The organism is Candidatus Pelagibacter sp. PS_16, assembly GCF_059417965.1.
This window is the reverse complement of the sequence record NZ_CM182074.1, coordinates 1,086,644-1,144,314: the sequence shown is the minus strand read 5'-3', so window position 1 is coordinate 1,144,314 and position 57,671 is coordinate 1,086,644. Positions and strand designations below refer to the sequence as shown.

General features: G+C 28.9%; 59 protein-coding genes (2 of these 59 running past the window's edge). 31 read left to right on the top strand and 28 right to left on the bottom strand.

The features are described from left to right. Positions 1–965 carry the 5' portion of a homoserine O-acetyltransferase MetX gene (metX, locus tag AC5SL0_RS06035; protein ID WP_018413605.1) on the bottom strand. 154 nt of this gene lie to the left of the window's left edge, so 965 of the gene's 1,119 nt are visible here — the first part of the coding sequence; it begins with the start codon at positions 963–965; the stop codon falls past the left edge of the window. 191 nt (positions 966–1,156) lie between these two features. Between metX and hisC the strand changes: the two genes are divergently transcribed. Next, the gene (gene hisC, locus AC5SL0_RS06030; protein WP_494618126.1) at positions 1,157–2,239 is read left to right on the top strand and encodes a histidinol-phosphate transaminase; all 1,083 of its coding nucleotides are present in this window, start codon (positions 1,157–1,159) and stop codon (positions 2,237–2,239) included. Positions 2,240–2,241: 2 nt separating this feature from the next. After that, positions 2,242–3,138: a prephenate dehydrogenase/arogenate dehydrogenase family protein gene (locus AC5SL0_RS06025; protein ID WP_271741752.1), complete on the top strand. Its 897-nt coding sequence runs from the start codon at positions 2,242–2,244 to the stop codon at positions 3,136–3,138. Here the strand turns inward: AC5SL0_RS06025 and AC5SL0_RS06020 are convergent. Genes AC5SL0_RS06020 through AC5SL0_RS06010 form a run of 3 tightly spaced genes read right to left on the bottom strand, consistent with a single transcriptional unit; the run spans position 3,135 to position 6,695 of the window. Continuing rightward, a complete protein-coding gene (locus AC5SL0_RS06020; protein WP_494587270.1) occupies positions 3,135–3,881 on the bottom strand; it encodes a C40 family peptidase in 747 nt (248 codons plus the stop codon). The genes AC5SL0_RS06025 and AC5SL0_RS06020 overlap by 4 nt on opposite strands. Next, complete coding sequence (locus AC5SL0_RS06015) at positions 3,871–5,247, bottom strand: AmpG family muropeptide MFS transporter (RefSeq protein ID WP_271564183.1); 1,377 nt, start codon at positions 5,245–5,247, stop codon at positions 3,871–3,873. The genes AC5SL0_RS06020 and AC5SL0_RS06015 overlap by 11 nt, the downstream gene beginning before the upstream one ends. Before the next feature lie 2 nt (positions 5,248–5,249). Then, a complete protein-coding gene (locus AC5SL0_RS06010) occupies positions 5,250–6,695 on the bottom strand; it encodes a TrkH family potassium uptake protein (protein WP_494573970.1) in 1,446 nt (481 codons plus the stop codon). Between the two features lie 90 nt (positions 6,696–6,785). On the opposite strand from AC5SL0_RS06010, the gene AC5SL0_RS06005 reads away from it, so the two are divergent. From AC5SL0_RS06005 to AC5SL0_RS05990, 4 genes are read left to right on the top strand one after another with little or no spacing between them, the layout of a single operon-like run. Further along, on the top strand, positions 6,786–8,348 hold the full coding sequence (locus AC5SL0_RS06005; RefSeq protein WP_494573969.1) for a lysine--tRNA ligase: 1,563 nt from the start codon (positions 6,786–6,788) through the stop codon (positions 8,346–8,348). After that, positions 8,348–9,400, top strand: a complete 1,053-nt coding sequence (locus AC5SL0_RS06000) for a quinone-dependent dihydroorotate dehydrogenase (protein ID WP_494618124.1) — start codon at positions 8,348–8,350, stop codon at positions 9,398–9,400. The genes AC5SL0_RS06005 and AC5SL0_RS06000 overlap by 1 nt, the downstream gene beginning before the upstream one ends. Before the next feature lie 53 nt (positions 9,401–9,453). Continuing rightward, positions 9,454–9,777, top strand: coding sequence for a 50S ribosomal protein L28 (rpmB, locus tag AC5SL0_RS05995; protein WP_006997702.1), 324 nt, complete (start codon positions 9,454–9,456; stop codon positions 9,775–9,777). Continuing rightward, positions 9,777–10,331: a queuosine precursor transporter gene (locus AC5SL0_RS05990; protein WP_018413597.1), complete on the top strand. Its 555-nt coding sequence runs from the start codon at positions 9,777–9,779 to the stop codon at positions 10,329–10,331. Before rpmB ends, AC5SL0_RS05990 begins: the two co-directional genes overlap by 1 nt. Here AC5SL0_RS05990 and speB read toward each other — a convergent pair. Genes speB through AC5SL0_RS05975 form a run of 3 tightly spaced genes read right to left on the bottom strand, consistent with a single transcriptional unit; the run spans position 10,328 to position 13,427 of the window. Beyond that, positions 10,328–11,203, bottom strand: coding sequence for an agmatinase (speB, locus tag AC5SL0_RS05985; RefSeq protein WP_271616154.1), 876 nt, complete (start codon positions 11,201–11,203; stop codon positions 10,328–10,330). The two genes, AC5SL0_RS05990 and speB, sit on opposite strands and share 4 nt — an antisense overlap. 2 nt (positions 11,204–11,205) lie before the next feature. Then, the gene (locus AC5SL0_RS05980; RefSeq protein WP_494573968.1) at positions 11,206–12,249 is read right to left on the bottom strand and encodes a 1,9-bis(guanidino)-5-aza-nonane synthase; all 1,044 of its coding nucleotides are present in this window, start codon (positions 12,247–12,249) and stop codon (positions 11,206–11,208) included. After that, positions 12,249–13,427: a type III PLP-dependent enzyme gene (locus AC5SL0_RS05975; RefSeq protein WP_494618123.1), complete on the bottom strand. Its 1,179-nt coding sequence runs from the start codon at positions 13,425–13,427 to the stop codon at positions 12,249–12,251. Before AC5SL0_RS05975 ends, AC5SL0_RS05980 begins: the two co-directional genes overlap by 1 nt. A 148-nt stretch (positions 13,428–13,575) precedes the next feature. Here AC5SL0_RS05975 and AC5SL0_RS05970 point away from each other — a divergent pair, with 148 nt between their 5' ends. Then, on the top strand, positions 13,576–14,139 hold the full coding sequence (locus AC5SL0_RS05970) for an ActR/PrrA/RegA family redox response regulator transcription factor (RefSeq protein ID WP_006997707.1): 564 nt from the start codon (positions 13,576–13,578) through the stop codon (positions 14,137–14,139). Here AC5SL0_RS05970 and AC5SL0_RS05965 read toward each other — a convergent pair. Beyond that, on the bottom strand, positions 14,132–14,683 hold the full coding sequence (locus AC5SL0_RS05965; protein ID WP_018413593.1) for a biotin transporter BioY: 552 nt from the start codon (positions 14,681–14,683) through the stop codon (positions 14,132–14,134). The genes AC5SL0_RS05970 and AC5SL0_RS05965 overlap by 8 nt on opposite strands. A 32-nt stretch (positions 14,684–14,715) precedes the next feature. Beyond that, complete coding sequence (locus AC5SL0_RS05960) at positions 14,716–15,645, bottom strand: ABC transporter ATP-binding protein (protein WP_494573967.1); 930 nt, start codon at positions 15,643–15,645, stop codon at positions 14,716–14,718. A 50-nt stretch (positions 15,646–15,695) separates the two neighbouring features. On the opposite strand from AC5SL0_RS05960, the gene polA reads away from it, so the two are divergent. Genes polA through AC5SL0_RS05925 form a run of 7 tightly spaced genes read left to right on the top strand, consistent with a single transcriptional unit; the run spans position 15,696 to position 24,193 of the window. After that, entirely contained in the window at positions 15,696–18,470 is a 2,775-nt protein-coding gene (gene polA / locus AC5SL0_RS05955; RefSeq protein ID WP_494618121.1) for a DNA polymerase I, read from the top strand. A gap of 50 nt (positions 18,471–18,520) precedes the next feature. Then, positions 18,521–19,228, top strand: coding sequence for a response regulator transcription factor (locus AC5SL0_RS05950; RefSeq protein WP_006997711.1), 708 nt, complete (start codon positions 18,521–18,523; stop codon positions 19,226–19,228). After that, a complete protein-coding gene (locus tag AC5SL0_RS05945) occupies positions 19,228–20,766 on the top strand; it encodes a sensor histidine kinase (protein WP_494618120.1) in 1,539 nt (512 codons plus the stop codon). Before AC5SL0_RS05950 ends, AC5SL0_RS05945 begins: the two co-directional genes overlap by 1 nt. Before the next feature lie 43 nt (positions 20,767–20,809). Next, a complete protein-coding gene (gene ahcY / locus AC5SL0_RS05940; protein ID WP_006997713.1) occupies positions 20,810–22,096 on the top strand; it encodes an adenosylhomocysteinase in 1,287 nt (428 codons plus the stop codon). Next, positions 22,080–22,538 (top strand): tRNA (adenosine(37)-N6)-threonylcarbamoyltransferase complex ATPase subunit type 1 TsaE, encoded by a 459-nt coding sequence (tsaE, locus tag AC5SL0_RS05935; RefSeq protein WP_494618119.1) that lies wholly within the window; start codon positions 22,080–22,082, stop codon positions 22,536–22,538. The genes ahcY and tsaE overlap by 17 nt, the downstream gene beginning before the upstream one ends. 3 nt (positions 22,539–22,541) lie before the next feature. Then, entirely contained in the window at positions 22,542–23,507 is a 966-nt protein-coding gene (locus AC5SL0_RS05930) for an aminoglycoside phosphotransferase family protein (RefSeq protein WP_494618118.1), read from the top strand. Further along, complete coding sequence (locus tag AC5SL0_RS05925; protein ID WP_494618116.1) at positions 23,504–24,193, top strand: sugar phosphate nucleotidyltransferase; 690 nt, start codon at positions 23,504–23,506, stop codon at positions 24,191–24,193. The genes AC5SL0_RS05930 and AC5SL0_RS05925 overlap by 4 nt, the downstream gene beginning before the upstream one ends. Here the strand turns inward: AC5SL0_RS05925 and AC5SL0_RS05920 are convergent. Next, complete coding sequence (locus tag AC5SL0_RS05920) at positions 24,182–24,898, bottom strand: 2,3-bisphosphoglycerate-dependent phosphoglycerate mutase (RefSeq protein ID WP_494618114.1); 717 nt, start codon at positions 24,896–24,898, stop codon at positions 24,182–24,184. The two genes, AC5SL0_RS05925 and AC5SL0_RS05920, sit on opposite strands and share 12 nt — an antisense overlap. Positions 24,899–24,947: 49 nt before the next feature. Here AC5SL0_RS05920 and AC5SL0_RS05915 point away from each other — a divergent pair, with 49 nt between their 5' ends. Both AC5SL0_RS05915 and AC5SL0_RS05910 read left to right on the top strand, forming a co-directional pair. Continuing rightward, complete coding sequence (locus AC5SL0_RS05915; protein WP_494618112.1) at positions 24,948–25,337, top strand: VanZ family protein; 390 nt, start codon at positions 24,948–24,950, stop codon at positions 25,335–25,337. After that, a complete protein-coding gene (locus tag AC5SL0_RS05910; RefSeq protein WP_278386718.1) occupies positions 25,324–25,923 on the top strand; it encodes a transglycosylase SLT domain-containing protein in 600 nt (199 codons plus the stop codon). The genes AC5SL0_RS05915 and AC5SL0_RS05910 overlap by 14 nt, the downstream gene beginning before the upstream one ends. Here AC5SL0_RS05910 and AC5SL0_RS05905 read toward each other — a convergent pair. The 4 genes from AC5SL0_RS05905 to msrA are packed head-to-tail and all read right to left on the bottom strand — an operon-like array spanning position 25,920 to position 31,172. Then, complete coding sequence (locus AC5SL0_RS05905) at positions 25,920–29,042, bottom strand: efflux RND transporter permease subunit (RefSeq protein ID WP_494618111.1); 3,123 nt, start codon at positions 29,040–29,042, stop codon at positions 25,920–25,922. The genes AC5SL0_RS05910 and AC5SL0_RS05905 overlap by 4 nt on opposite strands. Beyond that, positions 29,042–29,911 (bottom strand): efflux RND transporter periplasmic adaptor subunit, encoded by an 870-nt coding sequence (locus tag AC5SL0_RS05900; RefSeq protein WP_494618110.1) that lies wholly within the window; start codon positions 29,909–29,911, stop codon positions 29,042–29,044. Before AC5SL0_RS05900 ends, AC5SL0_RS05905 begins: the two co-directional genes overlap by 1 nt. A 3-nt stretch (positions 29,912–29,914) precedes the next feature. Further along, on the bottom strand, positions 29,915–30,727 hold the full coding sequence (locus AC5SL0_RS05895) for a sulfurtransferase (protein ID WP_494573961.1): 813 nt from the start codon (positions 30,725–30,727) through the stop codon (positions 29,915–29,917). Position 30,728: 1 nt separating this feature from the next. Next, on the bottom strand, positions 30,729–31,172 hold the full coding sequence (msrA, locus tag AC5SL0_RS05890; RefSeq protein ID WP_006997723.1) for a peptide-methionine (S)-S-oxide reductase MsrA: 444 nt from the start codon (positions 31,170–31,172) through the stop codon (positions 30,729–30,731). Positions 31,173–31,207: 35 nt separating this feature from the next. Here msrA and AC5SL0_RS05885 point away from each other — a divergent pair, with 35 nt between their 5' ends. Together AC5SL0_RS05885 and AC5SL0_RS05880 are read left to right on the top strand one after the other, a co-directional pair. After that, on the top strand, positions 31,208–32,092 hold the full coding sequence (locus AC5SL0_RS05885) for a DMT family transporter (RefSeq protein WP_011281531.1): 885 nt from the start codon (positions 31,208–31,210) through the stop codon (positions 32,090–32,092). Beyond that, positions 32,085–32,720: a DNA-3-methyladenine glycosylase family protein gene (locus AC5SL0_RS05880; RefSeq protein WP_006997725.1), complete on the top strand. Its 636-nt coding sequence runs from the start codon at positions 32,085–32,087 to the stop codon at positions 32,718–32,720. The genes AC5SL0_RS05885 and AC5SL0_RS05880 overlap by 8 nt, the downstream gene beginning before the upstream one ends. On the opposite strand, the gene AC5SL0_RS05875 is transcribed toward AC5SL0_RS05880, so the two are convergent. Further along, positions 32,707–33,003 carry a DUF1330 domain-containing protein gene (locus tag AC5SL0_RS05875; protein WP_018413583.1) on the bottom strand — a complete coding sequence of 99 codons (297 nt, stop codon included), beginning with the start codon at positions 33,001–33,003 and terminating at the stop codon, positions 32,707–32,709. The genes AC5SL0_RS05880 and AC5SL0_RS05875 overlap by 14 nt on opposite strands. 28 nt (positions 33,004–33,031) lie before the next feature. On the opposite strand from AC5SL0_RS05875, the gene AC5SL0_RS05870 reads away from it, so the two are divergent. Beyond that, entirely contained in the window at positions 33,032–33,568 is a 537-nt protein-coding gene (locus AC5SL0_RS05870; protein WP_020168856.1) for a phosphoribosyltransferase, read from the top strand. Positions 33,569–33,601: 33 nt separating this feature from the next. On the opposite strand, the gene AC5SL0_RS05865 is transcribed toward AC5SL0_RS05870, so the two are convergent. Continuing rightward, positions 33,602–34,912 (bottom strand): NCS2 family permease, encoded by a 1,311-nt coding sequence (locus AC5SL0_RS05865; RefSeq protein ID WP_011281527.1) that lies wholly within the window; start codon positions 34,910–34,912, stop codon positions 33,602–33,604. A gap of 131 nt (positions 34,913–35,043) precedes the next feature. Here AC5SL0_RS05865 and AC5SL0_RS05860 point away from each other — a divergent pair, with 131 nt between their 5' ends. Continuing rightward, a complete protein-coding gene (locus AC5SL0_RS05860; RefSeq protein WP_271616566.1) occupies positions 35,044–35,349 on the top strand; it encodes a hypothetical protein in 306 nt (101 codons plus the stop codon). A 46-nt stretch (positions 35,350–35,395) separates the two neighbouring features. Here the strand turns inward: AC5SL0_RS05860 and AC5SL0_RS05855 are convergent, their stop codons facing one another. Both AC5SL0_RS05855 and AC5SL0_RS05850 read right to left on the bottom strand, forming a co-directional pair. Then, positions 35,396–35,842 carry an Hsp20 family protein gene (locus AC5SL0_RS05855; RefSeq protein WP_006997730.1) on the bottom strand — a complete coding sequence of 149 codons (447 nt, stop codon included), beginning with the start codon at positions 35,840–35,842 and terminating at the stop codon, positions 35,396–35,398. Between the two features lie 98 nt (positions 35,843–35,940). Next, positions 35,941–38,016 (bottom strand): S9 family peptidase, encoded by a 2,076-nt coding sequence (locus AC5SL0_RS05850; protein ID WP_494618108.1) that lies wholly within the window; start codon positions 38,014–38,016, stop codon positions 35,941–35,943. Between the two features lie 17 nt (positions 38,017–38,033). On the opposite strand from AC5SL0_RS05850, the gene AC5SL0_RS05845 reads away from it, so the two are divergent. After that, the gene (locus AC5SL0_RS05845) at positions 38,034–38,540 is read left to right on the top strand and encodes a J domain-containing protein (protein WP_494618106.1); all 507 of its coding nucleotides are present in this window, start codon (positions 38,034–38,036) and stop codon (positions 38,538–38,540) included. Here the strand turns inward: AC5SL0_RS05845 and AC5SL0_RS05840 are convergent. Together AC5SL0_RS05840 and AC5SL0_RS05835 are read right to left on the bottom strand one after the other, a co-directional pair. Beyond that, positions 38,537–39,475, bottom strand: coding sequence for a glycosyltransferase family 9 protein (locus AC5SL0_RS05840; RefSeq protein WP_494618104.1), 939 nt, complete (start codon positions 39,473–39,475; stop codon positions 38,537–38,539). The two genes, AC5SL0_RS05845 and AC5SL0_RS05840, sit on opposite strands and share 4 nt — an antisense overlap. After that, positions 39,472–40,407 carry a GDP-mannose 4,6-dehydratase gene (locus AC5SL0_RS05835; protein WP_494618102.1) on the bottom strand — a complete coding sequence of 312 codons (936 nt, stop codon included), beginning with the start codon at positions 40,405–40,407 and terminating at the stop codon, positions 39,472–39,474. Before AC5SL0_RS05835 ends, AC5SL0_RS05840 begins: the two co-directional genes overlap by 4 nt. A gap of 44 nt (positions 40,408–40,451) precedes the next feature. Between AC5SL0_RS05835 and AC5SL0_RS05830 the strand changes: the two genes are divergently transcribed. The 3 genes from AC5SL0_RS05830 (at position 40,452) to AC5SL0_RS05820 (ending at position 42,596) form a co-directional block, all read left to right on the top strand. Next, a complete protein-coding gene (locus tag AC5SL0_RS05830) occupies positions 40,452–41,336 on the top strand; it encodes a dihydrodipicolinate synthase family protein (RefSeq protein WP_494618100.1) in 885 nt (294 codons plus the stop codon). 86 nt (positions 41,337–41,422) lie between these two features. Then, positions 41,423–41,554, top strand: a complete 132-nt coding sequence (locus AC5SL0_RS05825) for a hypothetical protein (RefSeq protein WP_494573955.1) — start codon at positions 41,423–41,425, stop codon at positions 41,552–41,554. 778 nt (positions 41,555–42,332) lie between these two features. Then, positions 42,333–42,596: a hypothetical protein gene (locus tag AC5SL0_RS05820; protein WP_494618098.1), complete on the top strand. Its 264-nt coding sequence runs from the start codon at positions 42,333–42,335 to the stop codon at positions 42,594–42,596. Position 42,597: 1 nt separating this feature from the next. On the opposite strand, the gene AC5SL0_RS05815 is transcribed toward AC5SL0_RS05820, so the two are convergent. Genes AC5SL0_RS05815 through AC5SL0_RS05805 form a run of 3 tightly spaced genes read right to left on the bottom strand, consistent with a single transcriptional unit; the run spans position 42,598 to position 43,899 of the window. Next, the gene (locus AC5SL0_RS05815) at positions 42,598–43,140 is read right to left on the bottom strand and encodes a tetratricopeptide repeat protein (protein ID WP_011281519.1); all 543 of its coding nucleotides are present in this window, start codon (positions 43,138–43,140) and stop codon (positions 42,598–42,600) included. Between the two features lie 45 nt (positions 43,141–43,185). Then, the gene (locus AC5SL0_RS05810) at positions 43,186–43,533 is read right to left on the bottom strand and encodes a thiol-disulfide oxidoreductase DCC family protein (RefSeq protein WP_494618096.1); all 348 of its coding nucleotides are present in this window, start codon (positions 43,531–43,533) and stop codon (positions 43,186–43,188) included. 3 nt (positions 43,534–43,536) lie between these two features. Continuing rightward, on the bottom strand, positions 43,537–43,899 hold the full coding sequence (locus AC5SL0_RS05805) for a rhodanese-like domain-containing protein (RefSeq protein ID WP_494618094.1): 363 nt from the start codon (positions 43,897–43,899) through the stop codon (positions 43,537–43,539). A gap of 110 nt (positions 43,900–44,009) precedes the next feature. Between AC5SL0_RS05805 and tldD the strand changes: the two genes are divergently transcribed. Genes tldD through AC5SL0_RS05790 form a run of 3 tightly spaced genes read left to right on the top strand, consistent with a single transcriptional unit; the run spans position 44,010 to position 47,715 of the window. After that, a complete protein-coding gene (tldD, locus tag AC5SL0_RS05800) occupies positions 44,010–45,422 on the top strand; it encodes a metalloprotease TldD (protein ID WP_494618092.1) in 1,413 nt (470 codons plus the stop codon). A gap of 5 nt (positions 45,423–45,427) precedes the next feature. Further along, positions 45,428–46,747, top strand: coding sequence for a TldD/PmbA family protein (locus AC5SL0_RS05795; protein WP_494618090.1), 1,320 nt, complete (start codon positions 45,428–45,430; stop codon positions 46,745–46,747). Further along, on the top strand, positions 46,744–47,715 hold the full coding sequence (locus AC5SL0_RS05790; RefSeq protein WP_494618088.1) for an NAD(P)/FAD-dependent oxidoreductase: 972 nt from the start codon (positions 46,744–46,746) through the stop codon (positions 47,713–47,715). Before AC5SL0_RS05795 ends, AC5SL0_RS05790 begins: the two co-directional genes overlap by 4 nt. Before the next feature lie 2 nt (positions 47,716–47,717). On the opposite strand, the gene AC5SL0_RS05785 is transcribed toward AC5SL0_RS05790, so the two are convergent. Beyond that, entirely contained in the window at positions 47,718–48,398 is a 681-nt protein-coding gene (locus AC5SL0_RS05785; RefSeq protein WP_494618086.1) for a DUF6134 family protein, read from the bottom strand. 53 nt (positions 48,399–48,451) lie between these two features. Here AC5SL0_RS05785 and yczE point away from each other — a divergent pair, with 53 nt between their 5' ends. Beyond that, positions 48,452–49,099 carry a membrane protein YczE gene (gene yczE / locus AC5SL0_RS05780; protein ID WP_494618084.1) on the top strand — a complete coding sequence of 216 codons (648 nt, stop codon included), beginning with the start codon at positions 48,452–48,454 and terminating at the stop codon, positions 49,097–49,099. On the opposite strand, the gene typA is transcribed toward yczE, so the two are convergent. Beyond that, positions 49,096–50,922, bottom strand: a complete 1,827-nt coding sequence (typA, locus tag AC5SL0_RS05775) for a translational GTPase TypA (protein WP_006997745.1) — start codon at positions 50,920–50,922, stop codon at positions 49,096–49,098. The two genes, yczE and typA, sit on opposite strands and share 4 nt — an antisense overlap. A 195-nt stretch (positions 50,923–51,117) precedes the next feature. Between typA and AC5SL0_RS05770 the strand changes: the two genes are divergently transcribed. Continuing rightward, on the top strand, positions 51,118–52,770 hold the full coding sequence (locus AC5SL0_RS05770) for a DEAD/DEAH box helicase (protein ID WP_494618082.1): 1,653 nt from the start codon (positions 51,118–51,120) through the stop codon (positions 52,768–52,770). A 195-nt stretch (positions 52,771–52,965) separates the two neighbouring features. Here AC5SL0_RS05770 and AC5SL0_RS05765 read toward each other — a convergent pair whose 3' ends face one another. The 3 genes from AC5SL0_RS05765 to groES all read right to left on the bottom strand — a co-directional run bounded on the left by AC5SL0_RS05765 (position 52,966) and on the right by groES (position 55,946). Beyond that, positions 52,966–53,808, bottom strand: a complete 843-nt coding sequence (locus AC5SL0_RS05765) for a sulfotransferase domain-containing protein (protein WP_271616296.1) — start codon at positions 53,806–53,808, stop codon at positions 52,966–52,968. A gap of 159 nt (positions 53,809–53,967) precedes the next feature. Then, the gene (gene groL, locus AC5SL0_RS05760; RefSeq protein ID WP_494618079.1) at positions 53,968–55,632 is read right to left on the bottom strand and encodes a chaperonin GroEL; all 1,665 of its coding nucleotides are present in this window, start codon (positions 55,630–55,632) and stop codon (positions 53,968–53,970) included. A gap of 23 nt (positions 55,633–55,655) precedes the next feature. Continuing rightward, positions 55,656–55,946 carry a co-chaperone GroES gene (gene groES, locus AC5SL0_RS05755; RefSeq protein ID WP_006997749.1) on the bottom strand — a complete coding sequence of 97 codons (291 nt, stop codon included), beginning with the start codon at positions 55,944–55,946 and terminating at the stop codon, positions 55,656–55,658. Positions 55,947–56,069: 123 nt separating this feature from the next. Here groES and AC5SL0_RS05750 point away from each other — a divergent pair, with 123 nt between their 5' ends. Both AC5SL0_RS05750 and ribF read left to right on the top strand, forming a co-directional pair. After that, positions 56,070–56,888 carry a TIGR01459 family HAD-type hydrolase gene (locus AC5SL0_RS05750; protein ID WP_494577861.1) on the top strand — a complete coding sequence of 273 codons (819 nt, stop codon included), beginning with the start codon at positions 56,070–56,072 and terminating at the stop codon, positions 56,886–56,888. 3 nt (positions 56,889–56,891) lie between these two features. Beyond that, positions 56,892–57,671: the 5' portion of a riboflavin biosynthesis protein RibF gene (ribF, locus tag AC5SL0_RS05745; RefSeq protein ID WP_494577860.1), read on the top strand. It continues 138 nt past the right edge of the window; the window shows 780 of its 918 coding nt (coding positions 1–780); the start codon lies at positions 56,892–56,894; the stop codon falls past the right edge of the window.

Sequence of the window (57,671 nt, the reverse complement as noted above, 5' to 3'; positions counted from 1 at the left end):
TTTTCAGAGGTTGGATAAAGCCAATCAGAAGTAAAAGATATAATAAGAAACTTAGTTTTAGTTTTTTCAAATGCTTTAGATAAATTACCATGATGTTCTTTTACTAGATCAAAATAGTCCATTGCTCTTGTTATGTATAGGTAGCTATTGGCATCAAATCTATCAACAAATACAGATCCTTGATATCTTAAGTAGCTTTCAATTTGAAAGTCAGCATCAAAACCAAATTTCAGATCATCTCTTTCTTGTAACTTCCTTCCAAATTTTTCCTGAAGACCATTTTTAGACAAATAAGTTATATGTGCAGCCATTCTTGCAACAGATAATCCTTTATCAGGATTTTTATTTTGATTGGAATAATCACCGTTCTCCCAATTAGCATCAGCCATAATTGATTGTCTACCAAGTTCATTAAAAGCAATGTTCTGTGCCGAATGACTAGCTGTACAGGCTATTGGAATAGCAACTTTTGCTTTATCAGGGAAGTTATTAACGAATTGAAGTGTCTGCATACCACCCATTGATCCACCCATAACAGCAAATAATTTTTCAATATTAAAAAAATTTAAGAGATTAAATTGCGCGTTAACCATGTCATTAATAGTAATAACAGGAAAAGTAGTGCCATATTTTTTATTGGTATCAGGGTTGATATCACTAGGACCAAATGAACCCATGCACCCACCAATAACATTTGCACAAATTACAAAGTATTTATCAGTATCAATAGCTTTACCAGACCCAACAGCATAAGACCACCAACCTTCTTTTTTAGTAATTGGATTTATTCCAGATACAAATTGATCACCAGTCAAGGCATGAAAAATAAGAATAGCATTATCTTTATTCTCATTAAGAGAGCCATAAGTCTCATAAGCAAGAGAATAATTATTGATAGTTTGGCCACAATCTAATTTTAATGGTTTATCAATTATAATATTTTTTATGTTCACATTTATATTCATAAGTATTAGCCAAATTTGAATTGTGAGACAAAAAAACTTATTTAGCGGTTTTTTTTAAGCGCTCGCAATTCAGTTAAATCAGCGCATATTTTTTGTACTAGATAGCATTTCTTATGTCAATTTTTTTAAAAAATGACTTATTCTATATGAAAGGATAATATTTTATTTATAAGGTAAATTAAATTAATATAATGACAGTTCCAAAATTTAAAAAATTCAAAATAGAGGCTTATAAACCAGGTAAGTCAGATATAGCAAAAATACGAAATATTATAAAATTATCAGCAAATGAGTCAGCTCTTGGTGTAAGCCCGAGAGTAAAGAAAATTTTACAGAATAAAGAATTGTTAATATCGAAGTATCCAGATGGTAAAGCAAAAAAATTAAGAAAAGAAATTTCAAAGAAATTTAAGTGTGATTTTGAGAGAATAATTTGTGGTGCAGGGTCAGATGAAATTATTCAAATGATTTGTCAGTTATACTTAAAACCCTCTGATGAAGTGATTGTTCCTCAATATAGCTTTTTAATGTACAGGATATATGCACAAATAGTGGGGGCAAAAGTTGTTTATTCTAAGGAAAAAAATTTTAAAGTTTCGATAAATGAAATTATTAAGAAAGTAACAAGAAAAACCAAGCTAGTATTTATTGCTAATCCAAATAACCCAACAGGAACATACTTAACTAGAGCAGAATTAATAGACTTAAGAAAGAAATTAAATAAAAACATTTTACTAGTTTTAGATGATGCGTATTTTGAATATATGAAAAATAAAGATTATAAATCTGGTTTAGATTTATTTAAAAATAAAGATAATGTTGTTGTGATAAGAACTTTTTCAAAAATATATGGACTGGCCTCCTTAAGAGTTGGCTGGGGTCATGGGCCAAAAAAAATTATATCTGCAATGAACTTAATTAGACCGCCATTTAATGTAAATCAAGTTGCACAGATGGCAGCAATAGAAGCTTTAAAAGATAGAAAATTTGTTAATAATTCTGTGAAACACAATATTAGAGAAGCAAATAAAGTTAGAAATGTTTTACAAAAACTAAAAATTTTCTCAAATGAAGTAACCGCTAATTTTTTACTATTAAATTTTGATAGATGTAAATTTTCAGCTAATTATATTTTTAACAAACTGCAGTCAAAAGGAATTATATTAAGATCTACAGAGGATGGGTATAATATTAAAAACAAATTAAGACTAACAATTGGATCAACAAAAGAGAATATGAGATTCATAACAACAATTAAGGCTATCTTTAATTGATTATGAAAAATATTTTAATTATAGGCTGTGGTTTAATTGGTTCTTCATTATTAAGAGCAATTTCTGAAAAAAAAATAGCTAAAAAAATATTTGTCTATGAAAAATCAAAATCAAATATTTTAAAAATCAAAAAATTAAAATTACCATGTGAAATTACAAATGATTTAAAGCAAATTATCCCAAACTTAGATTTGATAATATTTTGTACTCCTCTAGGAGAATATGAAAAAATAATTTTAAAGATAAACAGATATTTATTACCCAAAACTATTATTACAGATGTTGGATCATCTAAAGAAAAGTCTATGGACTTAGTTAAAAGAAAATTAAAAAAAGGAATTTTTTGGACATCCAGTCACCCTATTGCAGGCTCAGAAGTTAGTGGCCCAGAAAATGGAGTAAAAAATTTATTCTTTAATAAATGGTGCATATTAATAAAAGAAAAAAATACTAACAAAAAACATCTTCTGATACTTACCAAGTTTTGGAAAAAAATTGGTTCAAAAGTTGCAATTATGGACTCAAAAAAACATGATACAGTTTTTTCTATGACTAGTCATTTGCCTCATTTAATTGCATATAATTTGGTTAAAACAGCTACAGACTTTGAAAAACAACAAAAGTATGAATTAATAAAATTTAGTGCTGGTGGTTTGAGAGATTTTTCAAGAATTGCTGCATCTAATGAAATTATGTGGAGAGATATTTTTTTTAATAATCAAAAAAATATTTCAAAAGTTATTGATCTGTTTATTAAAAATTTACGTTCATTTAAAAGAGATATTCAATTTAAAAATAATAAATCTATTATTAAAAAATTAGTTAATACTAAGAAGGTTAGGAAAAAAATAATTAAGTTAAAACAAGATATTAATAAGCCAGATTTTGGAAGAAATTAGTATTTTATAGGGGATATTTTTTTTACTGTTAATTTTGCTGTTCTTTCAATTCTATTTATTGTCTCTTTTATATTCATAATCAAAACTTTCTTTTCAGGACCATATGCATGAATTAACTTTTGAGCGTTAATACAAACAGCAACATGACCTTTCCAAAAAATAATATCACCTTTTTTAAAAACTTTACTTCTATTTTTTTTTGCTGAATATTTTATTTGGTCTTTTGTGTCTCGTGGATAAAATTTATTATTATAGTAAAAAAATAATTGTAAAATAGCAGAGCAGTCTATACCTCTATAAGTTTTACCACCCCATAGATATTTAATTTTTAAAAACATTTTTAATACTTTTAAATAATCTTTTTCAATATGATTAATTTTTTTTATATTAACTTTTTTAATCCATTTATTTTTTTCAAACTCTATGAATTTTTTATTTTCATGAATCATTGAAATTCTTGATGCAAAGGGTAAAAAATTTTTTGTTTTATTTTTTTGTTTATTATAAATATTTGCTTTTAGAGTAAATATTTTATGGGTTGGTTGGTGATCTTTTGTGTAATCTTTATTTTTTATGTATCCAGTATAATTATCGAATAAAGCCTTTATTTTTATCCAACTTTTGTTCTTAGATATAATTTTAAATTTTTCTCCATACAAAATTTGAGAGGTAACCTCAGAAAATGCATTGGGCTTTTTATGGATATTTGATAATGGTTTTTTATAAAAATAACTATCTTTCATGAAGTTTTAATTTATCTTTTATAAGCCACAAACAAATCAAAGAAGGTATCACCATGATGGCTGTAATAATAAAAAATACTCCCCAATCTCCATTAAGCCAATCTACTAATGCTCCAGATGATGATGCAAGTGTAGTTCTGCCTGCAGTTCCAATTGATGCAAGTAACGCGTATTGGGTTGCAGTATATGTTCGGTCTACTAGTAATGAAATAAATGCTACAAATGCAACTGTTGCAAATGCTGCTGCTATATCATCAAATATGACAGCTACTGCGAATAACAACTCAGATTTATCACTCCACGCTAAGACTGTGAATAATAAGTTAGTTGCAGCCATTAATATTCCTGCAACAAACATTGCTTTTAAAACACCAGATCTAATTACAAAAAGTCCACCCAGCAATGTAAACATAACTGTAGTAATCCAACCTAAAGTTTTAGAATAAATTGCAATATCACCTTTAGAGAAGCCTATTTCTTTATAAAAAACTATCGACATACGTCCAAGAAAGGCCTCACCAATCTTAAATAAAAAAATAAAACTTAAAATTCCAACAGCAATTGTAAAACCATTTTTCCTAAAAAAGCTTATTATAGGGCCACCTAATGTGCTGCTTATCCATGTTATAAAATTAGTTATAATATTTTTTGATCCAAGTTTACTTTCTATAAGTTTATCAGTTTCTTTTTGTTTTTTTTGTCTGTCAGTATAAAGAGGCTCATGGACAAACATCAAACCTATATTCATTAAAATTACTACAACTCCTAAAATTAAAAATGTAATTTGCCAGTAATTTGTAACACCCATATTCTCTAAATATTCTGCTGTAAATAAAGCTATTACACCACCTAATTTGTATCCACTCCACCAGCCAACAACAGCCATAGCAGCGCCAGCGGCCATTGATTTACTTTCGTGTTCGCCTATTTGTTCAATTCTTAAAGCATCAACTGTAATATCTTGTGTGGCTGATGCTATAGCAATAATTAAACCAACTGTAATTAGTAGCGCAAGGTTTTCGGTAGGATTAATGAAACTCCAAGTAACAAGACAAGCTAAAATTGCAATTTGCATTAAAACTATCCAGCCTCTTCTATGACCAAGTTTTTTTGTTAGGTAGGGTATTTGAAATCTATCAATAAGGGGGGCCCATAAATAATTAAAAGCATAAACAGCAAATATTAGTCCTGCCCAACCAATTGTTGATCTGCTTAAGCCCTCTTCTTTGAGCCATAGACTTAAACTGCTCCCAATTAAAACCCAGGGAAAACCAGAAATTGCACCTAATAATAATATTCTAAGCATTCTCTTATCAAAGTAGACAGCAAAAGTTTCTGATAAGGATTGTTTTTTAATTTCAATCATAGTTAATTTCTCCAAAATGATGGAAGAAACAATACAAGTATAGCAAATAATTCCAACCTACCCAATATCATTCCGAGACTTAAAATCCATTTAGATATTTCTGGTAAGCTTGAAAAATTGCCATTAGGGCCAATTGTAGAGCCCAATCCTGGACCAACATTTGAGATAGAAGTTGCGGCACCAGAAATTGAAGTAACAAAATCTAGACCACTTAAGGATAAAAATGCAGTTATTAAAAAAAATATAACCAAATAAAGAAAGATAAAAGAAATGATGGAAGCCATAAATTTATCATCAACATTATTTTTATCATATTTTATTATGAATATGCCTTTTGGATAAATAATCTTTTTTAATTGATTAATAATAAAAAGGTATAAAATTTGAATTCTAAAAATTTTAATTCCACATGTGGTAGAACCAGCACAACCACCAATGAACATTAAAGTTAGAAAGAAAATGAGTGGAAAATTACCCCATCCATCAAATTCTCCAGTAACATATCCCGTTCCACTTAATATAGAGATAACATTAAAACAAATAGTCCTAATATTTATTTGAGAAAAATCTTTGTTGTGAAAAAGTAAATAAATAAAAAGTATAATAATTGAAAAAATAATAATTTTTAAAAACGATTTTATTTGAACATCAGAGATAAGAATTTTTCTGTCTCCATTTAAAAATTTTATATAAGTAATAAAAGGTAAACTCCCTAATATGATGAAAACCATGGATGATATTTCGATAGGTAGACTATTAAAATATCCAATAGATTCGTTATAATTTGAAAAGCCACCAGTTGCTATCGTGGTCATTGAATGAGTTAAGCTATCAAAAATATTCATACCAAAAATTTTATATGTAGAAGCACAAAGCACGGTTAGACCTAAATAAACGTAAATTAGTCTAAGTGAAATTTCTTTTGATTTTGGTAATAGTTTTTCAGAAGAATCATTACTTGAAATTTTAAACAATTGCATTCCACCAACATTCATTATTGGCATTAAGGTTATTGCCATTACAATAATACCAATTCCACCTAACCATTGAAGCATTGCTCGCCACAAAAGTATCGATCTTGGAGCACTCTCTAAGTTGGAGATAATTGTCGACCCTGTCGTGGTGATTCCAGACATACTTTCAAAGAAAGAGTCAGTAATTGAAAGTTCAAGAGTAGAAAAAATAAAAGGTAAAGAACCAAATATTGCAATACTTAACCAAGAAAGAGCAGTTAATAAGAACGCTTGTTGTAGATTTAATTTTTTATCATGATTTAAATTTGTTAAAAAAAATAAAACACCAAATATTATAGAAATTATAGAGCCTCCAATAAAAGAGGAGTCAATTTCTGAATATATAAACTGAGCTATAATTGGAATCATCATGGAAATTCCAAGAATAATTTGCAAAACACCCAAGGTAAAAAAAACAGTTTTATAATTAGACATTTTGAAAGAACATTATTTTATGGTAAATAAATTTCAACTCTATAAGAATTAATAAAAACACCAAATATAAGATATTTGTTATTAAACAAAGTGATTGAAAAAGATAATTTAGATAAAACTAACGCATGGCCCTTTGTTGAGGCTAAAAAATTACTGCGTGAAAGAAAGTCCTTTATTGATAAAAAAGGTAAAATAATTTTACAAACTGGTTATGGTCCAAGTGGGCTGCCCCATATAGGTACATTTGGTGAAGTTGCAAGAACATCGATGATGGTTAATGCTTTAAAACAACTTACAGATATACCAACGGAAATCATAACTTTCTCTGATGACATGGATGGCTTTAGAAAAGTTCCAGAAAACGTTCCAAATCAAGAGCTCTTAAATAACAATCTTCATAAGCCTTTAACTCAAGTGCCAGATCCATTTGAAAAATTTTCAAGTTTTGGTGAACACAATAATGAAATGTTAAAAGATTTTTTAAATAAATTTAATTTTGAATATAATTTTCAAAGCTCTTCGGTTCTTTATAAGGGTGGTTTTTTTAATCCCACATTACAGATAATCCTAGAAAATTATCAAGGTATTATGGATATAATTCTTCCAACACTAGGGAAAGAAAGACAAAAAACTTACAGTCCATTTTTACCAATTTGTCCAGACACTGGTAAGGTTTTAGAAATTCCAGTTTTAGAAATACTAAAAAAAAAATCCAAAATTATATTTGATAATAATGGAAAAAAACTTGAGGCAAGTATCTTAGATGGAAATTGCAAATTACAATGGAAAGTAGATTGGGCAATGAGATGGTACGCTCTTGATATAGATTTTGAAATGTATGGAAAAGATCTAATTGAAAGTGCAATATTATCATCAAAAATAATCAAGTTAATTGGAAAAACAAACCCATCTGGGTTTGCTTATGAGCTTTTTTTAGATGAAAAAGGAGAAAAAATATCCAAATCAAAAGGAAATGGAATTACAATTGATCAGTGGCTGGAGTATGCATCACCCGAAAGTCTTTCATTGTATATGTATCAAAATCCCAAAAGAGCAAAAAAACTATATAAAGAAATAGTTCCTAAAACAGTCGATGAGTACTTGGACTTTATAGAAAAAGCTAAAACACAAAATGAGTTACAGCTATTAATGAATCCTGTTTGGCATGTGCATAATGGATTAATTCCTAAAGAAGATACTATTATGAGCTTTTCAATGCTTTTAAATTTAGTAGAAACGAGCAATGCAGACTCTAAGGAGTTACTTTGGAAGTTTGTAAAAAAATATAAAAAAAACCTTTTAGAAAAAGAACACCCAATTTTTGATAATCTTATAGGTTATGCGATTAAGTATTTTAATGACGTAATAAAATTACAAAAAAAATACAAAACTCCTGACGCAAATGAAAAAGTCGCATTAGAAGCACTGGTTAAGTCTCTTGATAGCTGCAATGATAAGATGTTGCCTGAGGATATTCAGACATTAATTTATTCAACAGGAAAAGAAAATGGTTACGCAGAAAACTTGCGGGATTGGTTTAAATTAATTTATGAGGTTGTTTTTGGAGATGAAAATGGACCAAGAATGGGATTTTTTATAAGTTTTTTTGGAGTAAACGAAACTAAAGAGTTAATTAAAGAAAAAATAAAATAATGTTTTCAAAATTCAGATCACTAATTTTCAAAATTGATCCTGAAACTGCTCATAATTTAGCAATTAAGTCTTTAAAACTAAACATATTACCAAACATAGCTGATCAAAATAAAGGAGATCCAATATTTAAAACTAATTTATTTGGTAAGAATATAGATAATCCAATAGGAATGGCTGCCGGGTTTGATAAAAATGCTGAAGTTTATAACCCACTGTTTAAACTTGGGTTTGGTTTTGTTGAAGTAGGAACGGTTACCCCACTTGAGCAATATGGAAATCCAAAGCCAAGAGTTTTTAGGTTGGTTGAAGATCAGGCTCTTATAAATAGGTTAGGTTTTAATAATTTAGGAGCAGAAAATATTAGCCATAGAATTAGATCTAATTCACATAAAGGTTTATTAGGAGTCAACATAGGTCCCAATAAAGATAGTGAAGATAGATTAAATGATTATTTGATTGGACTTAGAAACTTTTATGATATCGCTGACTATATTACAGTTAATATTTCTTCGCCTAACACAGAAAATCTAAGAGCTTTTCATGATGAGACTAAATTTGATGAATTGTTGAATGCAATAGAAAAAGAAAAAGTTAAACTTAAATCAAAAATTCCAATTGTAGTAAAAATCTCTCCAGATATTTCAGATGAACAAATTGAACTAATAAGTAAAATTTTAATTAAACATAAAGTTAGTGCAATAATTGTTTCAAACACAACAGCTAAAAATAGAGAAAAATTGAATAATATTTTAAAGCATCAAAAGGGTGGGCTATCAGGCAAGCCACTAGAGGAAGAGGCCAATAAACTAATAAGTAAGTTTTATAAACTGCTTAAGGGCAAGATTGAAATTATAGGTGTAGGAGGTGTGGACTCGGGAGAAAGTGCTTATAAAAAGTTTCAGGCAGGAGCTAGCTATGTTCAGTTATATACAGGAATGGTTTTTCAAGGACCAAACATTGTAGGAAAGATAAAAAAAGAGCTTAAAGAAATATTAATTGACGAAGGTATTAAGAATTTTAAAGAAATAATAGGAAAGAAGCTGACTAATTGATCCTAATAAACTTGACGAGATCATGAACACATCTTATATAGTCACTAAATATTATGTCTAAAAAATGTGAATTAACTGGTAAAATTCCTATGAAAGGTCACAATGTTAGTCACGCTAACAATAAGACTAAAAGAAGATTTTTACCTAATTTAAAAAAAGCTAAATTTACAAGTGAACTTTTGAAAAGAAGCCTAACTTTAACTGTTAGTAATGCCGGGGTTAGAAGCGTTGATAAAAAAGGTACTTTTGATCAGTTTTTAAAGACTGTAAAAAATAAAAATATTTCGCCTAGACTAAAAAAATTAAAAAAAAGTATATTAATTAAATCACCTTTTATTAAAAAAGCACCAAAAGCATCTCCTAGTAAATCAGCTTAATGAAAAAGTTTTTTATACTACTCTCATTTATAATGGGAGTTGTTGTCTTAACTTCAAATTATTTAGTACAATTTCCAATCAATTATTATGGTTTAGAAGAAATATTAACTTATGGTGCTTTTAGCTATCCAGTTGCTTTTTTAATTACGGATCTGGCAAATAGATCTTATGGCAAGGTTGTAGCTAGAAAAATTGTTTATGTTGGTTTTATTATAGGGATTGTATTTACTCTTTTCTTTTCAACAAATTTTGCAGACTTAATTTCAGTTAGAATTGCTATAGGTTCAGGTATAGCATTTATGGTTGCACAGTTGTTAGATGTTCAAATTTTTGACTATTTAAGAAAAAAGAAATGGTTTGTTGCTCCATTAACTTCTTCGTTAATTGGGTCTACTGTTGACACATTTTTATTCTTCTCCATCTCATTTTATGCAACGGGAATACCATGGGTCACTTTATCTCTAGGTGATTTAGCTGTTAAAATATTTGTTGCTTTAGCAATGTTAATTCCATTTAGATTATTATTAGGAACTTTTAAAGCTTCAAAAGCTTAGTATAAAAATTTGTACGACAAGATTTTATAAGCAAGTTTAGCTACAAGAAAATTGTAAGAATTAAAACCTTTAATAGGTGAAAGCTCATTTATATCTGCACCAACAATATTAGAGTTTTTAGCAGCTATCCGTATGATATTTAAAGTTTCATCCCACAATAATCCACCTGGTTCAGGTGTGCCTGTTGCAGGCATTATGCTTGAATCTAAACCATCAACATCAAATGTTAAATAAACTGTTTTATTCTTTATCATTTTTTTAAATTTTTTTAGGTCCCATTTATTTTTGTCTTTTGCCCAAAAGATATCAATCCTAGATGAGTTTTTTTTTAAGAATGGTATTTCACTTTGAGATATATTTCTGATCCCAAATGAAATTATGGAAACATTTTTATGATCAAGACATCTCTTAATAGCTGAAGCATGTGAAAATTTTTCACCATTATAACTCTCTCTTAAATCTGCATGTGCATCAAAATGTAGTAAACATATATCTTTATATTTTTTTACAAATGGAGCAATACATCCAGGTGTTATTGAGTGCTCCCCACCAAAAGTGATTGGAAATAATTTTTTATCTAATATTTCTTGATTTATATCAGACATCTTTTTAAGAGCTTTTTTAATGTCTTTATCAATTTTAAATGGTTTTAAAGTTTTAATCCCAATTTTTTTATAGGGTTCACAATGTAACTCTTCATCATATAGCTCAACTTGATGAGATGCTTTGATGATTTCTTTAGGGCCATTACGAGTGCCACCACCATAACTTACAGTTTTTTCTAAACCAAATGGAACAACTACTACTTTCTCTTTAAAATTAACATCATTGTCAATTCCTAGAAAACCATTTTTATTAGAAAGATATTTCAATTTTATTTAAATATTTTTGAGAAGTTTTTTCTCGTTCTATTTTTCCAATCACCTTTATGATAAGCATCGCTTGCAATCAAAGGAAGGACACTAGTTGCTTCTGCAAAAACCATTTGTTCTTTAGCAATATCTACTTTACCCCATGAGCTTGCCTCTTTTAATGTAGAGCTGCTGCAAGCACCATCTCTAGAATCTGCTACTGTAATTTGAACTGCATACTTATGCATCTCAACCTCTTTTCCTAAAAGTTCAGCACAGATAACAGTATCTTGAACAAAGTTTTTAGGTACTCCTCCACCAATCATAAATAAGCCAGATCCTTTTGATTGAATCTTTATTTCAGTTAATTCACGAAGCTCTCTAATAGAATCTATCGTAATATGCTTTTTAGGATTATTTTCTTGATGAGTGACCAATCCAAAACCGGCACTTGAGTCTGTAAATGCAGGACAAAAAATGGGAACATTATTGTCATATGCAGTTTCAATTAAAGAGTCTTTTTTTTTAGAATTTTTCTTTAAATATTTTCCCATTTCATAAATAAATTCTCTTGATGTGTAACTTCTAGGATCAAGTGTATCTGCTATTTCACATATTTTTTGATCACATTCCTGTAATTCATCTTCATCAATATATGTATCGTAAATTCTATCTATATAATTTTTTCTTAATTCAGTGTCATCTTGAAATTGTGAACCTTGATAATGTTTAAAACCTAAAGCTTCAAAAAAATCCATATCTACTATTGAAGCTCCTGTAGCAATAATTGCGTCAACCATATTATATTTAACTAAATCTTTATAAATATTCATACATCCCGCAGCAGAAGTGGAACCAGCAAGTGTTAAAAAAATTGTACAATCCTTATCTTGAATCATTTCATTAAAAATGTTGGCTGCATTTGCTGTTTCTCTTGAAACAAAAGACATTTTTTCCATTGAGGAAATTATCTTTCTTGCATCAAACGATGTAATATCTATGTGTTCAACTGGATTTTGTAAGAAGCTTTTTTTGCTATTATGAGTTAAATTTTTGTTTTCTGGCATTAGGCAACTAGTATAGCCTTATTGCTGTCTTTACCATACATGGTCATTATCGGCTCATCTTCTACTTCATAAATTTCATTAGAATAAAAACCATTAAATTGAGTTCTAAAAGTTAGACCGTAGGCTCCAAGCTGACCTAGTTCAATATAATCATTTTCTTTAATATTATTTGGAAGTAAAAATGGTCCTTTCATGTAATCCATGCTATCGCAGGTGGGGCCATAAAAATCAAAAGCAGTTAATTTTTTTGATATTATCTTGCTAGATTTAATTAAACGAGATGGGTAAACCATATTTGGTGTACCAGCATCAAAAAGAGTTCCGTATGTTCCATCATTTATATAAAGTTTTTGTTTTTTTCTAAGATTTACTCTGACAATTGTAGAACCACTTTCTGCAACTATTGCTCTTCCAGGCTCACATAATAATTCTGGAAGTTTTTCTAGTTCTAAATTAGTTAAACTTTTTTTTATTTCTTCAAAATAATTTTCTAAAGGTTGAGGTACTAAATCAGGATAGATTGCAGGAAATCCACCACCAATGTTTATGTAATCAGGAATAATTTTTGTTTTTTTTATTATGTTTCCAATCTCTCCAATTCCTTTTGCATAAGAAATTGGGTGCATACATTGAGAACCAACGTGAAAACTTAAGCCGATTTTTTTTGCATATTGTTTCGTTAGTCTTAATAAACCAGTAGCTTCAGAGGTTAAAACACCAAATTTTTTAGATAGATCTATTTCAGCATGTTCATTTGAAACAGCAACCCTTACAAATAGTTCAAGATCTTTTGCTTGATTGGTTGCTTCAATAATTTTTATTAATTCATCTTTAGTATCTAAAGAAAAAGCTTTAATATTGTAGTTAAAGTAAGCTTCCTTAATACTTTCTCTACTCTTAACAGTATGCATATATGAGCATTTTGCATCAGGGGAGATAGCTCTTATGTCTTTAATCTCTTGAATTGAAGCTACATCAAAGTTTTCAATTCCACTTTTTACTATTGTTTTTAAAACCTCAGGATGTGAGTTAGTTTTAACAGCATATAGAACTTTACCAGGAAATTTATTCCTAAAATAAGTAGAAGCAGACTGTATAGATTTTTTTCTAATACAATAAATAGGCTTTTCTGGTTTTAGTTGATTTATAAGCTCATCAACTGTTTTAAATTTTTGCATTTTATATGTCCCCAAAAAAAATTTAATAAAAAAAAGTTCTTAAATACTTAAAAACTTTCATATAAATCATGCAATTAAGGCAATACTTAATTAATGTAAAGCAAATAATGGGTGTTGAAATTATCAGATAAGGCACCATATTAATAATATGGTTGAAGCAGCTAATTTAAAAAAATTAAGTGATTTTGATAATAAATCCTTATTAATCGTTGATGATGACAATCCTTTTAGAGATAGGCTTGCAAGAGCCATGGAAAAAAAGGGATTTGAGGTTTTTCAAGCTGAGGGTGTACAAAAAGGAATACTATCTGTTAAAGAAAAAAAACCAGCTTTTGCAGTTGTCGACCTAAGACTAGCTGATGGAAATGGACTTGAAGTAGTAAAGCAAATTCAAATTTCTAATCCAAGCAGTAGAATTATAATGTTAACTGGATATGGAAATATTCCAACGGCTGTTGCTGCGATTAAAGAAGGTGCAATTGATTACTTAGCAAAGCCAGCAGACGCAGATGATGTTGAGAAAGCATTACTAGCCGATCCAGAGAAAAAAGCTGAACCACCAGAAAACCCTATGTCAGCTGATAGAGTTAAGTGGGAACATATTCATAGAGTTTTTGAATTATGCAATAGAAATGTATCTGAGACTGCTAGAAGACTTAAAATGCACAGAAGAACGTTACAAAGAATTTTATCTAAAAGATCCCCTAGATAAATTTTCTAAATTTGATAATTTTTTTAGCCAATATAGCCAATAAGCAAATTTTAAATAATTCAGCTAATAAAAATGGTGTCACTCCTAATTGAAGAATTGGTTTATCCCATCCAATTAAAGTTCCCAACCAAATAGCTCCAAATACATAGATTACAGAAACAGAAAATATTAATTTTCCAAAAATTATAAAAATATTTTTATTAAGATTTAAATAGCCTGCAAAAAAAGAAGCAAATAAAAATCCAATTAAATATCCCATTGTTGGACCAGTAAAATAAACTATTCCAATACCTTTTTCTGGTGAGTTAGAAAATACAGGCATACCTAGAATACCCTCCAGAAGATAAACAGCTACAGATGCCAGGCCAATTTTATACCCGAAAGCAATTCCTAAAAAAAGAACTACAAATGTTTGCATTGTCATAGGCACAGGATAAAATGGTATTTTTAATTTAGCTGAAATAGTTAAAGCCATTGTTCCTATAAAAATTAGAATAAATGTTTTTAATACTTTTTGAATTGTATTTGTTTTTAATAGATCCATATCCACAAATTACTATTTATTAATGTGATAATCTAGTTTTTTATTAATCTTAAAAAAACATCCTCTAAATCACCGTCGTCAGTTGAAATATCTATAATTTTGACGTTATTTTTCTTAATTAAATTAATTAATTCTTCCATATTAATTTTACTTTTTTCATAAGAAACACAAACTTCATTATCTAAGTGTGAAACTATTTTTAAAGATTCTAGATCATCATCGTTAATATTTATCTTTATATCAGTTTTAAAGGTTACTTTTTTGGTTTGAATTCTATCTAATAAATTCTTAGTGCTGTCTAGGGCAACAATATTTCCTTTATTTAATATAGCTATTCTTCCACACATTTCCTCAGCCTCCTCGAGGTAATGAGTTGTTAAAATGATTGTTACACCAAGTTCATTTAATAATTTTACATTTTTCCATAAATTTTGTCTTAATTCCACATCAACACCAGCAGTAGGTTCATCTAGAATAACTATTGGTGGCTGATGAACTAAAGCTTTAGCCATTAACAATCTTCTTTTCATTCCACCAGATAAACTTCTAGCATAGCTGTTAGCTTGTTTTTCTAAGGACACTAATTTTAGAATTGTATCTGTAATTCTATCTTTTTCTTTAATTCCATAAAGACCAGCCTGTAATTCTAATAATTTTCTTGGGCTAAAAAATGGATCAAGATTTACTTCTTGAGGAACTATTCCAACCGAAGCTCTAACTTGTCTTGGGTTTTTATCTAAGTCAAAACCCCAGACACTTACTTGTCCTGCTGTTTTAACCACTGTTCCAGCTAAAATATTTATAAATGTTGTTTTCCCAGCACCATTAGGACCAAGAAGGCCAAAAATTTCTCCCTCTTTCACGTCTAAGTTTAAATCGTTTAAAGCAAGGTTGTCCCCATCTTGTTTGTCTGAATAAATTTTTTTTAAATTTTTAACAGAAAGTATATTTTTTTGCTCCATGCGTGGTAATACATTTATAGTATTTAAAATATTTAAGATAATATTATTTAATGGATAAAATTAAAAAAACAGATCATTTTTATTTAATAGATGGTTCAGGTTACATTTTTAGAGCTTATTATGCATTACCACCCCTAACTAGAAAAAGTGACGGTCTTCCAGTAGGTGCAGTTAGTGGATTTTGCAGTATGCTATTTAAACTATTAGAGGATTCAAAATCAAATGAAAATCTTCAAAAACCAACACACTTTGCTGTAATATTTGATGCTGCTAGAAAAACTTTTAGAAATGAAATTTATTCAGACTATAAAGCTAATAGATCAGAAGCCCCAGATGATTTAGCACCACAGTTTGAATACATAAGAAAGTCTGTAGTTGCTTTTAATTTACCATCTGTAGATCTTCCAAATTATGAAGCAGATGATTTAATAGCCACTTATGTAGAACAAATTTTGGCAAAGGGGGCAAAGGTGACAATAGTCTCTTCAGATAAAGACTTAATGCAATTGTATAGAAAAGACGTTCGTATATTTGATCCTATGAAAAATAAATTTATAACACCTGAAGATATAGTAACTAAATTTGGAGTGGGCCCAGAAAAAGTTATTGATGTTCAATCCTTAGCTGGAGACAGTAGTGATAATGTTCCGGGAGTACCTGGGATAGGTGTAAAAACTGCAGCAGAACTGATTAATAAGTATGGAACCCTAGAAAAATTATTAGATAATGCTCAAGAAATAAAACAAAATAAACGAAGAGAAACACTTATAGAGAACAAAGATAAAGCGATAATTAGCAAAAAATTAGTGACACTAATGAAAGATGCTCCAGTTGAAAGAAAGTTAGAGGAATTTCATCTAAAGAAGATTGATAAAGATAAACTATATAAATTTTTAAGAGAAATGGAGTTTAATAGACTTCTTAGTTCTGTCATTTCTGCATACGGAGAACCACTGTTAGAAGAGACAGCAAAAGAGACAAAGCCTGAAAAAAAACATCAAAATATAAGTAAAAAAAATTATCATCTAATTACAAATGAAAAAGAAATAGATGAGTGGATTAACGAAGCAGAAGAAGCTGGAGAGCTAGCAATTGATACAGAGACTAGTTCTTTAGATGCACATCAGACTGATTTAGTGGGAATTTCATTAAGCACTAAAATTGGCAAGGCTTGTTATATTCCAATCGGTCATAAGTTTAAAGGATGTTTAAAAAAAGAAACTGTAATTAAAAAACTCAAACCACTTTTAGAAGACAAGAGTGTAAAAAAAATTGGTCAAAATATTAAGTTTGATTTTATTGTCTTGTATAAACATGGAATAAATATGAATTCAATGGAGGATACAATGCTGATGTCTTATGTATTAGATGCTGGAAAAAATAGACATAATATGGATACCTTGTCTGAGATTCATCTACAGCATAAAACAATTTCATTTAAAGAAATTGTTGGTACAGGTAAAAAAGAAATAAACTTTAGTGATGTAGAGCTAGATAAGGCAATGGAGTATGCTGCTGAGGATGCTGATATTACTTACAGATTATACAAAATATTTAGTAAAAATTTAAAATTAGAGAAATTAACTAATATTTATGAAATCTTTGAAAAACCTTTAATTAAGATACTAGCATTTATGGAAATTGAAGGAATTAAAATTGATAATAAATTTTTAAAGGTTTTGTCTGAAAAATTTGAAAAAAAAATAAGTAAACTAGAAAAAGAAGTTTTTAAAATTTCAAAAAAGGAATTTAATATTGCATCCCCAAAACAATTAGGTGAAATTATTTATAATGATTTAAAAATTGCTGTACTTAAAAAAACTAGAAAAGGTAGTTTTGCCACAAATGCAAGTGTGTTAGAAGACTTAGCATTCAAAGGACATGAATTTCCAAAATTAATTCTAGATTGGAGACAAGTGTTCAAGCTTAAAAACACATACTCAGATGCTTTACCTGAACACATTAATCCAAATACTAAACGAGTTCACACATCATTTTTATTGGCAGCAACAACAACAGGAAGACTGGCATCCAGCGATCCAAACCTACAAAATATTCCTATTAAATCAGAGGATGGTAAAGATATAAGAAAAGCTTTTATAGCAGAAAAGGGCTTCACATTAATATCTGCAGATTATAATCAGATTGAAATGAGAATTTTAGCTGATTTGGCAGAGGTTAAAGAGCTGAAAAAAGCGTTTAGTAACAATGAAGATATTCACTCTCTTACAGCAAGCCAGGTATTTAATGTTGATATTAAAAAAGTAGACCAAGACATGAGAAGGAAGGCTAAGGCTATTAATTTTGGAATAATTTATGGTATTTCACAATATGGACTTGCAAAACAAATCAACGTTTCAAATCATGAAGCAGATGAATTTTTAAATGCTTATTTCTTAAAATTTCCCGAAATAAAAATTTATATGGATAATACAATTAAGTTTTGCAGAAAAAGTGGATATGTAACCAATATTTTTGGTCGAAGATCTCACTTTAATGGAATTAATGATAAAAATTTCAATGTGAGAAATTTTCAAGAAAGAGCAGCTATTAATGCTCCTATTCAAGGATCAGCATCAGAAATCATGCGACTTGCAATGATTAGACTTAATAAAAAATTTGAAAGCATTAAAAATAATAAATCAAAAATATTATTACAAATTCATGATGAGTTAATTTTTGAGGTTCCAGTAAAAGAAGTCAAAAATATAACTGAAATAATCAAGGATGAAATGACGAGTGTTACAGAAAGTGATTTACACACTTTTTCAACACCATTGACGGTAGACGTGAATACAGGGGACAATTGGGGAATACTTCATTAATTTATCTCCATTGCCTAAATTAGAACAATTTAGTATTTTTAAAGTAGAATATGCAAACTCAAACAATAGCTCTTATTGATGACGATAGAAATATACTCACAAGTATAAGTATAGCTCTTGAAAAAGAAGGCTTTAAAGTTCAAACTTATATTGATGGAGAAAGTGCTTTAATTGGGTTAACTAGAAATCCACCAGACCTTGCTGTTATAGATATAAAGATGCCAAAAATGGATGGTGAAGAGCTTTTAAAAAAGTTAAGAAAAAAAACTTCCTTGCCTGTAATTTTTTTAACTTCAAAAGATGATGAAATAGATGAATTATTAGGCTTAAAATTGGGTGCAGATGATTTTATAAAAAAGTCAGGAGGTTTTTCCATTAAAGTTTTAATAGAAAGAATAAGGGTTCAACTTAGAAAAAAAGATATTAACAATAATCTTGAAGACACAAAAAATATTATTTCGCATGGGAAGCTAAAACTTGACCCTTCACAACTTGAATGTGAATGGGATAACAAGCAACTACCAGATAAACTAACTACTACAGAATTTTTAATAGTTAAAGAATTGGCAAAGAGACCAGGAATAATAAAAGAAAGAGCTCAGCTTATGGACATTGCCTATCGAGAAGATACTGATATTGAAGATAGAACTATTGATAGTCATGTTAAAAGAATTAGAAAAAAATTTAAAAAAGTTGATCCTGATTTTACAGCTATTGAAACAAGATATGGCAGTGGATACAGATGGAACGTTAGTTAATGTTCAGTAATTTTCTAAAAAGTTTATCTATATTAAAAAAATTTTTATTCATTAATTTGGTTATTTTTTTAATTATAGGAATTTTAACAGCGCTTTACATTAGCAATGCAAAACCTAATTTAATAAAAAATAAAACCTCTAAACATATTCAAATAATTAACAATACAATTGAGCATATTTTAAGGTTAAATATAAAATTTGAGGAAGAAGATATTAGAAAATTTTTATTTTCAACAAGATTTTTATTTCAAAACTTAGATAGAGTAATCTTATTTGATAATCAATTTAATTTAGTAGGTGATACTGATACGCTAGATTTAGACCCGAGATCCTTTTCTAGTAGACTAGATATAGTCGAGCTAGAAATATTAGACGAAGAAAAAAGCAAAAAAATTGTTGAAACAAAAAATATAAATAAAGAAAAAACCGTTTCATTCAAAGATGTTCTTACTAATTATTCGTGGTCAAAAGACTTTGGAAAGCCCTTTACTTTTATACAGGAAGGCTATGATCAATTTTTACTAACAACAGTTAAAAACATTACACTAAATGGAGTTAATATTGGATACCTAGCAATTTCAGAAAATGCTAATGATGTAAAATCTGCTATTGATGAAAGAAAAACATTTATTCTAAGAACAGCAATATTTATAATTATAGTAATATTTATATTCTCTTTTGTTTTAAATAGATATTTTCTAAAACCTATAAAGAACTTAGTAGCATATACAAAAATTATAAAAGAAAAGAGCAAAAAAAAAACAAATATTAATGAACTTAAAAGTAGAAATGACGAGCTAGGAACTTTGTCAAATTCGTTAGATGATATGACAAGTGAACTTCAAAAAAGAATTTCACATGCAGAAAATTTTTCAACTGATCTTGTTCATGAGATAAGAAACCCCTTAACATCATTAAAAAGTGCTTCAGAAATATTGAATGAGACTGATGATCAATCTCAAAGAAGTAAATTAATTAGTATTCTAAATCATGATGTCCAAAGAATTGAAAGATTGATCACTGATTATTCTCAAATACTAAAAGATGAGGTTGCATTAAGTAAAGAAAAAATGAAAAAAATTAATCTCAAATTAATTGCAAGATCTGTAGTAGATGATTTTAATAATATTTATGAAGCAAAAAGAGGAATTAAAATAATGTTAAATGATCAAGATGATCAAGAAGAATATTTTATTAATGGAATAGAAAATAGAATTGAACAAATTATTGCAAATTTATTAGATAATTCAATTTCATTTAGTGATGATAACAAAAAAATCTTAGTTGAAATTTACAAAGGAGATAAAGATAAAATTATTTTTAAAGTTATTGATGAAGGTAAAGGATTTAAGGAAACAGATACAAAAAAAATATTTAATAGATTTTATAGTAATAGACCTGATACTTTTGGCGAGCATTCTGGTTTAGGTTTAAATATAGTAAAAAACCTTGTTGAACTCCATAGTGCTACCATTAATGCCTCAAACAATGTAACGCAAGAAGGTGCAAATGTTGAAATTGTCTTCCCTAAAGTTTAATCATAAGTTGATTAATTAAATTTTTATTATATAAAACTGAGCAATGGATGATTTTAAAGTTAAAGATATATCGCTAGCAGACTTTGGAAGAAAAGAAATTTCAATAGCTGAAAGTGAAATGCCTGGTCTAATGGCATTAAGAGAAGAATATTCAGGAAAAGCACCCTTAAAAGGAGCAAGAATACTGGGATGTCTTCATATGACAATTCAAACAGCAGTTTTAATTGAAACTTTAGTAGAGCTTGGAGCAGAAGTTAGATGGTCTTCTTGTAATATCTTTTCAACACAAGATCATGCTGCTGCAGCAATAGCTAAAGCAGGAATACCAGTTTTTGCTTGGAAAGGTGAAACTGAAGAGGAAGCTGTATGGTGCATAAGACAAACAATAGAAGGTAAAAAAGACTGGAAAGCAAATATGCTATTAGATGATGGTGGTGATTTAACTGCAATGATGCACAGTGATTACAAAGATTTATTAAAGGAAGTAAAAGGTGTTTCAGAAGAAACAACAACTGGAATTAAAGCATTAAACAAAATGGAAAAAGATGGAACATTAATGATTCCAGCAATTAATGTTAATGACTCAGTTACAAAATCAAAATTTGATAACCTATATGGTTGTAGAGAAAGTTTAGTAGATGGAATTAGAAGAGCCACAGATGTAATGATGTCTGGTAAAGTTGCAATTGTAGCAGGCTTTGGGGATGTTGGAAAAGGTAGTGCTGCATCTTTAAGACAAAGTGGTGCTCGAGTGATGGTTACAGAAGCGGATCCAATTTGTGCACTCCAAGCAGCAATGGAAGGTTATGAAGTAGTTTTAATGGATGAAGCTATAAGCAAGGCAGATATTGTTGTTACTGCTACAGGTAATATAGATATTGTTACTGCAGATCATATGAGAAATATGAAAGATAGAGCAATCCTTTGTAATATTGGACACTTCGATAATGAGATTCAAGTAGAAGCCTTAAAAAATTATAAATGGACAGAAGTAAAACCAGAAGTTGATGAAATAGAATTAGTTGATGGAAAGAGAATTATTCTTTTAGCTAAAGGTAGATTGGTAAATTTAGGTTGTGCAACAGGGCATCCAAGTTTTGTAATGAGTGCATCATTTACAAATCAAGTAATGGCACAAATTGAACTTTGGCATAATCATAAAAATTATGAAAATAAAGTTTATGTATTACCAAAATCATTAGATGAGAAAGTGGCAATGCTTCACTTAAAAAAAGTAGGTGCCAAACTTACGAAACTATCAAAAGACCAAGCTGACTATATAAGTGTTGAAACAGAAGGTCCATTCAAACCAGATGCTTATCGCTACTAATAGCGAAAAAATAGATATCTCCCTAGAAGATAAAACATCTGAGCTAGCTAAAAGTTTTTCAAGAACACTACAAAAAGGAGATGTAGCTTATTTTCATGGAGAAATAGGTGTTGGCAAAACGACATTTATAAAACACCTCATTAATAATCTTCAACAATTAAATAAAATCAATTTAACCGAAGTTACTAGTCCTACCTTTAATTTGGTAAATGAATATGATGTTGGAAATTTTATAATACAGCATTACGATTTGTACAGGTTGACTGACTATAGTGAGATAAAAAACATTGGTTTATTTGAAAATAGAGAAGAAGTTGTGACATTAATTGAATGGCCTGAGAAAATAAAAGAAACTATTGACTCCAAAATTGATTTACATTTTGAATACAATGATGATTTAAGTAAAAGATATTTAATAATTAAGGGAGTTAAAAATAAATAATAGATGTTACAAACTAATAATAAATTAAAAAAAATTAAAGGTGACGCATCATTTAGATCTTTTTATAGAAAGTCATTATCAAAAAAAAAATCAATCATAGTTTTTGCTTCTAAGGAAAAAGAGAAAAATTTGCTAATATATGATGCAATAAATAGTCTTCTAATTAAAAATAAAGTTTTAGCACCTAAACTTTATAGCGAAAATTATAAAAAAAATTATATAGAAATTGAAGATTTTGGAGATGACTCAGTTTTTAGTTTATTAAAAAAAAATAAAAACCAAAAAGAAACTCTCTATAAAAAATCTATTGATTTACTTGGAGTGATTCAAAAAATTAAACAAAATCGATCTAAAAACTTTAAAGGTAAAACTTATAAAATACCTATTTATGATAATGTTAAATTATTCAATGAGGCAAATTTATTTTGTGAATGGTATGCAAAAAAATTTATAAAAAAAAATAAACTAACCAAGTTTAAAATTGATATAAAAAAACAAATTAGATTTTTATTAACAAACCTTCAATTAAATGAAAAAGTTTTAGTTCATAGAGATTTTCATGTATCGAATTTAATGAAGTACAAAAATAAAATAGGAGTTATCGACTCGCAGGATGCTTTAATTGGAAACAGGGCTTATGATTTAGCTTCCCTAATTGATGATGTTAGATTTAGAACAGATGAAATATTTAAAAATAAAATTTATCGTTATTATCTAAAACTAAATAAAAAAAGAGTTAACAAGGCTACGTTATTAAGTGATTTTGAAATATTATCCATTTTAAGAAATATGAAAATCATTGGAATATTCACAAGATTGGCCATGAGAGATAAGAAAAAGCAATATTTAAAATTAATTCCCTATGCTTGGAAGTTAATTGAATTAAGAATTTCCAACAATAACAAATTTTCTGAGCTCAAAAGCTTATTAGAGCTTAATTTTTCCAAAAAAATAAGAAATCAAAGATGAAGATTAAAACTGCATTAATTCTATGTGCTGGATATGGTAAGCGCTTAAACCCAATAACACTGACAACCCCGAAGCCTCTACTAAAGATAAACGAAATAACATTATTAGAAAATTGTATTAATTTAATACATTCTTTGGGAATTGATAAGATTTTAATTAACACATTTTACCTAAGTGAAAAAATTGAACAATTTTTTAAAAATAAGAAATTTAATTTAGAAATTAAAATAATAAATGATGGCTCAAATATTTTAGATACGGGAGGTGGAATTTTAAATTTAATAAATTCATCTGATGAAACAGATTTTATGATATTTAATCCAGACACCGTATGGAATGAGAATTATAAAAAATATATTAAAGATATGGAGAAATTTTATTTTTTAAATAAAGTTAAAAATATACTTTTATTAGCTAATGAAAACTTGAGTTTTGACAAAAATTTGAAGGGTGATTTTAATCTTAAAAAAAATATTATAAAAAAAGATGAACTTAATCACCTAATTTATACAGGGTGCCAAATTATAAATAAGGGTTTATTTGACTCATATGAAGTAGGCAATTTTTCTATTTCAAATATTTGGAATAAATTAATTGATAAAGACGATTTATATGGTTTTGAGAGTTTTGAAGACTTTAAACATTTAACAGATCTCAATATTTACAAAAAATTATTAAAAAACTAACAAGTCCTTAGCTCTATCTTGATCTAGGTAAGTGCATTCTTTAATATTTTGCTGTGAATCTAAATTTATCAAAAGTGGATTGCCTGTTGGTACTTCAAGTAGTGATATTTTCTGGTTATCTAATTTAAATAAAAATTTGCATAACGCCCTTATAGAATTTCCATGAGCTGAAATTAAAATATTTTTATCATTTTTTAGTTTCATTTGAATTTCATCAATATAAAATTTCATTACTCTATCGTAGGTATCTTTAAGGGACTCGGTGTCAGGAATATTTTCTTTTGGAATACTTTTATAAACCTCTATATTTAACGGGTGATATGGATTGTTTCTACTTAATGGATCTGGTTTAATATCCCAAGATCTTCTAAAAGCATGTATTTTATCTTCACCAAGCTTTTCTTTCATTTCATCTTTATTTAGCCCTGTCAAAGCTCCATAATGTCTTTCATTTAATTGCCAGGCTTTAACTGGTTCTCTTTTGTCTCTTAATGTGTCCTGAATAAATTTTAGTGTGTTGATAGCCCTTAACTGAAATGATGAATAAAAATAATCAATATCAATTTTAGTTTCCTTAATATACTCTCCAGCCTTGCAGGCCTCTAATTTACCTTGCCCTGTAAGGTCAACATCTACCCAACCTGTAAATCTTTTCTCAAGATTCCATTCACTTTGACCATGTCTTACTAAAATTAAATGAGCCATTTTATATATTCTGATAACTGATAAAAGAAATAAAATAAATAAGATTATTATGAATAAATTAAAAAACTTTTTTAGAATTGGGTTTTATTCTTCAAATATCATATTGATAATATTTTATTTATACCCAGGAAGTATTTTTGGATGTTTTTTGTATAATGATTGTTACTTACAACCCCAAATTACTCAAGATTTTATAATTTCATCAAACCATTTCTATGCTTTTATTTTACTTACAAGCTTAGGGTTACTTTCTTTTCATAATACTAAAAAAATTAATTCTTTAAGTGTTTATTTATTTCTATTATCAATTTTTTTAGAACTATTTCATATTATCATTCCAAACCGTGGATTTGAGATGAGTGATTTATTTGGAAATATTGTAGGTGTAATATTAGTAATACTTATCTATAAGATTATAATTAGGAATGTCAAAACTTAGAAATCATTTTTCAATACTATTAATTATTTTTATTACTGGCTGTTCTTCAATACCTCAAAATACTTCAAATAGTTGCTCAATTTTTAATGAAAGATACCTTTGGTATAAACATGCCAAAAAAACTGAACAAAAATGGGGAACCCCAATTTATATTCAGCTAGCTATAATTAAGATGGAATCAGACTTTGATTGGCTAGCTAAACCGCCAAGGCAAAAATTATTTAAGATTATACCATTTAAGAGACCCTCTAGTTCATTTGGATATTCACAAGCAGTAAAGGGAACTTGGGAGCAGTATAAAAATGAAACTGGAAATAAATTAGCAACAAGAACAAGATTTAAAGATAGTGTTGATTTTATTGGTTGGTATACCGATAAAACTGAATCTCTTTTAAAAATTTCTAAGAAAGATGCCTTTAGACAGTATCTAGCGTATCATGAAGGGTGGGGTGGTTATAAAGATTATAAGAATAATCAGAAAGTTATAGGTTTAGCTAAAAAAGTAGAAAAACAATCTAATAAATACAAATCACAATTACAAGATTGCCAGAAAAGATTAAATAAAAATAAATATATTATATTTTAACGAAGTTGTTTTTTTAGCTCAATATCAACAGCATCAATTCGTTTCGTATTCTTTGCTAATACCAAATACATGGTTGGCGTTACATATAATGTAAAGAATGTTGATATAATCATTCCTCCCAGAATAGTTGCACCCACTGCTAATCTTGAAGCTTCACCTGCGCCTGGTCCAATATTTCCTATAACCAATGGCATCATTGCTATCATTGTGCTTATTGACGTCATCATTATGGGTCTAAATCTTAATTGACAAGCTTCCTTAACAGATGTTTCTATATTTTTTCCAGCTGTTCTTAACTGATTGGCATAATCAACAATTAGAATACTATTTTTAGTTGATATTCCAATTAGTATGACAAGCGCTATTTGTGAGAAGATATTAATAGAACTGTTCAGGAATAATATAAAGACCAAACCTCCAAACAAAGCAAGTGGAACAGTTAACATAATAATAAATGGATGAATAAATGAATTAAAGGTTGCAGCCATTACTAGGTACGCAGTTAGAAAAGCTAATCCAAAAATAATAAATAGTTCATTACTAGTTTCTTTTATTTCTTCTGATTTACCTTTCCATGCAATTTGATTAGAAGAGCCAATTTCTTCCATTGTTTCTTCTAAATATGCAATTGCTTCTGTAAGTGTATAAGATTCCGATATATTTGCAGATATTGTTACAGCTCTCTGCCTATTATATCTTGCTAATTTTTTTGCAGATCCAATTTCACTGAACTCTACTAAATTTGATAAAGAGATAAGTTTACCAGAGCTTTCAGATCTAACAAATATTTTAGAAAGACCTTCTTGCGATCGTCTATCTGCCAAGTATTGTTGAAGTATAATTGGGTATTCTTTACCAAGTCTATTAAATTTTGTTACAGTTTTTCCACCATAAAGAGTTTCTAAGGTTTTGCCAATTGAGTCAGTAGACACACTTAAATCCTTAGCCTTATTTTTATTAATTACTAATTTGACTTCTGGTTTGTCTCTAGAATAGTCCGATTCTATTCTAGATAAATTTTTATTTTGTCTTAATTTATTGATAACTTTTGACTGTATTTCCTCTAACTCCTCATAAGTGCTGCCCAATATAACCATTTGAACAGGTTTATTGTAACTAGAAACCCTAATAGATTGAGGTGATATTGGAAAAGCTACTGTTTCAGGAACAGTCACAATTTTTCCAATTGCTTCTCTCATTATTGTTTGTGAACTTTTATCTCGTTCAGCCCATTCATCTAATAATGCGATTATTATAAAGCTATTAAAAGAATTTTTATTGCTACCAAAGCCTGGCACTCTCATTATAAATCTTTTGTATGGACTGCCCTTAGCTTGAAGAAGAGGAATTAATCTTTTTTCAACATCTTCTGCTCTTTTTTCAGTATATTCAAAAGAGCTTCCTTCATCTGTAAATCCTAGAACAAGATAAACCCCTCGATCTTCTAAGGGTAATAATTCTTTTTTTGTAATATTAAACAAAACACCAGAAATAATAATAGTGAAGACTATAAATGAAATTATGATTTTTTTCTTATTAAGCCAATACCCCAATGTTTCTTCATAAAATTTTAAGAATGATTTAAAAAATTTATCAAATTTAGTGACTATAAAATTTTGTTTTGGCTCTTTCTTTAAAAACTTACTTGCTAACATAGGTGATAGTGTAAGAGCAACAAAAGAGGACACCACAACAGAAACAGATAATGCTATTGCTGTTTCTCTAAATAATGTTCCTGCAATTCCATCTATAAAAATTAAAGGAATAAAAACCGCAACTAGAATTAAAGTTGTTGCAATGATTGCAAAGCTGATTTGCTTTGACCCTTTGTAAGCTGCAATTAATGGACTCTCTCCATTTTCAATTCTTCTATAAATTGCATCTGTCATTATGACCGAGTCGTCAGTAATTATTCCAATTGCTAAAATAAAACTTAATAAAACAAATATGTTTATTGATAAACCAAACAAATAAAGACCTAAAAACGAAGCTATTAAGCTTACAGGTAGTGCAACTGCTGGTACAATTACAGCTTTTATATTACCTAAGAATAAATAAATAATAATAACCACAAGAATAAAAGCAATGATTAAAGTTTTGTATACTTCATCGATAGCTGTACCCACATATGTTGCTCTGTTAAAAGCTACTTCTATATTTAGATCATCTGGCAATGTTTTTTTAACTTCTTCAATTTTTTTACTTATTTCTTTAGAAAGTTCTACTGTTGAAGCGCCACTTTTTGCGTAAATACCAATTCCTACAGTGTTTAAATCTAAAGCATCTTTACTTTGGGCTTTAAAAAGATTTTTTTCTGAAACCGGACCAAACTCAACATTTGCAATATCTGAGAGTCTTACAACACTATTTTGATTTTTTTTAATAGGCAATGTTTTTAGTTTTTCTATATTGTTATATGACTTATCTAAATTTAGTATTAAATCTATGTTGGTAGCTTCTAATGTTCCTGCGGGTAGGCTGACATTTTCTTTCCTTATTGCTCCTTCAACTTCTTGAATAGTTAAATTGTTTGCAGCAAGTTTAATTGGATCTATCCAGATCCTAACACTTAAATCTCTTAAGCCACCAGTTGAGATTGTTCCAACATTTTTAACACTTGAAAATTGATCTACTAAATATCTTTCAACATAATCTCCAAGCTCTAAATCACTCCAGGTTGCTGAAGATACGGCCAGCCACATAGTGGTTGAAAATCCTGCTGATTGTTTAAGTATTTGAGGTGCTGCTGCTTCACTTGGCAATCTATCGACAACTCTTGCAACTCTTTCTCTTATATCATTAGCAGCATTATCAAGATCTATATCAGGATTAAATTCAACATTAATTGAACTACTCCCATTTTCTGATGTTGAGTTAATATTTTTTATTCCTTCTACTCCACCTATTACATCTTCTATTACTTGTGTTACTTCCTGATCAATTATAGGAGCTGATGCAGATTTGTAGTCTACTTTAACTTGAACTACAGGTGGTTGTAAGCCCTCGGGTAGTTCTCTTACTGGCAATTGTGAAAAAACAAATATTCCAAAAACAATTAATATAAGAGACATTACCCAAGCAACAACTGGTCTTCTTATACTTACGTCAGTTATAAACATTATTTTTTAATCGGTTTAATTTTGCCTCTTGGTCTAACTTTTTTTAAACCCTCAGCTACAATGTTATCTCCATTAGCTAAACCTGAAACTACTTCAATAAAACCAGAATCTCTTATTCCAATAACAATTTCAGTTTTATTAGTCACATTATCTTCTGCAACTTTATAAACATAAGTTTTGTTACCTTCCATGATTAAACTTGTATCTGGAATACTCATGGAATTTCTCTCATTATATTTAACTATAATCTCCAAAAGAGAACCTGGTAAAATTTCAAAATTATCATTTTCTAATTTTATTCTTATAGCTAAAGATCTTGTATCCACATCAATCCTGCCAGCTGTTGAGTCAACAACACCTGAATAAATTTTTTCACTATTACCTGAAAATTTAACATCAACATTTAAATTTTCTTTAATAAAACTTGCGTAAAGCTCAGGAATATCTACATCTACATAAATTGTCGAAGTATCTTCTAGTTGTATTAAAAGTGAACTTTCAGAAACTTTAATATCATTTGAAAAATCTCTTTTAGTCACCACTCCATCAAAAGATGCTATTAAATTTCTAGTTTTTAATTTTGTTATTAAATCACCTTTTTTTAATTTTCTATTGAATTCTATTGGGTTAACTATTTCATATTTTTCAATTTTGTATGATTTAGTTCTAAAAGGAATTGCTGTTCCATAAGTTGAAACTTTTTGAGAGAAATTTTTTGCTACAACTTCAGTTACTATTATTCCTGGAGGAGGTCTTTTGCTAAATTTTTTTTTAAAATGATTTCCTATCATTGTTCTTCCAACAATTACTATTGTAATAATTAAAAAGAAGGTAAGGATTGCAGTTCCAATTTTTGTAGATCTTTTCATATTTTAATTTTTTCCATATTCACTCCATGATCCGTCGTAAATAGTAGGCATATATTTATTATCTATTAAGGAATAAGCAAGAGCCAAAACTGAAGCAGTAACACCAGAACCACAAGTAAACACAATGTTTTTACCTATCTCATATCCAGTTAATTTAAACTTTTCATGAATCTTTTCTTTACTAATAAATGTATGATCTTTATTTATAAGTTCAGAGAAAGGTAGACAAAAAGAGTTTTTGATTGAGCCACTTCGCAATCCTTTTCTTGGCTCTGGAACCTTACCCTCAAATCTTTCTAAACTTCTTGCATCAATAACATTAAAATTGTTTTCTAAAATATTTTTGTTAATTTGGTTTATATCTTTTACTAACTCTCTTTTTTCATTTGCAATATAGTTAGAGGGAATAATCTTAATTATATCACTAGTGGTTGCTTTATCTTCTTTAATCCATTTTTTTAATCCACCATCTAATACATGAACTAATTCTGGATTGTGACCAAAATAGATAAAATTATACCAACATCTACATGAACTAATTACATCCGAATTATCATAGATAACTATTTGATCATCATTTTTAATTCCCATGCTAGAGACAATATTTTGCCATGACTTAGCATCTGTTAACATATGAGGTAGATCAGTATCTATTTTAGAGTTTTTATCTAAATCAAAAAAAATTGCGTTTTTAATATGATTGTTTTTATATTCATCAAAACCATTACGTTCTGTCTGAGGCATGTGCCATGAGCAATCAATAATTTTTACTTTATCTAAATTTTCTTCTAACCAATTTGTATCAACTAAAGACATATTATCTTTTTTCCAAATATCTCTGATGATATTCTTCTGCTGGACAATAATTTTTTAATAAAGAAGATTTTGTTACAACATTTCCTGATAATTTTAAATTTACTTTTTTTATAACACTCTCAGCAATTTCTTTTTGTCTGTCACTTAGGTAAAATATTTCACTTCTATATTGCGTCCCAAAATCAGGTCCTTGTGAATTTAAGGTTGTAGGGTCATGAATTTCAAAGAAGAAATCTAAAATCTTTTCATAAGAGATAATTTTAGGATCAAAATCTAACTTAACAACTTCTGCATGATTTGTATTACCAGTACATACCTCTTTGTAAGTGACTGTTTTACTGTCACCTCCACAATAGCCAACTTCAGTTTTAATAACTCCTTCAAGTTTACTAAACTTAATTTCTGGTCCCCAAAAACATCCTAATCCTAATACTGCTATTTCCATTGATTATACTTTAATTTGATTTACAAATTATTGCTATGCTAACTAAAAATCAATTAGGTTTTTTGTACATGTTTCTATCTGTATGCACCTTTTCTGTTATGGATTTGCTGGTAAAATGGTCAAGCGACTATCCAACTGGGGAAGTTTTATTTTTTAGGGGTTTTTTTGGTCTGTTGCCCACATATTTTTTAATTCCAAAAGGTAAATTAAAAACTTTTTATACAACTGAAAGATCAAAAGAACATTTATTCAGATGCCTTATGGGTTTAATGGCCTTGATAGCAATAGTTGTTGCGTTAAGAGAACTTCCTTTGGCAGTCGTTGTTAGTTTATCATATGCGGCACCATTATTTATTACTGTATTATCAATTTTTCTATTAAGTGAAAAAGTGGGTATTTTTAGATGGTTAGCTGTCTTAATTGGATTTATAGGTGTTATTATAATTGCTGAGCCTGGCTTTAAGGGTATGAATTATCTTTATTTCCTTCCTCTAATATTTTGTATTGGAATGGCTTTTGTAACCATCACAATTAGAAAGCTATCAACAACAGAACCTATTTGGCTTATCTCAATTTTTTTTACAATTACTATTTCAATTGCTGGCTTGGCCACAATTCCAATGGGATGGAAAATGCCAAATTTTCAAGACTTTATTCTTTTAGCTTTAATTGGAGTAACAGGAGGTTCTGCAAATTTATTTTTAACTCAATCATATAAACTTTCAGAAGTATCTTTGGTAGCACCATTAAAATATTTAGCTTTGGTATTTGCTATATTTTTTGGTTATTTTATTTGGAATGAGATACCAACTATAAAAACACTAATTGGTGCATCACTTGTAGTTCTTGCCTCTCTTATAATTTTTAGAAGAGAAATTTATCATAAACAAAAAATACCATCAACAACTAGACATGAATAAAAAACCAAAATATTGGAATACTGCAAAAAAATATTTATCCAATAAAGATAAAGTAATGTCATCATTGATAAATAAATATAAGTCTCCTTCAGAGGCTGTGCTTACTTCTAGAAAAGATATATTTTTTTCATTATGCAAGAGTATCATTGGGCAGCAAATCAGTGTTGCAGCAGCCAACTCAGTTTTTTTGAAATTTAAAAAGAAATGTAAAAATAAGATTAATGCAAAAACAGTCTCTAAACTTTCTTCTGTCCAACTTAAAAGCTGTGGATTAAGTGGACAAAAGGTTAAGGGAATAAAAAGTTTAGCTAAACAAATATTAGATAAATCATTTAATCCTAGATTAATTCCCAAGATGTCAGATGAAGAGGCTATTATTTATTTATCTCAGTTAAGACAAATTGGAAGATGGTCAGCTGAAATGATTTTATTGTTTACTTATAATCGGTCAAATATTTGGCCTATACAAGATATTGGTCTTTTAAGAGGAATTTCAAAAAATTATAAAAAAAAATATCTACCACCTGAATCTTATGTAAAATTATTAAACAAAAGATTTAGTCCATACTGTTCAGTTGCAACTTGGTATCTTTGGAGAAGTATAGATCCAGAACCTATTCAGTACTAAAACCTTCTACTATTTGTAGGTTTCGTTCAGTAGTATCTCTAGCTATAGCCCAACCATCTTGATACTCTTTAGAATCGTGACATTTCATAGCTTGCTCATGATTTGGAAATTCCCAAATTACAGTTCTTGGGTAAGTTTCACCCTCTAAAGTTTCAAATTTTCCACCTCTTACAAGAGGTTTTCCTCCATAACTTTTTATTATTCCAGTAACTTTTGCCCCATAATTTTTTAAATTTTCTTGGCTATCTATTCTTTTGTATAAAGCGATCCAGTAGGCTTTCATTATTTCTCCTTTTTAAATAATTTTTTATATGATAATGAATTTTATGGCAGAGAAATTAATTATCACTTTTGATCAGTATACAAAAATTGTAGAAAAACTAGCAATAGAAATCCACAATAATTATAAGCCAACAGTACTAGTAGGCATTATGAGAGGGGCAGCTCCTATACTAGATATCCTCTCTAGAATTTTAAAATTACCTATAGCTTATATAGTTATCCAAAGTTATTCAGGAAAAGGAATGGAAGATAAACAGGGTCAATTAATGTTTGCAAGAGAAATTAGTTCTTTAGCTGAGAATAAAGATTTTAATAAAGTTTTATTAGTAGATGATTTATCTGATACAGGATTAACTTTAAACAAAAGTATTGAGTGGTTAAAGAATTATGAACCAACTAGAAATTATATAAATGAAGTTAAAACAGCCTGTTTGTGGAAAAAAAAATCATCTACATTTGAGCCAGATTTTTGTCCAGTTAAACTTGATTCAGATCCATGGATTGTTCAGCCTACGGAACATTATGAAGAGATGTCTATGGAAGAAATAATTAAGAAAAATAAATAGGGCTGGAATAATTCCAGCCCTAAAAATTATATTTTAAGCAACTGCAAAACTTACAACACTCAAAATTGCAATAATCCATATCGCTGGTGAAGTTGAAGAAAACTTACCAGTAAATAATCTGATTAATGCGTATGATACAAATGCTAAAGCAATACCATTACTAATACTATATGTTAACGGCATAGCAATCATAGCAAGAATAGCAGGAGCTGCCTCACCAATATCATCCCATTCAATATCAGTTATATTTCTAACAAAAAGAACAGAAACAAATACTAAAGCTGCACCATCAATTTGCTTAGGTAAACTTGTTGCTAAAGGAGCAAAGAATATACAAGCCAAAAATAGAAGACCAATTACCAAAGAGGTCATTCCTGTTTTTCCACCAGCTTTTACACCAGCACCAGACTCAACATAACTTGTTACAGTTGTTGTTCCCATCATTGCACCCGCTACAGTTCCAACACTGTCAGCCATCATCGCTTTTTCAATGTCTTTAACTTTACCATTTTTATCAACCTTACCAGCAACGTTTGCTACTGAAGTTAATGTTCCTGCAGTATCAAAGAAATCAACAAATAATAAAGTAAATACTACAGTTGTCATACCAGCTGTTAATGCTGCTGATAAATCAAAATCAAATAGATAAGTCATTGGAGGTGGTGAGCTTGCAATTCCATTAAATTTAGCAAGTCCAGTAGCCCATGCAATAATACTGAATAGTAAAATACCAATGATGATATTTCCCTTAACTTTCATTTTTTCAAGAACAACCATCAAAATAAATGCTGCACAGCCCAATAGAACAAGTGGATCACTCAAGTCACCTAATTGAACTAATGTTACCGGGTTATCAACAACAACTTCCATGATCTGAAGCCCAATTATTGCTAAGAATAATCCTATACCAGCGCCAATTCCTAATTTTAAACTTCTTGGAATTGAATTAATTAACCACGCTCTGATAGGTGTTAATGAAATGATTAAGAATAAAACCCCAGCCACTAGTACAGCTCCTAAAGCTTCTTGAGGCGTATAGCCCATTCCAGCACAAACACCAAATGCAACGAATGCATTAATTCCCATACCTGGCGCCAAACCTATCGGCCATGTTTTTCCATAAAATGCCATTATGAAACAAGCAAGCGCTGTTGCAACAATTGTTGCCGTGTATACCGCTCCAAATTCAAAGAACCCTTTTTCTGGTCCAGCAAATTCACCTGATAGTATAAATGGATTTAAAAACATAATGTAAGCCATTGTCAAAAATGTTGTTACACCAGCTATTACTTCTGTTTTAAAATCAGTCTTGTGTTTTTTATAGTCGAAATATTTTTCTAACATTGATCCTCCTAAGATTAAGATGGACTAATATTAGATTAATTAAGAAAATACTCTTAAAAATCTAAGTTTATCAACATATTTCAACTTATAAGTTTATATTTATGCCATATTTTGAGTGTTATCATTGAACCATGCATAAATTAAAATTTATTTTAATAAGCTTATTTCTTTTAACTCTTGTTGCCGGCTGTCAAACAATCAAAAATAAAACAGACACAATTGTTGAAAAAGAAAATGCTAAGTTAAGTGAATACATTGGAAAAACTTCAAGCAATTTGCAAATGGAATTAGGTAAGCCAGATGAAGATTTTAAAAATGATAAAGGTAACTTAGAGCTTGTTTACAACACCAAAAAATATGGAATACTTTGCGAAAGAAGATTTGAAGTAGATTCTAATTCTATAGTGATTGGTTTTGTTTCAAACGGTTGTTTTTAAAAACTTAATACTTGTGGGGAATGTACCCCACAAGTAAGGTTTTTACTTATTTAATTTCAATAAGTTTTTTCTTTTTATATTCAGGTACAATTCTTTCACAGGCAATCGTTAAAAGACCATCTTTTAATTCAGCACCATTAACTTTCACATCCTCAGCGATTGTAAATGATCTTGCAAATTGTCTTTGTGAAATACCTTTATGAATAATTTCACCATCATCAGATTTGTCCTCAGATTTATCAACTTGTTTAGTTCTTACAGTTAATAAATTGTCTTCAAACTCCACCTCTACATCATTTTTATTAAAACCAGCTAAAGCAACTTCAATAGCGTAGTTGTCTTTTCCAGTTTTTCTAATGTTGTACGGTGGATAATTGGACTGCATAGTTAACCCTCCATTTCCCAACATATTTTCAAATTGGTCAAACATATCGTCAAATCCAATTGAAAAAGGTCTTAGAGTGTTAAATATAGATAGATCCCTACTTGTCATAGTTTCCTCCTTTGTTAGCAAGGTTAATTTAGTAAGCCCCATTAGGCGACTTACATATGATATTTAGGAATTATGCTAAAAATTTCAAGATAGGATGACTAAATTTTTTTAGAAATTTTTAATGCAAATGCATAATCTAGTGCAATTTCTTCTATAGCCCCATCTCTACCTGATTTACCACCATGACCTGCGTTCATTTCAGTTTTTAAAAGTAATAAATTATTATCAGTTTTATATTCTCTTAGTTTGGCAGTAAATTTTGCTGGTTCATCAAACAATACTCTGTTATCGCTTAAACTTGTTGTGATCAACATATGAGGATAATCCATTTTTTTAATATTATTATAAGGTGCATAAGAATAAATATAATCAAAGTGATCTTTTTTATCTTTTGCATTTCCAAACTCATCAAACTCTCCAACTGTTAAAGGTAAAGAATGATCTAGATTAGTTGTCAGAGAATCTACAAATGGTACTGCCATTATAATTCCTAGAAATAATTCGGGGGCTTGATTAACTACAGCACCCATAAGAAGACCACCTGCGGAGCCACCCATACCTATTATTTGATTTTTTGAAGTATATTTATTTTCAATTAAGTATTTTGCAGAAGCGATATAATCTTCAAAAGTATTTTTTTTATTAAGCAGCTTTCCTTCTTTCCACCACTTCATACCTCTTTCCATACCCCCTCTAATATGGGCTGTAACCCAGATGATATCTCTATTAATCAAACTTAATCTAGTAGTAGAAAAACTAGGGCTCATAGAGCTTCCGTAAGAGCCATAACCATAAAGCAGCAATTGAGCACTTCCATCCATTTTAGTATTTTTGTGTCTTGTAATTGTAAGAGGAACCAGTCTTCCATCGTGTGATTTACAATCTACTCTTTCTACAATGTAGTCATCAGGATTATGACCGGATGGGATCTCTTGTTCTTTAACTAATTTTTTTTCTTTTGTGCTTAAGTTATAAGAATAAACTCTAGATTGTGTTTTAGGTGAAGAATAACTTATGTATATTTCGTCTGTATTTTTATCTCTTTGCATCAAAGAGGCACCAGGAACATATACAGTTTCATCAGAAAAAATTAACTCTTCTTCTATTCCAGTTGTAATATTTTTTACAAATAATTTATCTAAAGCATCTGAAGTTTCAGATCTTATGATCCAATTTTTTAAAAATGTTAAACCTCCAATTAGAACCTCATCTTTTGCAGCAATAAAGGTTTTCCAGTCTGGTTTTTCCAAACTATTACTTATGTCTACTTTAAAATCTTCAGCATTTTCATTAGTATGATTGTAAAATTTACCATCCCAAGAATTGACCGAATAAAGAATTCCTCTTTGTCTTTTTTTTATTAATTTTGGTTTGGGATTTTTTTCATTAACATCAAAGTAATATTGTTCAGATGTATTATGGTCTGAAGAGCTGATAAAGAAATATTTATCATCTGCACTTAAACCAATTCCAACCGTAAAGGCTTCACTTTTTTCTTCGAAAATTAATTGATCTTCGCTAACTTTAGTACCTAATTTGTGTCTATAAATTTTTCTTGGTCTATGATTTTCATCAAGTTTTGAATAAAAAACAAACTGATCATCTAAACTGAATGTTATGCTACCTGATGTTTCTTCAATCTTTTCAGTAACTAATTTTTTTGTATTTATATCTCTTATATATATTGTGTAATATTCAGAACCTTTTGTATCTAAAGAATATCCCAAATATTTGTCATTAAAACTAACCTCCAAATCGCCAACACCAAAGTATTCTACTTTTAGTTTTTCTTTTTCTTCATCTCCATTCCAAATTTCTTCAATATTATTAGTTCCGATTTTTTTCCTTAATTTTATGGAATAATTTCCTTTGGTAGTTGTTTTTGACCAATATTCATAATCAAAATCTTTAAAAGGTAGAGACTCATCATCTAATTTTATTCTTCCTTTGATTTCATCAAATAATTTTTTTTGAATGGTCTTGGTATCTGATAAGTGAAAATCAGTATAAGAATTTTCTTCTTCAAGATATTTTCTGACTTCAGGGTTTAATTTTTTGCTATCTTTTAAAACCTCCAGGATGTCATCTTGATGTATCCAACTATAATCATCTTCCCAACTAATGTTATGGCACGTTTTTATTTCTGATTTTTTTTTAAGATGTGGTATTTTCATGGATACAAATTAAATATATGAATATTATTATTTATACACTAGTTTTTTTGGGAATTACTTACTTTATACTTAAATTAGTAGCAAATACTTCATCAAAAAAAATATCAAAACATTTAAGAAAATTAATTTTTTTAGGTTTAATAATTTTGGCAATATTGCTTTTTGTTGCTGGTAAGTTTTTGTTAAGCATACCACTTACGTTGCTTAGCTTAGCTTTAGTTAAACTAAAGGGGTTTTCAATATTTCAATTAATTAGTTTATTTAGACTTATACAAACACTTAGAAACTCTGGGAGATTTTCATTTAACCAAAATCAAAATATCAAAAATTCTTCTACAATAACTATAGAAGAGGCTTATAGGATCTTAAACTTAGATATTAAAAAAAAAATTACTAAAGAGGATGTTCAAAAAGCATACATAAAAATCCAAAAAAAAATACATCCCGATATTTCACCAGAAACCACAAGATTATCGATGATTGTAAATGAAGCAAAGGAAGTAGTTTTAAAAAATTTAGTCTAGAATTTATTATTAAGAATTTCTTGATAGACTTTCTCAACAGATACATCTTCTGGGTTTAAATTTGATCCATGAGTTATATTTTCAATTTTAATATTTTCTGGAAATATTCTCTGATAATTTTTACTATAATCCGTGTATGCTTTAGGAGAATCTAAGAGTATTACTAAACTTTTTATTCCTGACTGAGCTGTTATATGAGATCCAAATGAATCATTACCAACATACATGTTGGCTGAACATAGAAATGGAATAACTTCTTCTATTTTTTTATCATATAATGAAACATAATTATTACTTTTAATATTATTTGTAATTTCATTAGATAAATCTTTATCCCCTGGACCACAAAGAATAAAAAAATAATAATCTCCATTATTGTTAAGTTTGTTTATCAAGTTAGAATAATTTTTAGCACCCCACTTTGTTGTAGGTCCAGAAGATCCAGCTCCAATAACAATTGTAAATTTTTTAGTGTCTAAGTTTTTTTTTATATTTTGTATTTTGTTTTCTTTAATGAAATAGTTTGCTTCAGTTGAGCAATTAGTTATTCCCAAAGATTTTTCAGTGAATTTTTTTGCAGCATCAACCAAATGTAATTTATTTTTCTTGAATAATGGATAGCAAAAAACTTTCTTAATATTAGATAAAACTGAAGCTAGATAAATTCTTACACTTGGATAAAAAATAAAAATTTGATCAAAATTAAAAGAGTTAAAAAAGTTTCTTAACTTTAAGATATCAATAAATCTTTTATGATACCTATTTATAAAGATAATTTTATCAATTAATGGGTCATCCTTTAAAGCAGCCTCCAAATTATTACACAATGTAATAATCGTGACAGGACCATATTTTTTAGCTATCTCGTGACAGTAAGCAAGGTGTAATAAATTTGCACCTAAACCTTTATAGCTTAAGTATATACATGTTTTCATATTGAATTAAAAATCTTTTTGACTAATTTTGCACCACCAATTTTTATTTGATATTTAAATTTTTTATTTAATATTTCATAATTTTTTTTTGATCCCTTCATTATATCAACTTCATCAGGTCTAATAAATTTTTTATTAATTGAAAAATATTTTCTGTAATTAAGTTTATTTTGTTCATAGGCAATTTTTAAAATTTCATGGCCAGAAATTCCCTGACCGCTTGATAACATCAAATCTCTAGGTTTAATTTTTGTAAGATAATAAATGCCTTCAACAATCTCTGGAGCCCAGGAATAATCTCGTATCGTATTAAGATTACCAACAGTAATATTTTTTTTTAACTTAGCATGTGTACAAATTTTTTTTATAAAAAAATCATTATTTCTTAATGGAGATTCAACTTGTAAAAAAAATATACTAGAGCAATTAACTCCTTTTTTTCTGAATTTTTTGACTTCTTTATGGGCCTTAATTTGTGATTGAATATAAGGGTTTTTATTTTTTGAAATTTTAGATTTTATATTAATCAATCCTTTATTTGGTTCAAATATATATCCTGAATTAGCCTTATAAAAATTTGTTTTTAATTCATATTTATGAAGAATTTCCAAAATATTTTTAGCACCAATATAATTGGAATCATTGGTTACTTTTTTAAGTTTGATACTTTTAGTAAGAGAGCTTTGTCCAGAAAAGTAAAATATATTTTTTGGAGTATATTTTTTTAAAAGTTTTAATATTTCGTCTTTTTTTAAAAAATTTAACTTCTCAAATATTATTTTATTTTCAATATTTAATTTATTATAATTTGTATAAGACTTTTTTCTTTTTCTTGAAGTTACTATAATCTTTTGTCTTTTTGATAATAGAAATTTTGCTAAATAACTCCCTATAACTCCAGAACCGATGATTATTGAATTATTATTTTTCATTTTTAATTGTTTTAAGTATATAAGTAATCATTATAGGAATTAATATGAAAAAAATTAAAGGCATTTATGCAGCTGGAATGTCAGTTTTTAATGATGATTTAAGTTTAAATATAGCCAAGACTATAAATCATGTAGAAAGAATAATAGATCAAGGGTGTCATGGTGTTGCTATTTTTGGAAGCACTGGCCAAGCACAGCTTATATCTATAAGTGAAAAAATTAGTCTCTTAAATGAATTATCGAAGAGCAAATATAGAGAAAAATACTTAATTGGAACTGGGCTAAATTCTTTAAATGAAACTATAAATTTAATGAAAGTAGCTAACTCTTTAAACTTTAGTGATTTTTTAATAATGCCACCAGCTTATTATAAGTATGGTGATAGTGAGGTAATAGAATTTTACTCAAAAGTAGTTGAAGCTGTGCCAGACAGTAAGATTATATTATATAATTTTGAAAAGTTATGTGGCTACAAATTTAGCGTTGAGTGTGTTGAGGAGCTTGTTAAGAAATTTCCAAAACAAATTGTTGGTGTCAAAGATAGCTCCTATAACCTATATGAAAATTTAAAGATTGATAATTTTTCTGTGATGCCGGGATCAGAACTAAAACTCCTTAAGGGTCTTGAGCTTGGATGTGATGGTATTATTACGGCAACTTGCAATGTAACTGCTAATTTATCTAGAAAAGTTTACGATGATTTTAACGAAAAAAAACAACAAACTGTAAATGATATACTATGCAAGGTTAGAGGCACATTTGACCATTACAATTTAATATCAGGATTACATTCTTTTATGTCAGATCGAGACGATTGTTACAAAAATGTTATACCACCGGTTAGTCTTTTAAACGAAAAAGATAAAAAACAACTTGTGGAAGATCTCGGTAAGCTTAATTTTACATTAGGATCACTTAAGGCAGCTTAAATATAGCTAGCAAATTTTTAACAACATTTTGAAACAAGAGACTATATTTATCAGTAATTAATTGATAAATCTAATTTTCTTAAAGTATGAAAAAAATAAAAAAAAATTCAGCTAAAAAAAAACCTTTATTAAAAAAGAAGGTTAAAAAAATTACAAATAAAAAGCAGAAAAAAAATTTAAAAATAAAAAAAAATATTTATAAAAAAAAAAATAAGTAAAAATATAAAAACAAACAAGAAAAAACAAAAAATTAACACTAGAAAAAAAGTAACCTTAATATCAAGAGTAGTTACACTTCAGAATTCTTTAAAACCAGAATTTAACTTTAAAATTAATTTTAATTTAGAAAAATACATTCAAGCTTTTTTTGATAGTATCGCCAATAGAATATCTGAATATAAAACCTTAAAAGCTGAAGAAAAAAGAAGAAGACAACTTGAGGAAATTGAAAAAAAAGAACAAGAAAAATTACAAATCCAAAAACAAAAAGTAAAAGAAGAAGAGGAGCAAACTAAACTTAAAGAAAAAGCATTAAAAGAAGAAATTAAACTTGAAAAGGAAAGAGCAAGAGACATAAAATTATTTTTACGTAAGGAGCAAGCATTACTTAGAATTGAACATGCTGAAAGGCAAAAACAATTTTTAAAACAATTACAATTAGAAAAACAGATTGAGAAATTTAGGATAAGAGAGATTAAAGAATTAGAAAAACTTGAAAAGATTTCATTAAAAGAAAAAAGAGATGATTACGCTGGTCTTCAAGCAAGGATAGAGAAATTAAAAGATAAATATAGAATAATAAGAGACCAAAAAATTAGAGAGAGAGTAGAAGCTTTAGGAGTAAAAATTCAAGGTGATGAGGATAGAGAAACTTTACTTCAAAAAGAGAAAGATTATAAAGTTGCAAGGCAGAAAATTGAACTTTCTCTTGAAAGCTTTTACAGAAGTGCCAGTAGTTTAGTTTTTCAACTAAACAAACGGCACATCACTAGACACATGTCTATTTTTAGATGCATTGATCAAAGATTTGAAACTGGTGAAATCTTTATCAAATGGGATGAAGCTCCCGATGAAGACTGGCTGCTATTAATTTATATAAAAAATAATTCTCCTGACGAAGGAATAATTATTGAAGATAAATCAGATCCTGAAAAAAACTTATCTCATGAATTCAAATCAAATGAAATATTTAAAGCATCTGATCTAATGGTTGACGCGTTAACACAGTTAATTTCAAGAAAAAGAGCTAAAAAAGATTAAATTAGATACTATCTTCTTTAATTAATCTTTCAATTTCAGGTATTAGTTCACGACTTTTAAATGATGGATAGAATTCTAATGCACTTTCAATACTCTTAATTGCTTTTTCATATTCTTGAAGTTTTATGAAAATTCTTGCTTGTCCAGATAAAGCCCCAAAGTGTCTAGGCTCTATATCTAAAACTTTATCAATATCATTTAATGAATTTTTAAACTGACTCATTAAAAAATATACAGTTGCCCTTTTATTCCAGGCTTCAGACCATTTAGGGTCATTCTCCAAGATATTACTAAAAACTTTTAACGCATAATTATAATCACCATATTGCATTAACTCTGTTCCAAACTCTAACTTTTCAGTTAATTTAAAATCACTAGGATGTTCATTCCAGACAGACCAAATTTTTTGCTCCAATAGAGCAGCACTTTTTGAATTATCAATAATTTGAAGTTGGTCAAAAAGATTATTTAAAATAACTTTCTGCGATGACTGAGCAGAAGAAACAAAACTAAATATAAATACAAATAGTATGAAAACTTTCATAATTAAAATATATTTTATTCAGTGCCTCATCTCAACATTAAAAACTTATTTCAAAAGTTGTTTCTTATTTTTTAAAAATAAAAAGAAAGCAATAATCTCATAAAAAAATGAAAATAAAGTAAAAATTATTGGAGTTTTAAAGAAACTATAAAGAAACTTATATTTAGGAATTTTTTTCCACACCAATAAAAAAGCTTCTGCCCCTCCAATTACTTTCTCCCCCTCTTTAATATGAAGTCTACGCAAAAGGTTTTTAGCATCTCTTTGAGTTTCTATTTCTGCTGACTTATTATTTGTAATATCTACCCATTCTATGTCTTTAATATTTTGTTTTTTATACAAATTTATCTCAGCACGGCAAATTTTACATGAATTATTAAAATAAACTTTCACAATCTATTTTTTATCTTTCCAAGCTGTCATTCCACCAGTCATATTTTTCACATTTTTTATTCCCATTTCCTGCATAGTTTTTGTTGCAAGTGTGCTTTGACCTCCAAGACCGCAAAAAACTACATATTCTTTGTCAGGATTTTTCTTAAACATTTCATTTTCTAAAGGACTACCATCAGCTAAATAAAACTCTAATAAGCCTCTTTCTAAATTTACAGCATTACCAATAGTCTCTGACTCAAAACTATTTTTATCTCTTACGTCTATAAATTGAACATTTGGGTCATTTAGTTTTTCTTTAGCTTCATCAACCGAAATATTTTTTATCTCGTTAGAAACGTTCATTAATTCATCAAATTTTTTCATTATATTGTCCTTTTTTTTAATTTATTCCTAAAATTATATAGAATCCGATAGATTGTATATGTGCGAAATACGACAATTGAAAAAATAATTATAACTATTACTTGTTATGTATGAATGATTTTTTTACTAAAACAGATTTATCAAGAAAAGATGCTGAGAGCATTATATCAGAAACATTAAATAGTTGTGATGATGGTGAGCTTTACTTAGAAAACTCTAAAAGTGAATCTATTGTACTTGATGATGATAAAATAAAGAGTTCTAGTTATAGTTCTGATCTAGGATATGGCTTAAGGGCGGTTACTGGTGAAGTGGTAGCTTATTCTCATTCAAATGAAATTTCAAAAAAATCATTAAAACAATCAGCTAACAATCTAAGCTCAACATTGAAATCTCAAAAAGGTATTTACAATCATGAAATTCCACAAACTAATGAAAAATTTTATAAAGATGTGAATCCGATAGAAGAAAAATCACTACAATCTAAATTGGATCTTTTAAAAGAAGTTAATAACTATACGAGAGCTAAAGGTGGAATGGTAAAACAAGTCACTGCTAGTTTTGCAGGTGAGCATAAATCTATAGAAATTATAAGATCTGGAGGTGAAGTGTTAACAGATGTTAGGCCTTTAATTCGTTTTAATGTTTCAGTTATGCTTGAGAAAGATGGAAAAAAAGAAACAGGAGTTTATGGAATTGGTGGAAGACAATCTTATGATGAATATCTTAAAGATGATAATTGGAAAAAAGTATGTGATGAAGCATTTAGAATTGCTTCAGTAAATCTTGAAAGTAAACCTGCACCAGCAGGAGAAATGAAAGTTGTTTTAGGATCGGGCTGGCCAGCAATACTAATTCATGAAGCTATAGGGCATGGTCTTGAAGGTGACTTTAACAGAAAAAAAACATCTGCTTTTCATAATTTAATGGGTCAAAGAGTTGCTAGTGAGGGTGTTACTATAGTTGACGATGGAACTCTTCATAATAGAAGAGGAAGTTTAACAATAGATGATGAAGGGACACCTACTGAAAAAACTGTTTTAATAGAAAATGGTATATTAAAAAATTTTATGCAAGATCGACTAAATGCTAGATTGATGAACACAAGATCAACAGGTAGTGGAAGACGAGAAAGCTACAAGCATGTTGTTCTACCAAGAATGAGAAATACTATGATGTTAAATGGAAAATATTCTCAAGAAGAGATGATTAAATCGGTTGATAAAGGAATATTTGCAGTAAGTTTTGGTGGTGGGCAAGTAGATATTACTTCAGGAAAATTTGTATTTAACTGTACAGAAGCTTATGAAATTATTAATGGTAAAATTGGATCACCTATTAAAGGTGCAACGTTAATTGGTGATGGACCTTCAATTTTAAAAGAGGTTTCATTGGTTGGCAACAACATGATGCTTGACCCAGGTATTGGAACTTGTGGAAAAGCAGGGCAAGGTGTTCCGGTAGGTGTGGCACAGCCATCGATCTTAATTGATAAAATGACTGTTGGTGGAACTCAATTATAAATCATATGGTTAAAGATCAAGATTATTTAAAAAAGACAGCTTCTTTTTGTATAGATTTAGCAAAAAAACTTGGAGCAACAGACTCAACTGCTGCTGTGATGCACTCCATCTCAGAAACAGTAAATTTTAGAAATAAAAAATTAGACGAATCTGATCGGTCAGATAGCCTAGGCGTTAGTCTTACAACTTATATTGGCAAAAAAAAATCAAGTATTTCCTCTTCAAATCTTACTGAAGAAAATATCAAGACATTGGTTGAAAGATGTATTGAGACAACAAAAATTACTCCAGAGGATGAATATAATTCATTACCAGATAAAGACTTACTGGCTAATAAAATTAATGATCTAAATTTATATGATGATGACCATATAGAGAATGATGAAAAAATTGAGTATTTAAAAGAAGTAGAGGAGGCTGCATTTCAAAAAAAAGAAATTATTAATACAGAAACTGGTTTTTCTGAGTCAAAATCAAATTTTATATTAGCTAGCAGTGATGGTTTTTTAAATGGTTATAAATCTTCTTCTTTTTCAGCATCATGTGTTGCTGTAGCAAAAGATTCTAATAATAAAATGGAAAGAGATTATGAATTTACCAGCACTTGTCATTTAAATGATATGTTAAAACCTAGTCAAATTGGTGAAATGGCAGCAAAAAAAACACTACAAAAATTAGATCCAAGAAAAATAGAAAGTGAAAAAATTAGTATTGTCTTTGATAGAAGAATTTCAAAAGGAATATTGAGTACTTTTGCAAGTGCAATATCTGCTTCCTCAATTGCAAGAGGCACATCTTTTTTAAAAGATAAAATTAATGAGGAAATATTTACCTCTGCAATAAATATTTTTGATAAACCCAATATAGTTAAAGGATTAGGGTCAAGGTATTTTGATTCTGAAGGAGTGAAAACTGAAGAATTAAAGTTGGTAGATCAAGGTGTTTTAAAACATTATTTAGTAGATACCTATAATGGAAAAAAGCTAAACCTTAAGTCAAATGGTAGAAGTGGTGGAACAAGTAATTTATATTTTGAAAAAGGTTCCATTTCTTACAAGGATTTATTAAAATTAAATCAAAGAACTTTATATATTACAGAAACAATCGGTCATGGAAGTAATTTAGTTACAGGAGATTATTCTGTGGGTGCCACAGGGTTTATGGTTGAAAATGGAGTGTTTAAATATCCAGTAAGTGAAATAACTATTGCTGGAAATTTTAAAGATATCTTCAAAAACATTACTTTGGCTGATGATCTTGAGTTTAAATATTCTACCAATGCCCCTACGATGTTAATAGAAGGCATGGTAGTTGCGGGTAAATGAAGGATTTCTGTATTATTGGCTCAGGTATTTCTGGTGCAACAATTGCAAATTCTCTTAGTAAAAAATATTCATTAGATGTTTATGATAAAGCGAGAGGAGTTGGGGGAAGATCGTCTAATAAAAAGCTTAATAAGAATGAAAGCTTTGACCATGGTGTTCAATATATTTCACCAAAAAGTATTCAATTTAAAAAATTTATAAAAAGTTTAATTTCTAAAAAAATTGTTAAAAAATGGCCAGGAAAACATTTATTTTTAAATACTGATAAGAAAGAAGATAAAAAACATATTAAAATAATTGGAAAAAAAGGTAACAACGCAATCAGCAAATATCTATTAAAAGATATCAACTGCAATTTTAATAGTGAAGTAATTAAAATTTTTAAAAAAAATAAAGTTTGGGAAATATATTTTTCTGATGGATCAAAAAAATTATATAAATCATTGATATTAACCTGTCCATTTCCTCAATTAAAAAAACTTTCAAAAAAATATATTAAACATTCATTTATTAATCAAAAAATAAAAATGGATGCAAATATAACAGTCATGATGGCAACAAAAAAAAGCAAACTTAACGTTAGTAGTTATTTTTTTAATGATAAAATTTTAGGTTGGGCTGGCAACGAAAATAGTAAAATGAGATTTAAAAGTAAAAATGATCTTTGGACTTTGCAGAGCACTTACTCATGGGCAAATAAAAAAATTGATAAAAATCGAGAAAATAAAAAATTGAACACAAAGATTATGATTGAGCAGTTTTTTAAGCTTACAGGTATCAAAAAAACCAAAGTTTTATTTTCATTAAATCATGGCTGGAAATATTCATCTAACTCAGAACCTTTGAGAATTAAAAGTTATTGGAATTCTTCCTTAAACCTAGGAGTTTGTGCGGATTGGTTTGTTGGACCTAGACTAGAGTCGGGATGGATAAGCGCTAAAGATCTTTTTAATAAAATAAATAAATAACTTTATTCAAACTTTTTAACCTTATATTCCCAATTTCCTAATCTAGAATAAGTAACCTTTAAAATTAATGAATTTTTTTTATCAAACCATATATCAAAATTAAGTCTTTTATCTTTTGGTAAAGACATGTCTTTTGAGGTTAATTTAAAATGATCCACCTCATAGGTTTTACCGTAGAGTTCGATTTTTTCTTTAGCAACAAAGGTTACTACTTGTTCTTTGATGCTACCTGATATTGGACTAATTTGACTATCAGTTTGTAAAATTTTATGGCTCCACCAGTTTCCAACTACGTTATTTATTGATGCTATACCACTATAGGAAGAACCCTGAATATCAAATTTATTTGTTTGTTTATTAAATTCTAAATTTACATATTTTTTTTTATCATTTTGAAGTGTTTTAGAATTAAAAGAAATTAATTGATCTTTAATATACTTTTCTTCTCCAAACCCTTCAACTTCAAAAATTGTTGCACCAAATAATTTCACTGTAAATTTAATTTGATTTGTAACGGTTGTCTTATCTCCATCCTTTTTAAAAAAATAATAATTATAACCAATAACTTCACCATCTTTTAAAATCTCCATTTCAATTTTATTAAATTTATTATAATGCGCCATATGAGCATTAGAGCTGAGTGAATATGCTAAGAAAAATATTAATATTAAAAATTTTTTCATAAAGGAGTAACAATAATAGACTTTAGTTTTAAAAGAAGTAATTTATTGAAAATATGTTCTTGAAAATTAAAAATATTCCTAAGGTATATTGGAGTTCTGAAAAACCATTAAATCTTAAACCAAAAATTTCAACTTTCTTTTTTTTGTGTCTTGGATTAGTTTTATTTGGTCTAGGTGAGGGATTATTAATAGTTTCCTTTGTGGGGGCTTCCCCTTGGTCTATTCTTGCACAAGGTATTGCATTGAATGTTGATCTTTCAATTGGAATAATAACAGTATTAATTAGTATTGGAGTTTTGTTTCTTTGGTTGCCACTTAAACAAAAACCTGGAATTGGAACAATTTTAAATGCAATAATTATTGGTTTAATGATCGATGTCTGCATAAAATTTATACCAACCCCTGAAAATTATTTAAATCAATTAATTTTAGCAACAATTGCTGTACTTACGGTTGGTCTTGGTGGGGGGATTTATCTTGTTGCAAACTTAGGTGCAGGACCAAGAGATGGACTAATGGTTGGTTTACAAAAAAAAACTAACTTACCCATTGCAACTGTAAGAGCTTTTCTTGAAATAACAGTGATGTCTATTGGGTGGTATTTAGGTGGAACAGTTGGAGTTGGAACTTTATTATTTGCTTTTGGAATAGGACCTTCGGTTGCTTTAGGATTATATCTTGTTGGAAAAACTTTTAATTAAAGAGGTGTTCCAGATTTCTCATTCTTTTTTCTGTCATTAGGATTTAGAATGGCTTTTCTTAATCTAAGAGATTTTGGAGTAATCTCCAAGGCTTCATCAGTATTTAGCATACTTAATTGTTCAGCAATTGACATTTGTCTTACTGGTGTAAGTACAACATTTTCATCAGTTCCTTGAGTTCTCATATTAGTTAACTGCTTACCTTTCATGACATTAATAATCATATCACCTGGTTTTGGGGCTAATCCGACAATCATTCCTTCATAAACAGGATCATTATGAGTTACAAACATTTCACCTCTTGCCTGCAAGTTAAATATTGCAAATGCAACAGCTTTTCCGTTTGCCATTGAAATTAAAGCACCATTTTTTCTGCCATCCATTTCACCTTCAAATTTTCCATAACCATGAAAGATTCTATTAATTACACCAGTACCCTTTGTTAAAGTTAAAAATCTACTTGTGTAACCCATCAAGCCTCTTGTTGGTGCATGAAAGATTAATCTTTTTTTATCTTTTCCTGTATCTTTAAGATCAAGTAATTTACCTTTTCTTCTATTCATTGAGTCAATAATCTTTGATGAAAACTCTTCATCTACATCAACAGTAATCTCTTCAATTGGTTCTAGTCTGTTACCATTATCATCTTTTTGGTATAAAACTTTTGGAGGACTTACAGTCATTTCAAAACCTTCACGTCTCATTTGTGTTAGTAGAATTTCAAGCATTAGCTCACCACGACCACTAATTACAAAAGCGTCTACGTTTGCATTTTGAGAAAAAGAAATTCCAACATTATTTTGTGCTTCAGTAACCAGTCTATCTCTGATTTGAGTACTTGTTAATTTTTTACCTTCTGTCCCAGCTAAAGGTGAACTATTCACACTTATAGTAATAGACATTGTTGGAGGATCTATTGGAGTTGCTGGAAGTGGATCGTTTACTTCAAGATCACAAATTGTATCTGCTACATTAGCTTTTTCTAAACCTGCAATTACAACAATATCTCCTGCTTCACCAACTTCAATAGGTACTTTTTTTGTTCCCTCGTATCTAAAAATTTTAGTTAATCTACCTTCATCAACTTTCTCACCTTTAAGATTTATTGCTTTAATAGGCTGGTTAGCTTTTGCTGTTCCTTGAGATATTTTTCCAACTAAACTTCTACCTAAGAAACTATCTGCGTATAATAAAGTAGATAGCATTGCGAAAGGTTTAGTTTTATCAAGGTCTGCTGGCTTAACATGTTCTATGATTAAATCTAATAATGGGTGTAGATTTTCTCTTGGGCCATCTACTTCTTTATCTGCCCATCCAGATCTTCCACTTGCATACATAACTGGAAAGTCTAACTGTTCTTCGTTTGCATCTAAACTTACAAATAAGTCAAATGTTTCATCTAAAACTTCATTAGCTCTTTGATCAGCTTTATCTAGTTTGTTAATTACAACAATGGGCTTTAAACCTTGCTTAAGAGCTTTTGCTAACACGAATTTTGTTTGTGGCATTACACCTTCAGCAGAATCAATTAATAATAAAGCACCATCAGCCATACTTAAAACACGTTCTACTTCAGCTGCAAAATCTCTGTGACCTGGTGTATCGATAATATTAACTCTAGTACCTTGCCAATCAATAGAAGCAGGTTTAGCTAGAATAGTAATTCCTCTTTCTTTTTCCAACTCCCCAGAGTCCATCAATCTTTCATCTACAACTTCATTTTCTCTAAATGAACCACTTTGTTTCATTAGATTATCAATCATAGTTGTTTTACCATGGTCAACGTGAGCGATAATTGTGATGTTTCGAATATTGTTACTCATAATTTGACGCTCTTATACATTAATTGAGTCATTTGAAAACTTAAAAAAAATCAATATTTACTCACTTAAATTAATTTTTCTAAAAATTCACTTCTTGTGATTGTTATAAAAACGTATAGATATCCCTGTATAAATTAGACGTATTAAAGGATTAAGAGCATATCTCCTTAAATTTTAAAAAATCTAAATACCTAAATGGAAAACTTTAAATTACTAAAAATAGAAGATTCGTTAAAGAATTCATTGGAAAAAATGAAGTTTACGAAACCAACTCCAATTCAGGCGATGGCAATTCCTGTTGCTTTAGAGGGAAAAGATATTTTAGGAACAGCTCAAACAGGAACTGGAAAAACATTGGCATTCAGCATTCCTCTAATTAATAAATTAATACTAGATAAAAATGCATTTGCATTAGTTATGTGTCCAACTAGAGAGCTTGCAACTCAAGTAATGGCTGCAATTAAAAGTATTATTAGTGATAAAATTAACATTAAAACTGCTTTACTTATTGGTGGAGAGGCAATGCAAAAACAACTTAGACAATTAGGTAATAGATCAAGAATAATAGTTGGAACTCCTGGAAGAATTAATGACCACTTAAAAAGAAAAAGTTTAAATCTATCAGCCACTAAATACCTAGTACTAGATGAAACTGACAGAATGTTAGATATGGGTTTTACCCCTCAAATAGAATTAATTTTAAAATTTGTTCCAAAAGATCATCAAACTTTATTATTTTCTGCAACACTACCTCAGAATATTGTTAGAATTTCTGAGAGATATCTAAATAAGCCTCAAAGAATTTCAACAGGGTCAACATCAGTACCTATTGCAAAAATTAAACAAGAAACTCTTCAAGTTTTTAAAGAGAATAAATACGATCAACTAGTAGACCAATTTATAGCAAGAAAAGGATCAATATTAGTTTTTGTTAAAACTAAAAGAGGTGCTGATAAAATGGTTAAGCGTCTTAAAGAAGAAGGTCATTCAGCAGATGCTATTCATGGAGATCTTCGTCAAAGTAAAAGAGATCGTGTAATTACCTCATTTAGAAAAGGCCTTAAGAGAATATTAATTGCAACAGATGTTGCTGCAAGAGGTTTAGATATTCCTTTAATTCAACATGTAATTAATTTTGATCTTCCACAAGTACCAGAAGATTATGTTCATAGAATTGGAAGAACTGCTAGAGCAGGAACAGAAGGTTCTGCTTTAACTTTTCTTACTCCAGATGATAGATCGATGTGGAATGAAATTAGTAAATTAATTGATCCAAATTTTAAACCTGCACCTCGTGGCGCAAGAGGAGACTCAAGAGGAGGAAAAAGAGGAAAAGCTCCTTACAATAAAAAAAGAAAATTCAGAGATGAAAAAAAATCATTTGGTAAAAGAAGACCTGACCGATCATCAAGAGATGGAGAGAAAAAAAGTTTCGGTTACAAAGGAAAATCTAGTTTTGGAGATAAATCAAAACCCTCTAGTTATGGAAGATCTAGTTCATCATCAAGAGACGGAGAGAAAAAAAGTTTCGGTTACAAAGGAAAATCTAGTTTTGGAGATAAATCAAAACCCTCTAGTTATGGAAGATCTAGTTCATCATCAAGAGACGGAGAGAAAAAAAGTTTCGGTTACAAAGGAAAATCTAGTTTTACAAAAAAGGATAACTCGAAACCAACAGGATTCACAAATAATCCAAAATACTTTGGAAAAAAAACATCTGAAAGTTCATCTACTAGTGGAGAGAAAAAAAGCTCTAGTTTTGATGGAAAGAAGAAGTTTAAAAGCAGAAGTGATAGGCCTAAAAGCTTTACCTTCAAAAAACATAGTCAAAAAAGAGCTAAAGTCTAAGATTTTTTAGATTTCTCTTTTTTATTTTTTCTTTTTTCTTTCAAGCTTAATTTTGGTTTTTTAGCAGTACTTGAATTTTTAAATGATTTTCCACTGTATCTTTTAGACATATCTTAATCTTATAACAGCTTAATAAAAAAAAGAGCAGCTAAAACTGTTCTTTTTAAATTTTATGCCTTTTGCTAAACCTATTTCTTATAAATAGCCAATTTCTTTCATTTCATCTTTAAAATCATCTTCTATTTTTTTGATAATTTTTTTATCAAGTGAGTTTTGCCATATATTTTTTGGACCAAGGTTAAAAAAATTTACATTAGAACCTGTTTCTTTTTTTATCACATTTTCTGTAAATGACCCTTCTTGTTCCATTTTTTTTAAATTTTTGAAATTGGTGCTTTCTAAGATATTATCAATTTTAATATCATTAGTGTCAAAATTTATATATTTGTTTAAAAAAAAAATTATTTTTTCTAGTTCTTTTTTTGGTTCATTAATTAAATCCTCATATCTTAAAAGTAATAAATTTTTTGTATTATTAGTCCAAGATTTATAATGCTCATTCCATTTTCCTAAAAAGTTAAATATTCCATCTTTTTTTTCTTCCCAACTTTTACCATTTCCCATTAATTCTGGTGATGTTAAAAATTTGCACGCTTCATTTAATGATAAAGAATAGTGATTTGAAATTGATGTAACTAAATTTCTAGGGTCTCTAACAATATATATCACTGCTTGAGTATTCTGATTATTTGTAAAATGATCATTTCCTATTTTAAAGTTTCCTTGGTGTGTTTTAAAAAACTTAATTTTTTCGTCTAAATTAATTTTATCTTGTGCTGCTATCCAATTTTTTTTTATTTCATCAAAATCTCTAAAATTTTTAACTAAATCTTTAAAGAATTTTTTTTCTGGAAATTGATCTATTTTACTTAATTTATCGAAAGTAAAAATACCGTCTTTTGAATATACTAACGCTGAAATAATTGACCTTAACCAAGTATTGCCACTCTTTGGGTATGAAGCAATCCAGATAATCATGAATACATTATTTTAATATTGTTAAAATTGATCTGCTTTATGTAACTTTATAATGATAAATAAATTAAGAATCAAAAAAAAAACCCCCAGAAATTTCTTTCTGAGGGTTTCTAATTTGTTTAACTCTTGTACGAAGAGTGTTCTGGTTGGGGAACCGTATTACATGCCCATTCCACCCATACCACCCATGCCGCCCATTCCACCAGGCATTCCACCAGGCATTCCACCAGCACCAGAATCTTTATCATCTGGTTTATCAGCAATCATGGCTTCAGTAGTTACAAGTAATCCAGCAATCGAAGCTGCATCTTGTAAAGCTGTTCTTACAACTTTAACAGGATCGATGATACCTTTTGCAAACATATCAACGTATTCTTCGTTCTGAGCATCGTAACCCATATTCTTTTTATTTTGTTCAAGTAGTTTTCCAACTACAACTGAACCATCAACTCCAGCATTTAAAGTTATTTGTCTAATAGGAGCCTGTAAAGCTTTAGCAACTAATGCAACACCAGCTTTTTGATCGTCTCCTTTAACTTTAAGTGTGTCAAGACTTTGTGAAGCGTATAAAAGAGCACAACCACCACCAACTACTATTCCTTCTTCAGCAGCAGCTCTAGTTGCATTAAGAGCATCTTCAACTCTATCTTTTCTTTCTTTAACTTCTACTTCAGTTGCACCACCAACTTTGATTACAGCAACTCCACCAGCAAGTTTTGCTAATCTTTCTTGAAGTTTTTCTCTGTCATAATCAGAAGTTGTTTCACCTACTTGTTGTTTGATTTGAGCACATCTAGCTTCAATTTCAGATTTTTTACCATTGCCGCTAATGATTGTGCTGTTATCTTTATCAACTTTAACTCTCTTACAAGATCCAAGATCAGTAAGTTTAACGTTTTCAAGTTTAACACCAATATCTTCAGAGATAACCTGACCGCCTGTTAAAATTGCAATATCATCAAGCATTGATTTTCTTCTATCACCAAAACCTGGAGCTTTAACTGCAACAACTTTTAAACCACCTCTAAGTTTATTTACAACAAGAGTTGCAAGAGCTTCGCCCTCAACATCTTCAGAAATAATCATTAGTGGTCTACCAGCTTGTACAACAGCTTCTAAAAGTGGAACCATTGGTTGTAAGTTAGTTAATTTCTTTTCATGCAATAAGATGAAAGGGTTTTCTAACTCTGTAGTCATTTTATCAGCGTTAGTAATAAAGTATGGTGATAAATAACCTCTATCAAACTGCATACCTTCAACAACGTCTAACTCAGTTTCTACTCCCTTAGCTTCTTCAACAGTAATAACACCTTCATTACCAACTTTTTGCATAGCTTTTGCAATCATGTTACCAATTTCTTTATCACCATTAGCTGAAATAGTTCCAACTTGAGCAATTTCATCAGTATCTTTTACTTTTTTTGCTGAAGCAATTAAACTTGCTTTAACATGATCTACTGCTGAGTCTATTCCTCTTTTAACATCCATAGGGTTCATGCCAGCTGTTACATATTTTACACCTTCTTTAACAATTGCTTGTGCTAAAATAGTTGCTGTAGTTGTTCCATCACCAGCTTCCTCATTTGTTTTGCTAGCAACTTCCTTAACCATTTGAGCACCCATGTTTTCAAATTTATCTTCAAGATCAATTTCTTTTGCAACAGAAACACCATCTTTAGTAATTCTTGGTGCACCATAAGATTTGTCGATAACAACATTTCTACCTTTTGGTCCAAGAGTAACTTTTACTGTGTTAGCTAGGATATCAACACCTCTTATCATTGCTGCTCTTGCTTCAGAGTCGAATTTTACAATTTTTGCCATTTTATTTTCTCCTTTAAATTAAATTATTTGCCAGAAATACCCATAATGTCAGACTCTTTCATTATGCTGTATTCTTTGCCATCTATTTTGATTTCAGTTCCTGACCATTTGCCAAAAAGAACTTTGTCTCCAACTTTCACATCCATTGGAATTAGTTTTCCATCTTCAGTTTTTGCACCACCACCAACAGCAATAACTTTACCTTCTTGAGGCTTTTCTTGAGCTGTATCGGGGATAATTATTCCTCCAGCAGTTTTTTCACTACTGTCTAAAACTTCTATTAAAACTCTATCGTGTAACGGTTTAAATTTCATAAATTCTCCTTTTATTATGCGACTCATATAGCTATTAGGTTTACTATTTCAAGAGATGTTAAAAAAAATATGTAAGGCAAAAAACCAGAGAAATTGTGTTTTTTATAAGTTATACCTCCCATAATGACTAAGAATTTAGATAAGGATGGATTAAGGTCGATTGTAGAGAATTATGATATTTTTTATATCGATTTATGGGGTGTTGTTCATAATGGGATAACTCTTCATAAAAACGCAATCGAAGCCTTAGAAGAAATCACCAAAGCAAACAAAGACTATGTTCTTCTAACCAATGCGCCAAGACCTAATAAAATAGTAAACAATTTTTTAGAAAAAATGGGGATGAATAAAGAAATTAGAGAAAAAGTTTATTCCTCAGGAGAAGCGGCGCTGAATTATTTAAAAAAAAATTCTCTAGAAGAAAAGTTTTATCATGTGGGACCACCAAGAGATTTTGATTTATTTTTAGATTTTAAAAAAAATAAGACTAATAACATTAAAGAAAGCTCGTACTTACTCTGTACAGGATTATTTGAGCAGCAAGGTGAGGATTTAAAATATTACAAAGAGTTGTTCAATGATCATATGGATAAGAAAATGATATGCACTAATCCAGATTTAATTGTTGATAGAGGTGAAAAAAGAGAATTATGTGCAGGGTCTGTAGCTCTTGTTTTTGAAAAAATGGGAGGAGAGGTTATTTATTTTGGAAAACCTTTTCCTGAAGTTTATAATCAAGCAATTAACAATGAAGGAAAAAGAGTTTTATCTATCGGTGATAATTTAAATACAGATATTAAGGGAGCCAATCTTTTAAATTTTAATTCATTAATTATATCAAATGGTGTTCATAAAGATGAAATTAAAAAAGAAGGTATTGATGTAATTTCAAAAAAATATGAAGTTGTTGTAAACTTTATTCAAACAGAATTAAAGTGGTGAAATATGAAGCTGTATAAAGATTTTAAAATTTCAAATAATCATAAAAAATCAATTATCTTGATTGGAAATTTTGATGGCGTTCATTTAGGTCATCAAAAATTATTTAAATTAGCAAATACTTATAAAAAAAAATTTAACCTAAAAATTGGTGTTTTAACATTTGAGCCAATGCCTAAAATGTTTTTTAATAAAAATTTTAAAAACTTTAGAATTTCTAATATAAATCAAAAAAAAATAATTTTAGATCATTTAGGGGTCGATTTTATAATTACTAAAAAATTTGATAAAAAATTTTCTGCAATTAAGTCTGATTTTTTTATTAAAGAAATTTTATCAAAAAAATTAGAAGCTCAATACATATTTGTTAGCAATAACTTTAGATTTGGTAATAAAAGAGAGGGAGATGTTAGGCAGTTAATAAAAAATGAAGAAAGATACCATTACAAAATAGTAAAACCACAACCACTAATTTTAAATAAAAAAGTTATCTCTTCAACATATATCCGCTCTCTTCTAGAAAAAGGACAGTTAAAGAAAACTAATAAGTTATTAAGTCGAAATTGGTCTATTGAAGGAATTGTTCAAAAGGGAAGACAGCAAGGAAAAAAAATTGGTTTTCCAACCTGCAATATTGATATTAAAGATTATGTGATAGCAATGCCTGGAGTTTATGCCGTTAAAGTAAAACAAAAAAACTCCAATAAATCACTAAAAGCGATTGCTAATCTTGGTTATAGACCAACTTTTAATCAAAAAAAAATTTTATTAGAAGTTCACATTTTT

Coding starts and splice junctions, on each gene's coding strand:
- hisC (WP_494618126.1), top strand. CDS start 1,157: ATGACAGTTCCAAAATTTAAAAAATTCAAAATAGAGGCTTATAAACCA.
- AC5SL0_RS06025 (WP_271741752.1), top strand. CDS start 2,242: ATGAAAAATATTTTAATTATAGGCTGTGGTTTAATTGGTTCTTCATTA.
- AC5SL0_RS06020 (WP_494587270.1), bottom strand. CDS start 3,881: ATGAAAGATAGTTATTTTTATAAAAAACCATTATCAAATATCCATAAA.
- AC5SL0_RS06015 (WP_271564183.1), bottom strand. CDS start 5,247: ATGATTGAAATTAAAAAACAATCCTTATCAGAAACTTTTGCTGTCTAC.
- AC5SL0_RS06010 (WP_494573970.1), bottom strand. CDS start 6,695: ATGTCTAATTATAAAACTGTTTTTTTTACCTTGGGTGTTTTGCAAATT.
- AC5SL0_RS06000 (WP_494618124.1), top strand. CDS start 8,348: ATGTTTTCAAAATTCAGATCACTAATTTTCAAAATTGATCCTGAAACT.
- rpmB (WP_006997702.1), top strand. CDS start 9,454: ATGTCTAAAAAATGTGAATTAACTGGTAAAATTCCTATGAAAGGTCAC.
- AC5SL0_RS05990 (WP_018413597.1), top strand. CDS start 9,777: ATGAAAAAGTTTTTTATACTACTCTCATTTATAATGGGAGTTGTTGTC.
- AC5SL0_RS05980 (WP_494573968.1), bottom strand. CDS start 12,249: ATGCCAGAAAACAAAAATTTAACTCATAATAGCAAAAAAAGCTTCTTA.
- AC5SL0_RS05975 (WP_494618123.1), bottom strand. CDS start 13,427: ATGCAAAAATTTAAAACAGTTGATGAGCTTATAAATCAACTAAAACCA.
- AC5SL0_RS05970 (WP_006997707.1), top strand. CDS start 13,576: ATGGTTGAAGCAGCTAATTTAAAAAAATTAAGTGATTTTGATAATAAA.
- AC5SL0_RS05965 (WP_018413593.1), bottom strand. CDS start 14,683: ATGGATCTATTAAAAACAAATACAATTCAAAAAGTATTAAAAACATTT.
- AC5SL0_RS05960 (WP_494573967.1), bottom strand. CDS start 15,645: ATGGAGCAAAAAAATATACTTTCTGTTAAAAATTTAAAAAAAATTTAT.
- polA (WP_494618121.1), top strand. CDS start 15,696: ATGGATAAAATTAAAAAAACAGATCATTTTTATTTAATAGATGGTTCA.
- AC5SL0_RS05950 (WP_006997711.1), top strand. CDS start 18,521: ATGCAAACTCAAACAATAGCTCTTATTGATGACGATAGAAATATACTC.
- AC5SL0_RS05945 (WP_494618120.1), top strand. CDS start 19,228: ATGTTCAGTAATTTTCTAAAAAGTTTATCTATATTAAAAAAATTTTTA.
- ahcY (WP_006997713.1), top strand. CDS start 20,810: ATGGATGATTTTAAAGTTAAAGATATATCGCTAGCAGACTTTGGAAGA.
- tsaE (WP_494618119.1), top strand. CDS start 22,080: ATGCTTATCGCTACTAATAGCGAAAAAATAGATATCTCCCTAGAAGAT.
- AC5SL0_RS05930 (WP_494618118.1), top strand. CDS start 22,542: ATGTTACAAACTAATAATAAATTAAAAAAAATTAAAGGTGACGCATCA.
- AC5SL0_RS05925 (WP_494618116.1), top strand. CDS start 23,504: ATGAAGATTAAAACTGCATTAATTCTATGTGCTGGATATGGTAAGCGC.
- AC5SL0_RS05920 (WP_494618114.1), bottom strand. CDS start 24,898: ATGGCTCATTTAATTTTAGTAAGACATGGTCAAAGTGAATGGAATCTT.
- AC5SL0_RS05915 (WP_494618112.1), top strand. CDS start 24,948: ATGAATAAATTAAAAAACTTTTTTAGAATTGGGTTTTATTCTTCAAAT.
- AC5SL0_RS05910 (WP_278386718.1), top strand. CDS start 25,324: ATGTCAAAACTTAGAAATCATTTTTCAATACTATTAATTATTTTTATT.
- AC5SL0_RS05905 (WP_494618111.1), bottom strand. CDS start 29,042: ATGTTTATAACTGACGTAAGTATAAGAAGACCAGTTGTTGCTTGGGTA.
- AC5SL0_RS05900 (WP_494618110.1), bottom strand. CDS start 29,911: ATGAAAAGATCTACAAAAATTGGAACTGCAATCCTTACCTTCTTTTTA.
- AC5SL0_RS05895 (WP_494573961.1), bottom strand. CDS start 30,727: ATGTCTTTAGTTGATACAAATTGGTTAGAAGAAAATTTAGATAAAGTA.
- msrA (WP_006997723.1), bottom strand. CDS start 31,172: ATGGAAATAGCAGTATTAGGATTAGGATGTTTTTGGGGACCAGAAATT.
- AC5SL0_RS05885 (WP_011281531.1), top strand. CDS start 31,208: ATGCTAACTAAAAATCAATTAGGTTTTTTGTACATGTTTCTATCTGTA.
- AC5SL0_RS05880 (WP_006997725.1), top strand. CDS start 32,085: ATGAATAAAAAACCAAAATATTGGAATACTGCAAAAAAATATTTATCC.
- AC5SL0_RS05875 (WP_018413583.1), bottom strand. CDS start 33,003: ATGAAAGCCTACTGGATCGCTTTATACAAAAGAATAGATAGCCAAGAA.
- AC5SL0_RS05870 (WP_020168856.1), top strand. CDS start 33,032: ATGATAATGAATTTTATGGCAGAGAAATTAATTATCACTTTTGATCAG.
- AC5SL0_RS05865 (WP_011281527.1), bottom strand. CDS start 34,912: ATGTTAGAAAAATATTTCGACTATAAAAAACACAAGACTGATTTTAAA.
- AC5SL0_RS05860 (WP_271616566.1), top strand. CDS start 35,044: ATGCATAAATTAAAATTTATTTTAATAAGCTTATTTCTTTTAACTCTT.
- AC5SL0_RS05855 (WP_006997730.1), bottom strand. CDS start 35,842: ATGACAAGTAGGGATCTATCTATATTTAACACTCTAAGACCTTTTTCA.
- AC5SL0_RS05850 (WP_494618108.1), bottom strand. CDS start 38,016: ATGAAAATACCACATCTTAAAAAAAAATCAGAAATAAAAACGTGCCAT.
- AC5SL0_RS05845 (WP_494618106.1), top strand. CDS start 38,034: ATGAATATTATTATTTATACACTAGTTTTTTTGGGAATTACTTACTTT.
- AC5SL0_RS05840 (WP_494618104.1), bottom strand. CDS start 39,475: ATGAAAACATGTATATACTTAAGCTATAAAGGTTTAGGTGCAAATTTA.
- AC5SL0_RS05835 (WP_494618102.1), bottom strand. CDS start 40,407: ATGAAAAATAATAATTCAATAATCATCGGTTCTGGAGTTATAGGGAGT.
- AC5SL0_RS05830 (WP_494618100.1), top strand. CDS start 40,452: ATGAAAAAAATTAAAGGCATTTATGCAGCTGGAATGTCAGTTTTTAAT.
- AC5SL0_RS05825 (WP_494573955.1), top strand. CDS start 41,423: ATGAAAAAAATAAAAAAAAATTCAGCTAAAAAAAAACCTTTATTAAAA.
- AC5SL0_RS05820 (WP_494618098.1), top strand. CDS start 42,333: ATGTCTATTTTTAGATGCATTGATCAAAGATTTGAAACTGGTGAAATC.
- AC5SL0_RS05815 (WP_011281519.1), bottom strand. CDS start 43,140: ATGAAAGTTTTCATACTATTTGTATTTATATTTAGTTTTGTTTCTTCT.
- AC5SL0_RS05805 (WP_494618094.1), bottom strand. CDS start 43,899: ATGAAAAAATTTGATGAATTAATGAACGTTTCTAACGAGATAAAAAAT.
- tldD (WP_494618092.1), top strand. CDS start 44,010: ATGAATGATTTTTTTACTAAAACAGATTTATCAAGAAAAGATGCTGAG.
- AC5SL0_RS05795 (WP_494618090.1), top strand. CDS start 45,428: ATGGTTAAAGATCAAGATTATTTAAAAAAGACAGCTTCTTTTTGTATA.
- AC5SL0_RS05790 (WP_494618088.1), top strand. CDS start 46,744: ATGAAGGATTTCTGTATTATTGGCTCAGGTATTTCTGGTGCAACAATT.
- AC5SL0_RS05785 (WP_494618086.1), bottom strand. CDS start 48,398: ATGAAAAAATTTTTAATATTAATATTTTTCTTAGCATATTCACTCAGC.
- yczE (WP_494618084.1), top strand. CDS start 48,452: ATGTTCTTGAAAATTAAAAATATTCCTAAGGTATATTGGAGTTCTGAA.
- typA (WP_006997745.1), bottom strand. CDS start 50,922: ATGAGTAACAATATTCGAAACATCACAATTATCGCTCACGTTGACCAT.
- AC5SL0_RS05770 (WP_494618082.1), top strand. CDS start 51,118: ATGGAAAACTTTAAATTACTAAAAATAGAAGATTCGTTAAAGAATTCA.
- AC5SL0_RS05765 (WP_271616296.1), bottom strand. CDS start 53,808: ATGATTATCTGGATTGCTTCATACCCAAAGAGTGGCAATACTTGGTTA.
- groL (WP_494618079.1), bottom strand. CDS start 55,632: ATGGCAAAAATTGTAAAATTCGACTCTGAAGCAAGAGCAGCAATGATA.
- groES (WP_006997749.1), bottom strand. CDS start 55,946: ATGAAATTTAAACCGTTACACGATAGAGTTTTAATAGAAGTTTTAGAC.
- AC5SL0_RS05750 (WP_494577861.1), top strand. CDS start 56,070: ATGACTAAGAATTTAGATAAGGATGGATTAAGGTCGATTGTAGAGAAT.